The organism is Pseudomonas mucoides (genome assembly GCF_015461845.1).
In the GTDB taxonomy this organism is placed as follows: Bacteria; Pseudomonadota; Gammaproteobacteria; order Pseudomonadales; family Pseudomonadaceae; genus Aquipseudomonas; species Aquipseudomonas mucoides.
Genome location: NZ_JACOPW010000007.1, coordinates 228,685 through 286,355 on the forward strand (window position 1 = coordinate 228,685; position 57,671 = coordinate 286,355).

The following is a 57,671-nucleotide window of genomic DNA, read 5'->3' on the forward strand; positions in this document are numbered from 1 at the left end:
CTGAATGCGCTGGAAGCCGAGGAAATGCACCTTGCCCTCCAGGCCAAGGCTGGCCATCAGGCTGCGGCATTCGCTGACGTATTCCGGGTCTTCCTCTTCCGGGCCGACGATCCAGCCCTCGGCGTGCGGCATGGCGCTGATCACGCCGCGCATGGCCCGCAGAAAGGTTTTGACGTCCTTGATCGGCACCACACGACCGATCAGGCCGACGACCGGCGCAATGCCGTGGGCACGGGATTCCAGCGCGGCGGTCCACACCGGCAGGTCGATACCGTTCGGAATCACCTGGGTGCGGGACGCCATGGCGCCGTCCTTGATCTGCCGCTGACGGTTGCCGTCGTACAGCGCGATGATGTTGTCGGCGCTGTTGTACGTCAGCTGGCCGATGCGTTCAAAGAAGCGTACCCACAAGGTGCGGATATAACCCGAACCGGCATCAAGGCTGCGGTTCAGCGCCTGGCCGGAACTCTCGGCGATCCAGCTGGCCTGGGCCAGGTCGATCTTGCGTTCCTTGGTGTAGATGCCGTGCTCGCTGAGCAAATAGGTGCAGTTCCAGCGTTGCTTGAGGATGCACCCGAGAAAACCCGCGTAGCCGGTGGAAATCGAATGCAGCACCCGCGCTTTCGGCATCCGTCGTGCGGCTTCGGCGAGCATCAGCAACGGCGACTGCATCGAGCGCAGGGTCCAGAAATAATTGACGAAGGACGGGTCGGCGCAATGCTGGCGGTAGCCTTCGCTCAGGGTTTCCCAACTGGCGCGGCTGCGCAGCACATCGTCGAGGGTCATGTCGCCCTGGGCGATGCAGTCGAGCAAGCGTTCGCCCATGTCGAGGTCAGGCGCGTCCGGGTGATGCAGGAAGCGATACAAATCCTGAAGTTGCTGTTGGTCAGCCTCGCGCGGATCGCCCAGCGTCTTGGTCGGATGCGTGGCATCTTCGAGGAACACTTCTTCGATGTGCAGCACGTTGGCCGGCACGTCATAGCGGCGCGCCGAATACGCCTGACGCTGCCCGCCGATGAACATCACCGAAAAGGTCAGTTCCGGCAGGCCGAGGATCATCTGGTGAATCCAGCTGGAAACGCCGCCGCGCACGTAAGGCCAGGTGCCTTCGAGCAGCAGGCAGATGTCGGCAACAGGTGCCTGTTCCTTGTGACTCATGTCCAGCTCCTGACCAATGCAGCGAACGGTGGCCGCTGACGGGTTTCCTCGGGAAGCCGCGCGAGCAGTCCGGGAATTTCGTGATAACGACCGGCCTCGAAGGCCAGTTCTGCATGGAACGGCAGCACCTGCGCTGCGCCCATGCCATTCTCCTGGGCCTGACGGAGCAGCACTTCAGCGCGCTCGATGTCGCCACGCTCCAGCGCGATGCGCCCGGCCAGCAGAAACAACTCACCGCCCTCGCCTGCTTCCAGGCCCAGTTCGGCATGTTCGCTGGCTTGATTGAGTACGTGATCCAGCACACTGCCTTGCGCCAGCCCCAGATACGCCAGCTCCCAATACCAGCGCGCCAACCGGCCATGCAGCGCACCCGCTGCTTTGGCGTTGGCGTCGGGCAGTTCGCCGAGGGCGATCTGGATGTGCAGGTTGATGTCGCTTTCCTGCTTGTCGAGCATCGAGTACGCCAGCAAGCGCACGTCGTCGCTCGGGTCGGCCAGCGCCAGTTTGAGGATCGGCACGGCTTCTTTGCCGGGCATGCGTCGGGTGGCCAGCAACGCGGCCAGACGCTGGTCCGGATCGGGCGCATGACGCAACACGTCCTGCAAACCGCCATCGGCAAATACCGGTTTGTGCAATTGCAGTTGCGCCCGATACGGCAGCTTCGGAATGCCTACCGCTTGCCATGCCTGCTTGTCGCGTTTGCGCGGCAGGTACAGCGCCGGGAAAATCGCCGCGACCACACCGACCGCCCCGAGTACCGGCACAAAGAACGCCAGGCTGAAGATGAACAGTGGGCTCCACGGCAGCGGCGAGCGGTAACGCGCCGGCAACAGCAACCACACCGCCGCGCACAACATCACGCAGGCCAGGCCATGGCTCAAGGTGAACACCAGCAATTGTCGTAACTCGGGCGCCGGGAGCCACAAGCTGGCCCAACTGCCCGCCTCTAACAACAAGGCTCCGCTAAACAGCCACTTGCTGATCATTCAGGCCACACTCGTTGAACAGGAAATTACGCAGCCCGTTGCGTTCACAGCCAGGCTCCAGGTTGAACGGCAACACACGCACGCCAAGGCTTTCCAGGCTGCTTTCGATACCAAAGTGCTCGTGCAGCAACAGGTTGATTCGGGCCAGATACCCTTCGCTGCCTTGCGGACTGGTCAATGGCAGCAGCACCAGCAACAACGAATGATCGCGATCGTTACGCAGCGACAATTGCAGATCGAGACCGCGCTGGCTGCGCTCAAACAAACGCGCCAGCTCATCGTTGGGACGGGTCATTTCAAAGGCAAACAGGCCGGCCGCCAGCTTGTGCTGCTCAACATCCACCAGCGAGCGCTTGAGTTGCAGCGTGAAGTGCTGCGCATCGGCGTCGGCCAGTTGCAGCACTTGCGGGTCGCGGCGCAGCAGGTCGGCGATGTGTCCGGCGAGCAAGGCCAACAGGCTCAACGTACGATCCTGGAAGGCGAAGAACGGCATCTGCCGCACCGCCAGAATCGCCAGCAAGCGACCTTCGGCATCGATCAGCGGAATGCACGCCTGCAACGACGAGAACTGCGCCGAGCTGCCGGCATCGATCAATTCCTGACGCACGCTGACCAGCTCGCCACGCTCAAGGCACAGCTTGACCAGACCGTCTTCGGTGCCCAACGGCCCCATGATGCCGATGGTCGCCAAGGCTTCGGGCAAGACGTTTTCTTCACGCTCGTCGACGCGGTACAAACCGGCCACGCGCAACGCGCCGTACTGACCGAGCATGGTCACGATCGGGTCGGCCAGCGCGGCCAGTGCATCACCTTCTTCCGGCATTACTCGCAGCTTGTCGCGCAAGCCCAGCAAGGAGCTGCGCAAACTCTGATCGCTGCCCGCCACGCGCTGCTCCAGCAGGTCGTGGGAGACCCGCAGAATCTGGTGCGCGCGGGTGAATTCGTCGAGACGGTACTGGCGGTAATCGTTGGCCATCTGCAGACGCTGCAAGCGCCGTTCCCACAGATCGCGAACCTCGCCCACCAGCATGCCGCTGACCAGCACGCCGACGATGAACGACGGATCGAGCTGCTCGTAGCCTTCATGCCCGACATAGCGCAGGGCGAACATCGCCATCACCAGCAGACTGGCGCTGACCAGGCCGCGTACAAAACCGTAGCGCACACCGAGCAGCAATGGCGCCAACACCGGCCAGGGGAAACCGGCGTGCATTTGCAGCGGGTCCTGCGGGGTCAGCCACAAGCCGAGGCCGACGGCCCCGCCGGTCACCAACAGCGTTTCCAGCCAGGACACCGGGCCGCTGGCACGCGGCGCGAGGCTGTAATCCATGTGAGGAGAATTCATTGCATTCACTCGAACCGAAGGGCGCCAACAAGTGTGTCGAGCACCGTTTGCGCGGTGCCGGCGAGGCTTTCACGGGACCAACCGGCGCGCGCACCGCTTTTGCTCCAGAGCACACGACCGCTGCTGGCTTCGAGCACGCGCAGGCTGATGCCCACCGCCGGTTCGCCGTCCAGACCGTTCTTGTACTGCCACTCTTCAACACTGCCGGAGACCACGTAATCGAGCTTCTGATCACGGGCCCAATCGAGGGCGCCGGCCAGGCGTTCGTTGTCGTCCATCAGCGCTTGTTCGCCCTGGGTGCTGGCCGGGTAAACCCGTGGTTGCAGACCGTGGCTGCTGAGCACGCTGAGCAGAATTTGCTCACTGCGCTCGCCGGCCTGCGGGGTCTGCGAATAGTTGACCATCGGCACCACGCCCCACTTCGCAGTACGCGGCAGATTGGGGCTGGTGTCGCCGGTGAAGCTGGCGCAACCGGCGACGAACAGGACTGCCAGAGCCAGGCTCAGATTACGAATTGCTTGCATCAGTTTTTCTCCCGTAAACATTTCATGATCAGCGTCCGAATCGCACGCCGTAGCTCACACCCAGTGTTCCGCCCGCCTGACCATCCCCGCCTTGTGGCGCGGATTGATAGCCGAAGGTCAGGGCCAATTCGTCATCGCCCAGCACTTCGACGCCGATCCCGGTGTTGATGCCGTAGTTGAAGGTTTGATCCAGCCATTGCCAGCCCGCCGTGACGTCCACCAGCCAGGTGTATTGCGGACGAGTGCGCACCAGCGCGCCCGGCAAACCGCGACGCCAGGAGCTGCCGACATAGAGTTGGCCGTAACGGCTTTGCAGCAGATCTTCGGCCGTGACGACCGCTGGATCATCCGAGTTATCAACGCTTTTCACCGGGCCGCCGTTGGCACTGGACAGGTAATCCAGGGTGCGGTCCTTGACGTTGTTGTGCTGATAATCGACACCGCTGCGCACGGTCCAGTTAGGCCCGGCGAACTCCAGCGTGTGGTTGTATTCCATCTTCAGCGCCTGGCCGTTACCCAGGGAATCGCCCGCGCGGGTGGAGAAGGATTTCTGCGCCACTTCCCAACTGATCTGATCCCGCGCCGACAAGCCGTGACGACCGCCGAGCCACAGGCTGTCGTGTTGGCCGAAAGCGCGCATCAAGCCGCTGTCTTCGCTCTTGCGATTCCAGTCCAGGCCCGCTTCGATCTGGTCACTGACGTCCAGCTGCCAGATCCGCGACAGGCCCAGGCCATTGCGGTCGTCGTCCTTGCGCTGACTGGTGTCGGCGAACAACTTGTAACTGCCGTCCTCGACGAAACGCTGCAAGGTCAGGCCGGCGTTATTCTCGTCGCCCATGCGCGATTCAATCAGTTGGTCGCTGTTGTACGTGCCCTGCTCCAGCTCAAGGTTGGCGTACCACTGATCGCCCAGGTTGTGCGCCACTTGCAGGCGCGGGCCGTTGAATTCCAGGCCGCCGAAATCCTGTTGATGCCAGGACAACTGCGCGCCTTGCGGCGTCAATTCCTGAAGTTCCACGGCTTGGCGACGCAATTGCTCACGTACCGCGGCCGGTTGATCGTCACCCAATGCGGATTCGTTAAGGTCGAGGGCTTCGGCGTATCGTCCAAGACGACTGAGGGCTTGCGCACGTTGCGCCGGGTTCAGGTCGTTGCTGGCCAACAGGGTTTCGACCTGCTGCTTGTTGCGGCTGCGCAAGGCTTGCTGAATCTCTTCATAGCGCTCGACCTTCAAGCCCTGGCTGCGTGCCCAATCCAGCCACTGGTCTTTCTGCGATTCCTGGTTCGTCGCGTCGAGACGCGCCAGCAACCGTTCAAACCACAATTGCAGCATCGCCGGCGAACCGTCCTTCCACTGCGCGACTTCATTCGCTGCTTTGCCCGGCGAATAGCTGCTGGCCATGAGACGCAACCAGATCGCATAACGCTGGGAAGACGGTTTGATCTCTTCACCCTCAGGGCTGCGCAGCAACTTCAGGCGCAGGCGTTGGGCCGCATCGCGATAACCGGCGCTTTCGAGGGCATCGGCATACGCCGCACGCACCAGCCAATCCTGCGGACTGGTCTTGAGGTACAGGCGATACCAGGCCAACGCTTCGCTTTCACGACCGAGCAACTGGCTGGCACTGGCGAACGGCAGCCACAGAATCCGGTCTTGCCGCGCTTGCGGGCGCCATTCAGTCAGCAACGGTTTCAGCGCGGTGGTATTGCCCTGATCGATGTAGAGCCACATCAGGCGTTCGCGGAACAGGTTGTCATCCGGGAAACGCGACAGTCCCAACTGATACAAGCGCTGTGCTTCCTCGGTTTGTCCCTGCTGCACCGCCAAAGCACCGCGAATCGCCAATACCTGCGCCTGCTCGTTGGCGTCCGGGTATTGCTCGGCACTCTTGAGCAGGGCGGCGACTTGCGGCCAGTCCTGCAAGTCCTGAGCTTGCTGCAAGGCCTCGACCAGACGCAGCGGATCATGCACGCGCTGCCAACTGCCGACCATCATGGTCAGGGCGCGATTCGGATCGCTGGTGCGGTACATCGTGATCAGCTGACTTTCGTCGCCACTGTTGAGCGAACCGCGCAGGGCGAGGAGTTTTTCCAGAGACGCTTGCAGCTCGTCGTCGAGTTCCAGAGCCCAGGCCAGCGAGGCTCGCAGACTCCAATATTCCTCGTCGGTGATCTTGCGGTTATCGATCTGCACCACGCCCCACGCCGACTGATTATCAAACAGCTTCAAGTAGGTGTTGGCCCAATCGATGCGCTCGGAGGTGGTCAGTGCAAAACGTTTCGAGTAGCTCTTGTAAGTCTCGGCCTTGTGCGCGTACTGCCCGGTGTTTTCCAGGTTCTGCACCAGACGCGTCCACGCCAGGCGATGGGTCGGGTACTTGTTCAGGTAAGCGCGCAACCAGGCTTCGGCTTCGGTCGGCGTGCCGCGTGATTCATGGCCGTAGATCAGCGCATCAAGTTCGACGTCAGTCAGCGCACGCTGCTGCATGATGTCGGCGAGCAAAGGAATCGCCTGATCGAAGTCGTACTGCTGGCTCGCCAGACGCCACGCGTGTTCGCGGGTTTGCGGGTCTTCGTGCAGTTTCAGCAAGCGAATCCAATAGGCCAGGGCCGCCTGACCGTCGCCACGCCATTCGCCCAGATGGGCCATTTGCTCAAGCAAGGCCAAGTCATCCGGGTGTTCGGCCACGAGCTGCTCACCGCTTTCCCAGGCACCGGCCAGATCGCCAAGCGCCAGGCGCATGCCGAATTCCTTCCTGAGGATTTGCGCGTTGTCGGGTTGCAAGACTCGCCACTGATCAACGAATCGCTGCGCCAGATCGAAGCGCTGGCTGCCGACGGCGACATCGACGCCCTGCTCCAGCCACGCCGCATCATTTTGCGGATCCTTGAGCTGATCCAATTCATCCGCGAGCACCTGCACGGCCTGGTCCCCGTGACCGGCGGCCAACAGGCTGTTGAAGGCCAGTTGTGCGTATTCACGACGCTCGGAGCCTTTACTGTCCTTTTTCAGTTGCAGATAAATCTCGGCAGCGCGATCCGGTTTCTCACCGGCCAGATACCACTGCGCGGCGGACTTGAGCGACTCGATGCGCTGCGCCGGATCGCGCCCGGCAATTTCTTCGTAGACGCTGGCGGCGAACGCCGGTGCCTGAAGGGTCAGCGCCAGCTTGGCCAGGTTCTGCAATTGCGGCAGCGGCAGCATGCTGTGATCGAAGCCTTGCAGGCGTTCGATCAACGCCTTCTGCGCGACCGGATCGTCAGCCTTCGCCGCTTCCAGCGCGTCCAGTTCCAGCCGGTAATACGCCTGCAACCCAAGCTCCGGCTTCGGCCAACTCTCAAGGTGTTGACGCGCCTTGGTGTAGTCGCCGAGACGAATCAACAGGTCGACCAATTGCAGTCGCAAGTGATCGTCGTCCGGGTGCGCCGACAACAGCAGTTCGGCGTAATTGGCCGACACCGCATCCGGTTCACGACCATCGGGCTGGAACACTTCTTCGCGCTGGAACGTCAGCCAAAGGATGCCGCCGACCGCCACGGCCACCACCGCCAATGTCCACGGATTGAGCAGGCGGCTGCTTTTAGTGGCTGAAGACTTAGTTGCAGAAGAGCTGACCATGACTCACCTGCTTCATTGGTAATTGAAAAGTCCACAGGCCGGCGGATGCCTTGCCTGCAAAACGTTGTCCGTCCACTTCAACCCGGCATGTGCCCGAGGCGCGCACGGAGAAGGTCAGGTCGACCTGCCCGGCAAACGAAAAGTCCACCTGGCGCTCATCCACGTAGCGCCAGTCCACCAGCGGCAGATTGGCGTCCTCCAGTGCCGGTCTTTCATCCCGATCGGGACGCAATACGAGCAATGCATGGTCGCTGCTCAAGGCCACGTAACGGCCTTGCGGCAAGTCGCGAACACCGGCAACGCCTTGCGAGCGCATCAGGTCCGGCCAGCCCATTTGCGGGTCGAGCCGCACGGTACGCAGTGCGTCGAGCCCACGAATTTGCCAGGCGCCGTCAGCGGTGCGCGCCATGCTCACTTGATACAAACCGTGCAAACGATCGAGGTAATCGCTCATCCACAGCGACATCGGCTGCTGCGTTTTCATGTAGCCGTAGATCTCGCCCATGGCCTTGATCGAGGCCTGCTTGGTGCTCGAGTAGAAGTGGTAATACAGGTGCAAGCCGCGCATACGTCGCGGGCTGTCGGTGAGTTCGAAGGTGTCGATCACATCGCGGAAGCCGTAGTACGGGCCTTTCCACAGGTTGGTGTAGAGGTTCTCGTTGATGATCGGCGCGTAGTACTGCAAACCGCCTTCGGTGGGACGCAGCAACGGGTTCAAACCGGTCAGCGACGGGTTGGCCTTGGTCATCATGGTCTCGGCGCCATTGACGTTTTTCAGGCCGGCGTCGTAAGCCAGTTTGATCGTGGCGGCCGACGGCAACGCATCGCCCGGCCAGAACACCATCTTCACCGGTTTTTCCGGGGTGGTGAGGTGCTGGTTGATGTAGTCGCGCGAGCCAAAAATTTCGCGACGGAAATCAATTTTGTCGTAGCCCGGAATGGCCATTTTCAAGCCGTATTCCGGATGGAAATTTTCACGCTGCTTGGCCAGTTCAGGCTGCAGGAAAAACGGATGGCTGAAGGTGTGCGTGGCGACTTCGACTTTCGGGTCGGCGAACAACTCACGGGCAATCGGCTCCAGCTCGCGGGCGAGAAACGGGAACATCCCGCGTGGCGAAATTTCACCTTCGATCACCGACACCGAGGTCAGAAACGGATTGGGACGAATGAAATCGTCGAGCACCTGCTTGCCGGCGTACGGCGTGCCACGTACTTCGGCGCGCGACGGGAAACCATCGCCGTCGATATGCACGGTGGCGATACGTCGACCGTTTTCAGTGGTGGTGTCCGGGCGCGGTTGCACCGGCAGGCGCAGGCTGGCTTGAAGGAACGCGAACGGGTCGAGAATCCAGCGGCTGCGCTCGTTGTTCGCTTCGAGAATGTACGGCGCAAGCGCCAGTCCGCCCCAGTCGGCGACGGCGACCGGCGCAAAGGTCTGGCCGTCGGCGGCGGTCAGCAGCAACGCGGCTTTCGGGCCTTTGGGCAGCAGGGAAATCGCGGTCAGGTCACGGGATCGGGGCTGCACCGGTGCTTCGAACGCTCCGATCAGCGCCTTGTCCTGATAGGTGATGCTCAACGCTTGGGTGGCGATGGGCGCTTCGCGTGTCAGACCCAGACGCTTGAGCAGCAACGGGTCCAGAATCGGCAGCCCGGAAAAGAACACCACCGGGACTTGCTCGTCCAGGCGCTTGCCGATCCAGGTGTTGAACGCCGGGGCGTCCTGCGGCGGGCCGCTGGTCATCCAAGTGATGACGCCGGCGTACAAACCGCTGAAGCGGTACTGCGGCAGGGTGTTGTCCACCGGCAGGTAATCCACCCGGTAGCCGAGGTATTCGAGCAAGCCGCCGAGCAGGGTGTGCCCGGCGTTGCGGATCAGGTCGCCTTCGCGCGGATCGAACAGCAGCGCGACCCGGCGCGGCTGGACTTCGATGTTGCTGATGCCCATCGAGTCCAGTTCAGGTGTACCAATGTACGGAATGAACCCTTCTTCGCGCAGACGTTTGGCCAGCTTGCGCGCTTCATCGCGACGTTCCGGCGGCAAATAGTCGATGGCCACCAGCGGGATGCCTTTGGCGCGCAACGGCTGGATCTGGGTTTCCAGCCACGCACGGTCGGCCTCAGGCACCGGGCGATAGCGCTTGGCGGTCGCATCCCAACCGGCATGGATCGACTCGACCGCCACCGCGGCGGCCACACCGTCAAGCTCGGGCAGGACTTCAAAGCCACGGTTGAAAAACAGCTTCAGCGTCGGCTGACGCTGGTGCAATTCGCGCAGAAAACTGGCGAGTGCAAGGCGCTGTGTTTCTCGGTCCGCTTCGGGCTGCAACTGGAAACTGTCGAGGGTGTCGAGGAACAACCCGGCATAGCCTTCGGCCTGCAACGTCTTGGCGCGGCCGAACAAATGTTCACGCCACGCCGGCGCGGCCAGGTTCATCACCTGACTGTCCCAGGCGCCGTTGCGCACCGGGCTGACTGCGCCGCCAAGGTGGGCTTTGTCGATGTCAGCCTTGTTGCCGGCGAACTCGCCAATCGACAGGTAAGCGAATGGTTGGCTGCCCAAATCACGCAGGGTTTTCACGTCGCCCTGCCTCATGTGCCCGGGCTCGACCACCGACCAGTCGAACTGTGCGAGCTCCGGAATCGGCGGCTGATCGGCGTACCAGAACGTCACACTAGAGGGCTGTGGCAACGCGGCGGCCTGGGCAGCCGGGCCACTCACGATAAGCGCGATGGCAGCCAACAGCCGTTTGGCGGCCGAGCGGACACGCGTCCTGCGAAAAACGATTTCCATAACGCACTCTTGAGTGTGACTGAGTCGATGCTGATTGAACGTCGTGCCGGGGGACCGGCCGCGTTACAGACTGCGGATTAGCTGCGCCAAACCCTTGCCGATGGTGGTCGGCTCAGGGAGTTTGAAACGCTCGAGCAGGCGAGCGTTGTTGGCACGCGAGTGGCGAATGTCGCCTTGTCGTGGTGCGTGATGAATCACCTTCAACGGGGTGCCGACGACAGTCCCCAATTCGGCGATCAGGTCGTTGAGGCTGGTGGAACGGCTGAGCCCAACGTTGACCGCACCGGGGCTCGGTTCGTTCACTTCCAGGGCCTGGACGAGAATGCTCACCAGGTCTTGGACGTAAACGAAATCGCGGGTCTGCCCACCGTCGCCAAAGATCGCCACCGACTGCTCGGCCATGGCCAGCTTGGTGAAAATGCTGATCACGCCGGAGTACGGCGAAGACGGATCCTGGCGCGGCCCGAAGATATTGAAGAAGCGGAAGATCATCGGTTCCAGGCCGTGTTCGCGGCGATAGAAATCCAGGTAGTACTCACCGGCCAGTTTGTCGGCGGCGTACGGCGTGAGCGGGGATTTCGGCGTGTCTTCGTGAATCGCCGTGCCTTCACCGTTGTTGCCGTAAATGGCCGCGCTGGACGCATACACCACGCGCTTGATCCCGGCCTTCGACATGCTCTCGCAGACGTTCAGGGTGCTGACAAAGTTGCTTTGATGAGTGCTGACCGGATCATCCACCGAGGCTTGCACCGAGGCGACCGCCGCCAGGTGAACGACAGCGCTGCAATCGCGCATGGCCTGCTCAACGACAACACCATCCGCCGCATCACCGATGACCAGGTTCAGATTGGCATTGTCCATCGGCAGATTAGCCACTTTGCCGGTCGACAAATTATCCAGCACGCGAACCTTGTAGCCCTTGCCAAGCAACGCTTCAACAAGGTGCGACCCAATAAAACCCGCCCCGCCGGTAACCAGTATTCGCTCGACAAACATGACTTTCTCCCTGAACAGTTGAGCGGATACGAGTGGTTGAATTCCGCCGCTTTTATGGCGCAAGGCCACCAAAACGCGGCCGATAATGGGAGTTCAGAGGGGGACTGTCAATAGTTTGTCTAAACTAACGCCGAACTGGAAAACAGTCATTTATTTGACGGCATTTATTAGATTCAAAGTGTCATGTTATTGCCACGATTGCCCGACAGACTCGTCTAAACCGGGCTTCTACGTCCGGTTACAAACCCTTCTCCCGTCGACGCTGAACTTGCGTCAGTACTTCAATACTTATCGACACAAGCCACTGGACGATGACCGCAGAATCGAGGCGGATCGCGGCGATATCCAGACCGGGTTTTCTGGGCAGATCCAATCGGTTTTCGGCCGAATTGATTCACTGATCTATCCTTTCGTTTCAGCACTTCGCGGAAACTAATCATGAATCGCTGGATTACCGTCGGTCTGTTTTCAATCATCGCTACTTTTGCGCAGGCTGCCTCCGAGGTCGAACCACGTGTCGAGCAGGTTCCTTTTGATAAAGGCAGCGACAGCGCCAGGTTCGACCAATCCATCAAAGGCCCACTCACCGCGCAATACCGCGTCAGCGCAAAAGCAGGCCAGATACTGACCGTCGACCTCAAACCCTCCAACGCATCGGCGTACTTCAACATCGCCACCAAAGGCCAGGACACCGCGCTGTTCAACGGTTCGATCATGGGTAACCACTTCATGGGCCCGTTGCCTGTTGATGGGGTGTACACGGTCCAGGTGTACCTGATGCGCAATGCGGCGCGGCGCAACGAAGTGGCTAATTACAACCTCTCATTGAACCTCAGCCCGGTGACGGACAGCGCCCAGCCGTTTGATCAGACACTCGAGCTGCAAGGCATACGCTTTCAGGTGAAGGGCGAATGGGTCGACGGGAATCCCGTGGTACGCATCTCGCCTCAAGGGCTGGAAATCGACAACTCGGCGATCACTCGACCACTGACAGGCAACATTGCCCGCGCAGAAGTCGCCGACCTGGATCGCGATGGTTCGCCGGAGATTTACGTGTTCGCCAGAGCACCGGGGCGCGGGATGCCGGGGGAGTTGGTGGCGTATGCGGCTAACCATAAGAAGTCGCTGAGCGAGATTTACCTTCCGCCGGTTAGTGAGAACGCAAAAGTGGCCGAGGGGTATCAGGGGGAAGATGAGTTTGCAGTGGTGGAGAATGCGCTGGTGCGGCGGTTTCCGGTTTATGACAGTGCGGAGGCTGGGGCGGGGAGGACGGGGAAGATGCGGCAGGTTGAGTATCGGTTGGTGGCTGGGGAGGCTGGGTGGGTTTTGAAGGGGGGTGAGGGGACTGAGTTTTGAGAATCCACGCACGCATAGCATTCAAAATGTTTGCACGCATCTTTTCACATGGATAGTTGAGTAATCCCCTCAGTCCGGTTGAAGCTCTATTTCCGAAGCCCGAGTGCCTAGCCAGAGGGTTATGTAATCAATCACTTGTTGGGCACCCTCTTCCGTTTCAACAAGGTCAATTGGACACCTGTTATCAAGATAAGGATTAGGTTGTCCCATCCACTTGAACGCTCGCCCCTTATCTCCTTTTACTGGAATCGCCAACGCCAGGATTTTGTGCAGCAAATCTGGTCGGGCATACCAGGACTCTGGCTTTACCGTCGGTTTTCGCCCAAGGATCACGCGGGGTAATTGGCTAGATGCAAGCTCGTCCTTGGTGATGTGTGTCCGGACCCAGTGAGCCAAATTGGCAAGCTCGGTGTTCGGTACACGCTCATGATCCGTTGTTGGAATAACCAGTCCAACTTTCACACGAGAATGTTCGCGAATCATTTTTAAAGCTGGAGCTATGTCCGTGTCATTAGTCACGAAAACCACTTGATCGATAGAGCCTGAAAGGGAGTCGTGATAGGCCTCCAGCGAAATATTTACGTCGCTTTGCTTCTCCTCTATTTTCCAGACAAGCATTTCATGACATTCGCGCGGAGCTCGATTCGGATAATTATCGTCCACCGTTTTTACGATGGTTTTACTCACAGAAAAGTAGCCCTCGATAATTTGAACATCATCGGTATACAGCTTCCTTAATGCAGTGTGATAGCGCGCCTGAGATGAAACAGAGTCGCTACCACGTGCCACGCGCTCCACGATTTTTGCTGTGAAATATTTTATTGATGGAGCAGATGAAAGACTCGATATAAGTGTATCCCCCAGTTCGCACCTCAAAAGAATCGATGGAAGTATGCAGCGTTCAAAAAGAGCCACAATGTCGAGCCACTTATAAGGAGTGTTTCGCAGACAACCGTAATACAAGTTATAGCCGTCAATATAGATACGCGTTCGCAGAGGTCCGATCTGCAGATTTTGTTGCATTTCCATGCTCCAGATACGAAAAAACCGACTTTCGTCGGCTTTTTCCCCCATTCTCCAGATGGTCACGCCACGCCGGAGATATGGGTTAGTTGTTGACGCAGACTTTAAGCAGTTAAACCACAATCGTCAATGCCCATTTGATGATCATTGAGAGTTGTCGATCTGCCGAGGCAATGAACAAACATTGAGGTATCCGCTTCCTAGCAGTCAACCGACACACCCTGTAGGAATATAGGTTGGTGAATGTAGTTTGATTCCTCTGACACTTCCAAACCGTATTCCAAGAAACATTCGCTCCCCTGAAAAATATGTAGTCCAAGCCCTAGGAAACTTCCCGCAACTCGTATCGACTTCCATGAACTGGCGGAAGCGGTTCTGCGTCGATAGCCTTCAGATGTCGCTACAAAACAGCGATCGGCTTTGACAGGCTGAAAACCAGTAACTTTCACTCTTCCTGATAAAACGGCATGCTTACGCGTGTGCATTTTTTTCATGGCGGTTGTGCGTGGGGCATCTTCGGATGCACCGGTTTCTGGTTTGCCGGTCTGTCAACCCGCGTACGGCTGCCACCCATCCCTGTTTGACAGCAGGGGCGTGGCGGCTCCTGAGTAAACCAGAGATAGACCATGAAAAAACACAGCCCCAACCCGCCGGACCCGGCAACAGAAACTGCCGACTTGTCGGCGCTCTCAGACGCCACCGAACGCACCGTCAGTTCTCGCCTGCGCAACCCAAAACGCCCCGACCCCATCAGCCACGTCTTCACCCTCCTCCCCGACATCGACACTCCCACCCTGCTCGCTCACGCCTGCGAAACCCTCGCCTCGCTCAACGTCATGGCCACCGACCTCGCCTGTGAACTCGAAGGTTCGCGTCGCAACGTGGCACTGGCCATTCAGCAGTTAAGCGTACTGGCGGAGCTGTTGGTCAACCGCGCGCTGGACAACCTGGATCCGCCTGAGGGACTGCCTGAGGTTACGTCTACAAACACTGCTGCTTAGTTGCGTTCTTTTACAAAATGGAGGGTTTTTCATGGATAGATACATGCCTATCACCGGCATCGACTGCACCATCGCGTCGTTGCTGATCGACACCGAAGCACCGCTGGACGTACTGCACGAAACCGCGGCTTACCGCATTCACACCGCGACTCAATGACTGGAGAGCATCGCGTTTGGCGAGGGTATTCACAGTGAGCTGGCGCGGGTACTGGTGACGTCGCTACGCGATGGCTGTGATTTGCTCGATGTTGTAGGCCGGCGATTGCGGGCGCAGGTTTCGACGATGTAACGAAGCGGCCATAGCCCATCAATAAAAAAAGCACCTGACGAGAACATCGCAGGTGCTTTTTTGATTTCAACTCCGTCCGGTCAGGGAGCTATCCCCCGATTCCCAGAACATTTGCGAAACGTTGTAGATGAATACGCTCGGGGTCCACAGCGGTTCGAAGGTGTAGAGGGCGCTGGTCAGGGCGCCCAGCAGCATGCTGGACAGGACCAGGTGTTTGTCACCGTGAACGCGGATCAGCAATAGCAGCACCAGCAGGACGATACCCAGGATCAACCAGTAGTGGCGGCTGGTGATGGTCGGCATTTGCAGGGTTTTGTGTTCGACGAGCATGTTCAGGTGATACCAGAGGACGATCCCCAGCACCCAGCCAAAAATGGTAAAGGCTTTGTTCAGGTTGCCGCTTGCGAGTTTGGTGAGCGTACCGACGCTGCAACCGTCATTGAGGACCGAGGCGAGACCAAACAACAGCCCGCCGCCTACCAGTGACAGATAGCCGACTTCAGGAATGAATAGCGGCTGACTGACACCAAACACTGCATAGAGCGGCGCCAGTAACAGGCCGAACAAACCGCATGTGATCAAAGACACAAACAACGTCGGTCGACGCCTGAGCAACAACCCCGTGGCATTGACCAGGCACATGCCTATGCGCTGGGACACCCAGCCGATCAGGAAGGCCAGCAGCAGCGATATAAGCAGTGAGAGCACAAGCCTCCTTGTTGGCGGGTTGCGAGTGGGAACAAAGGCATGAAGGACAGATTAGTCGCTGCTCAATCACTTTGGATGAGCCTGCGAACCCCTTCTACACTCAGCTCGATCCCACCTCATGACACCGACCCAAAAAGAGCCCCCATGACCACCCTCGAAAACCGTTTGAAGCAAGGCAAGGATGCTCGCAAAAACTGCTCGCGCAGTGCTCAAGCGTCCATGGGAAAAGTGACCCGTGACCCCATCCCGCTGATCAAGCGGTCCAGCGAAGGCCGGGTGAAGTCGCTGGTCGAGTTGCGGTATGGGCGCATGCTCGTGTCGCCGTTCACCTTCTATCGTGGCAACGCTTTGCTGCAAGCTCACGACCTGGCGACCACGTCCAACATGGGGCTGGTGTCGACGATCTGCGGCGATTGCCACCTGATGAACTTCGGCGGTTTCGCCACACCTGAGCGCAATTTGTTGTTCAGCGTCAATGATTTCGACGAGGTCCACCCCGGCCCTTGGGAGTGGGACGTGAAGCGCCTGGTGGCGAGTTTCATGGTGGCGGCCCGTGATTTGCGCCATGGTGAGACGGTGGAAGAAAACGTCTGTCTCCAGGTTGTGCGCGCCTATCAGGACACCATGCTCGAGTGTGCCCAACAAAGCTCTCTGGAAAACTGGTACGAGTCCATCAATTACGATGATTTGCTCAAGCAGGCGAGCAAAAGCACGCTGGAGCATGTGGAGCGCGCCATCGCAAAAGCCGAGCGGCGGACGCATGCCGAGCTGCTGCCAAAGATCAGCGAGCGTGACGCGAAAGGTCATTTGGTGATTCGCGATGACCTGCCGGAAATTTTCCACCTGCATAAAGACACCACGCTGCTGGATGCCGACGATGACTGGCTGCGCCTCTCGGACTGGCGCCCGTTGTACAAAACGTTCATGAGCGATTACCGAGCCACACTTCAAGCTGACCGGCGGGAGTTGCTGTCACGGTTTCACGTTCACGACATGGCCTTCAAAGTGGTGGGCGTGGGCAGTGTCGGCACCCGTTGCCTGGTGGCGTTGCTGACGGATGAACAGGAGTTCCCGTTGTTCCTGCAATTCAAGGAAGCGCGGCGTTCGGTGCTCGCTGATTACGTGAAGGTCAAATCACGTGTCCGCCATGAGGGGCAGCGCGTGGTCAATGGTCAGCGCTTGATGCAGTCGGCCAGTGACCTGTTCCTCGGCTGGGCCACCGGCCCCAGCGGTCGACACTTTTATGTGCGCCAGTTGCGCGACATGAAGATTTCAGCCGAACTGGAAAACTTCGATGCCGAAGCCTTTGCGGCCTACGGACGTTTGTGTGGTCGCGCCCTCGCCCGCGCGCATGCCAAATCATCCGGGCACGCCTCGCAGATCAGCGGCTACATCGGCAAGAGCGATGCGCTGGCGGAAGCCCTGGTCAAGTATGCAAAAAAATACACCGACCAGAATGACCGCGACTATGAACGATTCCAGCAAGCCTGCCGCAAAGGCCAGTTGCGCGCGCGTTCAGAGGCGGACTTTGCGGCGGATCACTTGCCGTAGACACACTGGCGCGCGGGCGTTCATCTACATGAACTTTTCTTCACCCCATCGCGCCTCAACAATCGGTACATTGCCCTCGCTCATTCAAGAAACTACGGTTTGCCCGCCCTCCCGCGGGCTTTTTTTTGCCTGAAAGAAAGGGTCGCCATTAGGCTAATGCCGATCAGTTAAGCAATTTCTGCCGCAACGTCATTTTTGTAGGATTGCGATCAGGCTTAACTGATCGGCACTGCCAATGGGTTGGGTTTTCTATTACTCGATTACTACGCGCCGTTCACATTTCGTTCAGCTCTCATTTCCTATGATCGGCCTCTCAGCTCTCTGTCCGGTCATCGACGTCCATGTCCCGCCCCGCCGCTTCACTGTTTCTGCTTGCCGCTTTGTTGTTCTTCTTCGCGCTGGGCAATTACCAACTGCAAGGTTCCACCGAGGCTCGGGTCGCCGGGATCGCGATGGAAATGCACCTGGATAACGACTGGGTGACACCCCGATTGTTTGGCGAGCCGTTTCTTGAAAAACCGCCATTAAGTTTGTGGCTCGATGCCGCAGCAATTCGCGTGTTCGGCGGCACACCGTGGGCCGTACGACTGGCGTCGGCTTTTGCCGGGTTGTTCTGCGTGATGATGCTTTACGCGATGCTGCGCCGGTTTGGCCGCCCGAAAGAAATCGCGTGGACGGCGGGTATCCTGCTCGCCACCATGGCCAGTTACTGGAGCAACGTGCGTGGCGTCGGCGAAGACGCCTTGCTGGCATTGGGTGTGACCATGGCATTGCTCTCGTTCTTTCAAGGGCATCGACAGTCGACGCTCGGCAACGCGATGCTGTTTTGCGCAGGGATTGCCATCGCGACCTTGAGCAAAGGCGTGTTGGGCCTGGCGATGCCGGGTGTGGTGATCTTCGCGTACCTGTTGGCCGACACGTTGATCGACAAGCGCCTGAACCTGTCGGCCTGGCTGCGCCCCGCACTGTTGACGCTGTTGGGACTGGCGCCGTTGCTGATCTGGCTCGCCCTGCTTTACCGGCAAAGTGGTGCGCAGGCCGTGACGGATGTGCTGTTGACCAACAGTGTCGGACGCTTCAGCGGCTCGTTCGTCGAGGCCGGCCATTACGAACCGTTCTACTACTACCTGGCCAAGCTGCCGCAAGCGTTTTTGCCATGGAACATTCTGGTGTACCTGGGGCTGTGGCATTTCCGTAAAAGCCTGATGGCCAATCGTTACTTGTTGTTTTTCACGCTGTGGCTGCTGGCACAGTTCGCCATGCTGACGCTGGCCTCAAGCAAACGCACCGTGTACCTGATGTCGATGACACCGGCGGCAGCGGTGATTGCGGCGGAATACGCGAGCGTGCTCTACGCAAAACTGAAGACGCGTGAAACCGCCGCCTCCCTGTTGGGCTGCATCGCACGGTATCGACGGGGTGGGGTGATCGGCGTGTTCGCCGTGGTGATTGGCGGCTACCTTGGCGCCGCACAATGGGCGATGCCGCTGGCGGATCGCACGTTGTCCTTTGTGCCGCTGATCGCACAGATTCAGACGATGCAGGCCAATGGACAACTCGTCGCCTTGTTCCAGGCCAATGAGCGGGTGGGCGGCGCCAGTGTGTTCTACAGCCAGCGCCTGCTCAAAGGCCTGGACACTGACGCGCAACTGCATGAGTTTCTGGCGGCATCAGCGTCCAACGTCGCGGTCATGTCCGGTGATACCGAACCGGCCGCACCGTTGAAAGTGCTCAAGACAATGACGGTGGGGCGACAGGCTTACTACTTTGTGAGTCTGTAGCCACATAAACATTGGAGCGCTCGGCCTTTTGCAGCACCGGCACATCCAGCCTGGCCCGACCGTAAAACGCCAGGGCTGTCAGCAAGCACGCCAGCCAGACAAAGATCCCGGCCCAGAAGGTGTGGGACATGTAGTGCCAGCCTTGCAGAACCCGCGTAGTGCCGTAAACGAAACCCAGCACCAACGAAAACCACAACACCGCTTTGGAAAAACGCCATTGATAGCGGCGCGCAACGAAATACAGCGCAAGCATGGTGAAACCGCCCGACGCATGCCCACCCGGCCAGCAGCGACCGTCACCGGCTTCCCGGAACAGCTGGAAGTTGTTGTACCACTCCATGTGGGCAATCTTGCCGCCGTAGAGGGTCGTTTCAATCGGGCAGTACACGCTGGTGTGTGCCTTGAGGAAATGGATCACGCCGGTGCACACGGCAAATGCCACCACCACAAAGATAAAGTCACGGCGATGGTCGGCGGTAAACCGCAGCACCGGGGCGGCTTTGATCCGCTCCAGGAATTGACCGATACGCGGACGTTTTTGCGGGTTGACCAGTGGCCAGACAAACGAAAGCAACATGCCGATCAAGGCGATTTCACCGGTCCAGTTCGGAATGATCCGCGCCCACTTGTGCGTGAGCTTCTCGAAGAAGTGAACCTTGTCGAGCGGGAAGGTCTGGGTGGCCGGGTCAAAAAGAAGGTTGCTGAACCAGATGTCGATTTTTGTCATGTCGAACATCAGGAAAACCACGGCCGCGCAGGCGAGCGCAATACCAAAGTTCACCCAGTAAAAGCGGTGGCGGGAAAAATTCAGCATTGTGTGTCCTGATCCAGAGAAAAAGTCATTCGGTGGTTACCGTGTGCCAATCGGAGGCTTCAATGAAACCCAACATGTGTGTCGTTTGCGGTGTTGAAGCGGAGATAAACAATGAGGCGCCGTAACCCAGGGTCGACGTCGGCAACTTGAGGTCTTTTTCAAGTTGCGCCATGCATTCACTGTGGGTCACCAGCACCAAATTGCGGCCCGCCACTTTGTGCGCCAGGGCATCACGCAACATAGTGCCCTTGCAACTGATTAGCCAGTCTTCACCGACGCCTGTCTTGCTGAACATGAAATTGGCGGTCTGCGCAGTGCGCAGGATCGGACTGTTGTAAACGTCCGCCTTGCTCATTCCGAGGCGCTGGAACTGCTCGCCGACACTGACCGCAACGCTACGGGAACGCTCGGTGATGCCATCATCGCCTGCCAGGCAAGGGGCCGGGGAGTGATCACAGCGTTCGACATGGCGCACCAGCACGATCATGTCACCCTTGGCCCAACCGTCCATCAGTGCCTTGGCACCCGCAACATTGTCATGGGCCAGGTCCGGCACGGCGGCAGGCTGCAACAGCCAGATCGTCAACGGAATCACCAACAGCGCCGACGCCAGCACCACCGCCGCATTGCGATAGCGGGCATAGCGGCTCAAATCGATCGAGCGTTTTATCCCGAGTAGATTCAGTCTCAATTCCACACCAAGCCGCCTCGCCGGCACGTACCGCGCTCATTAAATCCGCTGAGACTAGAGAGGCAAGCGTCGGCAGCGGGTGAAACGTATGTGAAAAAAAGCTTAAAAGCTGCGCAAAGTCTTGTTACAGGTTGCGCCCTGAAAAATCCTTTCAGCTCTCGTGGATGCGGCCGATACAGACCTGCTACCTACCTTGCTGGCTCCCAAAAACAACAATCTTCCAGCCAACCGACGATCAAGACGCACAACGTTCCTGGAGGAATTGATGAATAGCTGGTTCGGCAATATCAGCGTGAACATGAAACTGGGCCTGGGATTCGGCCTGGTCCTGGCATTGACCTGCGTCCTGGCCCTGACCGGCTGGACAAGCCTGGGCAGCCTGATTGACCGCAGCAACTGGATGAGCGACATCACCCAGCTCAATGCCGGCCTGACCAAGCTGCGCGTCGTTCGCCTGCAATACATGCTGACCAACGGCGACGAAACCGCCGCGCAGAACGTCCAGACCACCCTCGACGCCTTCTCGGCTCAGCAACAAGCGTTGCTGTCGAAATTCAAGAGCCCGGAAAACCTCAAGTTGCTCAAAGAGCAAGGCACCGTCATTGCGGCGTACCAGACCTCGCTGAACAAAATGCGCAGCGCCTACCGCACTGGCAACAGTGCCCGCGACACCATGGGCGCCAATGCTGAAACCGCCAGCACACTGATCGAAGCCATCAGCAGTCGCGTGCAGCAAATGCCGCTGAGCGATCAACGCTTCGAGCAATTCCAGGCCATCACCGCCGCCAAGGAAGCGTTCATCCTGGCCCGCTACGAAGTGCGCGGTTACACCGCCACCACCAATGCCGAGACCGAGCAAAAAGCCGTCGGCCAACTGGACGCCGCGATCGCCAGCCTCAAACCACTGAATGCGCAGTTTGCCGAGACTCAGCAAGACGCCTTGCGTCAGCTGGAAACCGCGCTGGTTGCCTACCGCAGCGCCTTGCAGTCGTATAAAGCGGCCAACGCCGATGCGGTGCAGGCGCGCAAGGAAATGACCGACCAGGGGGCCGCCATCGTGACCCTGAGCGATCAGCTGTATCAGATCCAGCTCGACCGCCGCGACGCCGAAAGCACCCAGGCACGTACCCTGCAATTGATCAGCACCTTGCTCGCGTTGCTGGTCGGCGTGATTGCCGCCGTGATCATCACCCGTCAAATCACCGGCCCGATCCGCGACACCCTGGCCGTGGTTGAACGCATCGCCAGCGGCGACCTGTCTCAGGACGTCAAAGTCACGCGCCGTGATGAACTTGGCGTGTTGCAGCAAGGCATCGCGCGCATGGGCGTGACCCTGCGCGACCTGATCAGCGGCATCCGCGACGGCGTCACGCAAATTGCCAGCGCTGCCGAAGAACTGTCGGCCGTGACCGAACAAACCAGCGCCGGGGTGAACAGCCAGAAAATCGAGACCGATCAGGTCGCCACCGCCATGCACGAGATGACCGCCACGGTGCAGGAAGTCGCGCGCAATGCTGAAGAAGCGTCGCAAGCCGCCGCCGCGGCAGACGGTGAAGCCCGCGAAGGCGACAAAGTGGTCAACGAAGCCATCGCCCAGATCGAGCGTCTGGCCAGCGAAGTGGTGCGTTCCACCGAAGCCATGAGTGTGTTGCAACAGGAAAGCGACAAGATTGGCAGCGTGATGGACGTGATCAAGGCCGTCGCCGAACAGACCAACCTGCTGGCGCTCAACGCCGCGATTGAAGCCGCGCGCGCCGGTGAAGCCGGTCGTGGTTTTGCGGTAGTGGCCGATGAAGTGCGGGGCCTGGCCCAGCGCACGCAGAAGTCCACCGAAGAAATCGAAGGCCTGGTGGCCGCCCTGCAAAATGGCACGCAACAAGTGTCGGCGGTCATGAACAACAGCCGCGCCCTCACCGACAGCAGCGTCGCGCTGACCCGCAAGGCCGGTGTGTCGCTGGAAAACATCACCCGCACGGTGTCCAACATCCAGTCGATGAACCAACAAATCGCCGCCGCTGCCGAACAGCAAAGCGCCGTGGCCGAAGAGATCAGCCGCAGCATCATCAACGTGCGCGACGTGTCCGAACAGACCGCCGCCGCCAGCGATGAAACCGCTGCGTCGAGCGTTGAACTGGCGCGGTTGGGTGGTCAATTGCAGCAGATGGTCAGCCACTTCCGCGTTTAAGTCGCCGTCTTGAGCATTCCCACGCTCCGCGTGGGAATGCCGCAACGGACGCTCCGCGTCTGCTTCTAAATGTGACGCAGAGCGTCACGGGCTGCATGCCCACGCAGAGCGTGGGCATGATCAAATGTCGCCACTCACCGAGTCCCGCGCTGACGCAATGCCGATGGCATGAAATACGCGTCTTCCGGCACTGGTTGGGCGAAGTCCACGGTGGCCGGTTCTTCGTTGTCCAGGTTCTGCACGTAGTAACGGCGCGCCTGCAAGTCATGGAAAACGTCCAGCGCACTCCAGGTGGTGGGCAGGTCGTAGAAATTTTTCAGGTAGGCCATCGACACCCGCCACAACTCCCCTCGCCCGTCATATTGATCCACCAGTGCGGCGCCCCAACTGTCCTCGTCGAGAAACAGCACACGTTTGGAATAGATATGCCGCGAGCCCGGCTTGAGCGTGCCTTCGACCACCCAGACCCGATGCAGCTCATAACGGGTGAATTGCGGGTTGAGGTGGCCCGGTGTGAGCAACTGCGCGTACTTCACATCAGGGCTGCCGACTTTGTAGTTGTTGTACGGAATGTAGACCTCTTGCTTGCCCTTGAGCTTCCAGTCGTAGCGGTCCGGCGAGCCGTTGAACAGGTCAGTATCGTCCGCCGTGCGCAGGCCGTCGGATGAGGCGATCGGCGTGTCATACGCCAGGTTAGGCGCACGGCGCACACGACGTTGGCCGGCGTCGTAGACCCAGGCCTGACGCGGGTCCTTGAGTTGGTCCAGGGTCTCGTGGATCAACGCCGCACCACCGGCCAGCCGGGCCGGGCTCTTCACGAACGCCAGGTAGTAAAACAGGATGTTTTTCAAGTCGGCAAACTGTCCGCCCGGCCGGTAATAGTTGAAGAGCCCTTCCTGCTGCGAGGTCACCAGCGCGAAGCTGCCGTTGCGCTGCACCGGCGCTTCGGAAGCACGCCGCACCACATAGATACCGCGATAACGGGTGATGTGGTTCCACAGCACTTCGATCCCGTCCTTGGGCACCGGGAACGGCACACCGCCATAGGCATCGGCAAACCCGCTGCCGCCTTCGAGCAGCTTGGCCGAGGTCGCATTCTTGAAGGTGTTGTCATACAACCATTGTGGCGCCGAGCCCGACCGGCGCGAGGGATAAACCGGCATCTGGAAGGTGTCGGGGTAGCTGTTGAACAGGGCGACCTGACCCGGGCTGAGGTGGGTCTTGTACTGATCAAGGTTGGCTTTGGTGATGGTGAACAGCGGCTTGTCCGCCGCGTACGGGTCCGGGTGGTGTTGACCGGGTTTGTAGCCGGCCGGCGCCTGAGTGATACCGCCGGCCCACGCCGGAATGGTCCCGGCGGCGTTGCCGGCACGCTCGGCGCCCAGCGGGGTCAGGGTGGTTTTCAGTTGTTCGGCTTGCTGGGGCGAGATGGCGGCCAGCGTGCTGCCGGCGGCCAGGCTCAGGATTAGCGCCAGTGTGGTTTGGGTCAGTCGTGAAGTGTGAAACATCATCGTTCTCCGAAAAAATCCAGCAGGTCTGCAAAACACAGCAGATCCCTGTGGAGCGAGCTTGCTCGCGATAGCGGCCTGCCAGACGACATCTGTATTGGCTGTGCCGCCCTCATCGCGAGCAAGCTCGCTCCCACAGGGGTTTTGTGTATGGCGCTTACAAGAAGTACTTGAGGTTGAAGCCGACGTTGTCGCGGTCACGCAGGCCGTTGTCCTGCCCGCCGCCGTAGAACTCGGTGTATTGCAGCTCGGCCTCCAGCTTGTTCTGGTAGTTGGCCTTGATCCCCAGGGTGTAGGCCTTGCGGCCCTCGATGGTGTTGCCCGCCTGATAACTGTTGCCCTGGAAGTCGTCCTTGTAGACGACGTAAGGCGAGACGTTGACCCCGGCATACACGTCGTTCCAGGTGCCGTTGATCATCGCGGTGTAGCTGTAGGAGTCGCGGTTGACCTGGTCGGCACGATCACCGCCGGACACATAGGAAAAGTTGCCGGTGCCCGCGTAGTAACGCGTGCTGCCGTCATAAGCGGTGTAATGCAGGCTGCTGCCGCGCAGGTGCTCGGACGCCAGTTCGAACACCCCGAACATCGAGTCGAACGACAAGCTCGGGCCAAAGTTGTAAATGGTGCCCAGAGAGGTGTTGAACGCTTCCACTCGCTCGGCGTTATTGATCTGGCTGGCGAGCGTGACCTGCTGACCGCCAATGTTGATGGTCTGACCGGCTGCTGCGGCGGCAGCGCCGTTGGCCAGGTCGCCGATCAGGTCGTTGGTGGCCGCAACGCCGATGGGCAGGTTCGGCCGATAGGCCACTTCACCGAACACCGATGCCTGGCCCAGGGTGGTGTTGAAACTGAAGCCGTACATGCGGATGTCTTCGGCGTAACGGCGATGCGCCTGGATATTGCCCAGCACATCCACGGTCGCCAGACCGTTGGCCAGTTGCCCCGCCTGACTGCCGGCGACACCGGTCAACAGGTTGGTCAGGGCATTCATGTCGATGCCTTTGTACCCACCCAGATTGGCGGAAATGGTCGGTTCCTTGGCGTGGTAATTGACCATGTACACGCCGAACTCGGTGCTGTTGAGTTGTTCGGCGATGTAGCGAAACGCGAACCCGAACTGGCCGTCATTGCGCGCGTTGTAATCCTTGCCGACCGAGGCCACTTTGACGGTATTGCCGAAGGTCGGCGTGACCCCGTTGGCGTAGAGGCCGGTGGTGCTCAGGGTCTGATTGAGCAACGGGTTGTTGCCCAGCGCGCTGTACAAACCGATCACGTTGCCGAAACCGGGCACCGGAGTGTCCAGCGCGGTATCGGTAAAGTTGTTGTAGCCGGTGTTGCCGCCATCGGCGAACAGGTCCGTCTGCGAGTAGAACGTACCGACCGGGTCGATGCGGGTTTCCTTCCAGTTGGTCTGGTAAAAACTTTCCATGGTCAGGGTGTCGGTCAGGCCGATGTTGAAGCTCAGCGCTTCCACCGGCACCAGCACTTCCTTGACTTCAGCGCCGGGCAAACGGTACTTGGCGGCGTCCACCGGGTTGGTGGTGTTAATCCCGCCACGGTAGAAAATCCCCTCGCCCCAGTTGAACACCTGACGGCCGATACGGGCCGTGACCGGCATCTGCGCGACGTCCCAGTTTCCATAGAGGTAAGCGTCGAGCATCTCCACCCGGCTGCCGGCGATATCGCGGGTCTGGCCAGTGAAGTGGTCGTCCTGCGGGTAACTCTGACTCGGTTGTGAGGGGTTGTTGTTGCGGTAGTAATCGTTGCGCTTGTCCATCAGTTGGGTGTCATAGAACGCGGTGCCGCGCATGAACATCCCGTAGTTCTGATAGTTGGCCTCAAGCTCCGAGGTGATCTTGTACACCTCGGAAACCAGCCCGGTGTCGAAGTTGCGATTGCCGTCGTTGGTGTTGACGTCGTCGTTGTTCTTGTCCCGGCCCTGGACCCGCCACAAGCGGCCATAGGACAACGTGCTGTCGAACGAGCCGGTGACCTGATTGTCCAGCACACTGAATTCCTCGGCCTGCACGCCGTCGACTGCGCACAGTTGCAGCAGCCCTGCCAGGCCGACGCCGGGGAGCGCCGCGCCAGACAGGCGAAATCGGGTTCTCATGATCTGTTCCTCTTCCCTGGTTTTATTGTTTTTATGCTGCCTGTGTGAGTAGGCGACGTTGCCGCGATGGCTATGGCGCCAATCCCGCATCGACATATATCCGGCTGTGCGCACCGAAATGCCCCAGCAGTTTGAACAGCTGTTGGTTCAGAGCCGGATGGTCGAAGTCTTCGCGCTGCACCTGGTTACCGGCGCTGAAATCGCGGGTGATCGGGGCGGTCTCCAGCCACTGCCCGATGGCTTCATCAAACGCTGCGGATTCGTCGGCGGACTCGGCGCTCACCACTTCGCGCAGGTAGTCGACCGAGTACGGTGGGTAACCGGCGTCCTGTGCAGAGTCCGTGTAAGCGTCGAGCATCGGATGTGCCTGGCCGGCGCGCAGCAGGCGCCGAAGCCAGGTCGACTGATACTTTTCCACTTCCGTGTGCCGGGTGGCGACCCGTTCAATGGCGGCATGCTTGTCGGCATCGAAGCCGGCCAGCGCCTTGCTTTCCAGCAACAGCAGACTCGCGAGCTCGACGCCGGGCAGTGCTTTGGCGTGATAAGGCTGGGTCAGGTCCTGAACGTGGTGCAGGCCCCAGCCGAGAAAACGATAACCCCAGTAAGGATGGCCGCTGGCAAACGCCAGTCGCGCCAACCCCATGTATTGGTAGGCGCGCCAGTCCGGCCAGCTGCGCTGAAGAAATCCGGCCGCGGCATACACCACCGCACTTTCATGGAAGAACCCCATATGAAACGGCGCCTGGGAACTGTACGGAAACCGCGCATCGCCGAAAGGCTGCGGGCCGAAGCCGTACAAGGCGCCCACCTCGCCTGGGTTGTCGTTGAACAGGTTGATGTCGTGGCCGTAATCAGGCTCCTCGGCGGCGCTGGCCAACACGGCCAGGGGCGCAACTTTTTCTCCGTCCGCCACGCGGATGAAACGCTGGCGATTCCACGGCGACAGGGTCTGTTCAACCATGACCTGCTCGGCCTTCAGGTGTTCTCGCTCGGGCAGGTCCTTGCCGGGCATCGGCTGGATAACCATCGCCAGATGAATCCGCGGATTGATCCGCAGCGCGGTGAGGAAGTCATGGCGCAGATTGTCCCCAGGCATGGCGGGTAATTTCAGGTTGTCGGGGCGCGGCGGGTAGTGGGCGAAGTGCTCACGGGCGAAGCGTTCCTGTTCGTCCAGCAGCGCAGAAACGGCCGGGTATTGATGCGCGAGAAACTGCTCCAACGGCTCAACCTCGACCTGCGGGGCATCGCGCAAGGCCGGCAGATCCTGCAACGCCAGGTAGCTGCCGACCGTATGGTTGGACCAGCCCCACGCCATCGGTGCCGTTCCACAAAGCAGCAACAGGAGGAATGTCAGCTTCATTGCTTTTGGTTCTTATTGGATGAGCAGTGGGGTTGAGCCTAACAACCGACCCTGCCCCTGACACTGTCCAATCTCACCAGAAAAGTTCTCCGATAGCGCCACGCCCCGGTGCAGAAAACACCGAAGATCATTGTGGGAGCGAGCTTGCTCGCGATGCGGGTGTGACAGTCAACATCGATGGTGACTGACGCGCCGCTATCGCGAGCAAACTCGCTCCCACAGGGATTTGAGGTGGTCGGCTAAGCGGGGTAACCCGTGATTTTGCGGATGCTCTGGTACAACGGCTTGAGCTGGCGGTACATGCGCAGGTAAACCTCTTTGTACAGTCGCTCATAAATCTGCTGCGCCTCGGGTTGCGGCATGAACACTGCCCCCACCCGAGTCATGGCCGCGATCGCCGTGGGAAAATCCGCGTGCAGACCCAACCCCACCGCGCAGCAAATTGCCGCGCCCAGACCGGACGCCTCATAGACATGCGGACGCTCGGCCGGCAGGCCAAAAATGTTCGCCGTGAGCTGCATCGCCGCATCACTCTGGGAACCACCACCGGCAACGCGCAAACGCTTGACCGAGATGTTCGAACGTTTCTCGATCTTCTCCATGCCCTGGCGCAAGGCATACGCCAGCCCCTCGAGGATCGCCCGGTAAATGTGCGCGCGGGTATGCACGTCGCCGAAGCCGATCATCGCGCCCTTGGCCTCCACTCCCGGCTCACGGATACCCGGCGACCAGTAGGGCTGCAGCATCAACCCCATCGACCCCGGCGGCACAGCGTCGACCAGCGCATCGAAGAGTTGCTCGGGTTCGATGCCCTGCGCTTTGGCCTGCTGCATTTCCCGCAGGCCGAACTCGTTCTTGAACCAGCTGACCATCCAGTAGCCGCGATAAATCATCACCTCGCAGTTGTATTGATCCGGCAATGCGGACGGGTAAGGCGGAATCAACGGGACGATTTCCAGGTAGCGCGACCGGGTGCTGGTGATCGTCGCCGTGGTGCCATAGGACAGGCACACCGTGTCTGCATCGACGACGCCAGAACCGACGACTTCGCAGGCCTTGTCGGCACCCGCCGCGATCAGCGCAATCCCCTCGGGAATGCCCGTGTGACGGCTGGCTTCAGCGGTGATGAAACCCAGGGTTTCACCGGGTTTGTGCAGGCTCGGCAACTGCTCGGGCCGCACCGCCAGCGCCTGCCATTTCCAGTCGCTGGGCGCGGCCCATTTCAGACGTTTGAAATCGAACGGCAAGTAGCCAACGCAACAGCCCACGGAATCGACAAAACGCCCGCACAGGCGATGAGTCAGAAACCCCGAGAGCAGCAAAAACTTGTCGGTCGCCGCCCAGACTTCAGGCTGGTGGCGGGCGATCCAGTTGGCCTCGGCCTGGGCGCGAAAATAATCCACGGTGGCTTGCGCGCCGACCAGTTTGAACAGCCAGCCCCACGGCCCCTTGATCCCGCCTTCGACTTCGCTCTGGCGTTGATCGAGCCAGAGGATCGCCGGGCGCAACGGCTTGCCTTGGGCGTCGACGTTGATCACCGTACCGCGCTGGGTGGTCAGGGACACGCCGGCAATCTGTGAGCGATCGATACCGGTTTGCTGCCACACCTGCTGACAGGCCTCGCCCAGTTTCGCCCAGTAATACTCCGGGTCCTGCTCGGCCCAACCGGGTTGAGACGAATAATAGGCCTGCAACTCGACCTTGCCTTTGCCCAGCAAATTACCCTGCAGGTCGAAGAGCAACGCGCGCACGCTCTGGGTGCCATTGTCGATGGCCAACAGGTAACGCTTGTTCGGGTGGTTATCCATGGAGCTCTCTTCAATGGGCATGGGTCGCGCACATTCCTGAATTCTTATTTTCCGTAGCCCGTAGCCCTGTAGCAGCTGTCGAGCGCAGCGAGGCTGCGTTCGAGAACAACGTTCTCGCAATCCCTGCCCCCGAAGTTTTTCTGAAACACCAGGGTGGTGGTTTTGCGACGGCTTTGCCGCCGAACGCAGCCTCGTTGCGCTCGCCAGCTGCTACAGGGTTACGGGTGCTCAACGCGACTGCCGGGTAAACCGTGGTGGCGTTGCCATAACGCCTGATAGCGCTGCAACTCCTGCTGCCAACGCTCATCATCCCAACCGAGTCGTGGCTGGCAGAGTTGGCGGATGGCCGCAAAGTATTCCTCGCCACCGCGCGGCAGCAACAGGCCCAGACGGGTTCGACGCAGCAGCAAGTCATCCAGGTGCAGCACCATTTCCGTCTCACAGGCAAACGCCAGTTCCGCCCACAAGGTGTCCGTGGCGCCCACGCTGTCATGACCCAATTCCGCGATCAGTGTCGCCAGCCTCGGCAGGTCACGGCCATGTCGCCCGGCCAGGCGCCGCCACTGGTTGCCACAGAGCCCTGGAATCGCCAGCGGCGGCACCACGGCAAACACCGGCGCGGCGTCATCATTGAAGGGACGGTCGAGCATGCTCGCGCAGGCCTTGAGCACTTCGATGGCCTGCGGGCGAAAGGTGGTCAGCTTGCCGCCGGCCAGGGTCACGCAACCCGGCTCCTGCCACAGTACATGCTCGCGGGTTTCATTCGAGGGTTTGCCTTGAGGTTCACCTGCAGGGCTGCCCACCACCGGGCGCACCCCGGACCAGGTCGACAGCACATCCGCGGCGACTACTTCGGCTTGGGGAAATTGTTGAGTGCAGGCCGCCAGCAGATAGTCGAGTTCTTCGGCACTGATACTCGCACTCTGGTCCAGATCGCCCTGATGATCGAGGTCCGTGGTGCCGACGACCGTCGCGCCCTCCCACGGGAAAACGAACACCGGGCGACGGTCGCGCTCGTGCAGAAAAGTGAAGGCTTGCGCCACCGGCAGGCGCCAGCCCGGCAGCAATAAATGGCTGCCACGCAACGGGCGCAACTGACGCGGGGCATCAGGCAGGCGCAAGCGCTCGGCCCAGGCACCGGTGGCCACGGCCAGCACAGCACAATGCAATTGCATCGACGCGCCACCTTCGCAGTCTTCCACCTGGACCCCGCAAACGCGTCCTTCCTTACGCAGCAATTGCTGCACGCGCACGCCGTTAAGCACCACGGCGCCATCGGCCCGGGCCTCCCCCAATACGCGCATCACCAAACGGGCGTCATCGGTCAGCGCATCGACAAAACAGGTGCCGCCCAGCAGGTCATGTTCCTTTACCCCCGGCGCCAGATAACGCAGTTGTTGCGCGTCATGGAAGCGATGGCTACGCCGTCCCGCCAGCGCGTCATAGATCAACAACAACCCTCCCAGCACTCGCGGTCCGGGAAAGCCGCCACGGTAATGCGGCATCATGAAACTCATCGGCTCCACCAGCCCCGGCGCTTCGTCGAGCAGGCGCTGGCGTTCGCGGACCGAATCGCGGGTCAGGCGCCACTGACCCTTGGCGATGTACCGCAAACCGCCATGGACCATTTTCGAGGATCGGCTGGAGGTGCCCCAGGCAAAATCGCGTTGCTCCAGCAGCAGGCACCGCCAGCCACGACGCGCGGCTTCGCGCAGGATACCGGCGCCGCTGATGCCGCCGCCGATGACGATCAGGTCCCAGGTTTCCTCCGCCAGCGTCGGCAGCATTTGCTGGCGCCACGCGGCGTTCCAGTTCGGGCTCATGGCCGTCACTCCGGCAACAACGTGCCGGGGTTCAGGCGCCCGGCCGGATCAAAATGCCGGCTCAGCGCCTGCAGGGTGTCCATCGCCAGCACGCCCTTCTCGCGCAGCAGGTACGGCGCGTGGTCCTTGCCCACGCCGTGCTGATGACTGATGGTGCCATGGTTGTCGACGATGGTCTGACTGGCCGCGTGCTTGAGCGCCTGCCAGCGGGCCAGGGTCGCGGGATAGTCCGCCGCCGGGCGAAACACATAGGTGGTGTAGATGCTCGAGCCTTCACCGTAGACGTGGGACAGGTGAGTGAACACGTGCACCCGTTCACCTTCAGCCGCCAAGGCGTCGCGCAGGCTGGCTTCAATCAGGGTCAGGAGGTTGTCGACGTTGCTCCAGTCGGTGGCCGTTTCGAGTGTGTCGACCACATAACCGGCGTTCCACAAGTTCTCGCGCAGGTAGGGAAAACGAAAACGGTTCTGCGCCCACTTCTTGCCGAGCAAGGTGCCGGTAAACACCCCGCCGAATGCCTTGAGGTGCTGGCGGGCCTGGCTCAGGGACAGCGCATTTTGCCGGCGATTACCGGTCACGCCGAACGTCAGCAGGCATTTGCCTTCACCGGCACCGCGCAGCGACAGGTATTTTTCCAGCCAGGCGATCTGCTGCGGATGACCGGCCAACGCCAGTTGGGTTTCGGTTTCCACCGCGTTGGACAAGCGCAGCATCGACAGCGGAACCCGCGCCTGGGCCAACTGGCGGATGGCTTGCAGCGCCTTGGTCCAGCTGGGCAGAAACACACCGTAGAAACGTTCATCGGCGGGCAATGCGCTGACCCGAACCTTGACCTCGGAAATAATCCCGAATCGGCCCTCGCAACCCAACACCACTTCGCGCAGATCGGGCCCGGCGGCCGAGGCCGGGAACGTGGGGATTTCCAACGGCCCGGCAAAGGTTTCCAGAGTCCCCCCGGCGAACAGTTGCTCGATACGCCCGTAGCGCAACGATTGTTGGCCACTGGAGCGACTGGCGACCCAACCACCGAGGGTCGACAGCTCCCACGACTGCGGAAAATGCCCCAGCGTATACCCCCGGGCGCGCAACTGACTTTCCACCTGCGGCCCACTGGCGCCAGGGCCGAAGGTGGCCAGCAAGCTCTGTTCGTCGAGGTCCAGCAGGCGATTCATCCGGGCCAGGGACACCGTGACCACGGGCCGTGCGGAATCCGGTGGATTGATATGCCCGGCCACCGAAGTGCCGCCGCCATAAGGAATCAGGCACACGTCCTGTTCATGAGCGAGCGCGAGCAATTGGCGGATCTGTTCGGCCGTCTCGGGAAAGGCCACGGCGTCGGGATAATTCCCCAGCGCGCCTTCACGCAACGCCAGCCAGTCCGGCAGGCTCTGCCCCCGGGCATGCAGCAAACGATCATGCGATTGCACGCTGTATAAGGCGTGTTCCTGCAACCGCGAGGCGGGCACACGGGCCAATGCCGCCTCCAGCGTGGCATCGGGCAGCGCTCGACCGTCTCCCAGCCGCTCGGCGAGAAAACTCGCGCCTTGTGCCGGCAGTTCGACCACCGTGGTTGCATCTCCCCAGCCGTTCCAGCGTCGCATGCGTGTGTCCTTTTGCGGTTCTTATTGGTGATATTTCAGGCCCCCATACTAGTCAGCTGCCCGAAAGTGTCACGGTCGCATCCGGCCAGTTCGAGTAGCCAATTGAGTCAAACGTCGCGCAAGTGTCAGCCATTTACTTTAGCCGTGGTTTCAAATTACCTTTCAGCGCATTCATCCGCGCACGCGGGCCTTGATCAAAGGAATACGATCATGCAATCCCTGGGCTTCACTTCCGTTCCGCCGCTGCTCAAATACCTGCGTCATGCCGAACAGCTGGGCATGGCCATCGAGCCTGCGTTGGCGGCGGCCGGGTTGCAGGCGCAGCAGTTGAGTGACAACAGCCTGCGGTTGCCGGGTGAGGCCCATGAACGCTTGCTCGATTATTTCTGCGAACACTCGGGCGATCCGCTGTTCGGTCTCAACGCCGCGCATTTTGTGTTGCCCAACTCCTGGAGCGTGCTGGGTTACATCACCATGAACTGCGCGACCCTGGGTGATGCCATGAGCCGCATCATGCCGTTCGAGAAACTGGTGGGCGACATGGGCGTCAGCCGCGCCGAAGTGCAGGACAGCAACGTGCACCTGATCTGGACCTGCCGCTATCAACGCCCGCGCATTCGCCGGCACCTGGTCGAAAACGTGCTCGGTTCCTGGTTGCAATACGCGCGCTGGATCGCGGATACACAGATGTCACCGGCCGCCGTCTGGCTGGAACATGCACTCCCGGCCGAGGCGACGCTGGCGCAATACGAGCAGTTCTTCGATTGCCCGGTGCTGTTCGACCAACCTTATTCGGCGCTGATAGTGCCGTTGCCGTATTTGCAGTTGCCGTTGCGCCAGGCCGATGCGCAATTGCTGCGCACCCTGGAAGAACATGCGCAGGGGTTGATGGCCACACTGGAGGACGCGTCGCTGGAGCAGCGGGTCAAAAGCATCCTGCGTCAGTTGCTCAAGGAAGGCCTGCCACGCAAGGAGCAAGTGGCCGAGCATCTCGCCGTGTCGGTGCGCACGCTACAACGCCAGTTGCATCAGGCCGGCACCTCGTACCAGCAAATCCTCGATGACCTGCGCCAGGAACTGGCCGAGCATTACCTGCTCAACAGCACGCTGCCGATTCAGGACATCGCTCAGTACCTGGGTTTCACCGAACCGCGCTCGTTTCACCGTACGTTCAAGAGCCGGCGCGGGATGCCGCCCGGCGAGTTTCGGCAGACTTACCGGGTGTGACTGCTCGCGAAAGCGTCAGTCGCAACAGCGCAGTAAACGTCTTTCATTGCACCTGTTTAAAGACACTCGGCGTTACGCGACAACACCCACAGATCCTTGCGCCGCTGCCTACGACTGCGCCAGAATCCGCCGGCTTGTGCGCTTGGGGGCTGCTCGGTAACGTGGATCGCGTCACTGATTCCCAGTGATCGGGTTTAGCAGCCCGGATAGTTGCCCGGCCGTACAAGTCTCATCCAGTCAGGCATTTGCCTGCGCTTGATGGTGGCTGTGCGCATGGCACCTTCGGGTGCGCCGGGTTTGGGTGACTACCGGTCTGCTAACTTGCGCACAGCTGCCACCCTTTCGTTTAGCAGCGAGATGGACGCAGCCTTATTAGAGGTTAGTCCCCCATGTTCAAAGTTACGCCAAACCCACCGGACACCGATCCGGCATCCCCCTACGAAACACCGGAATCAAAGAAACTCCACGAAGCCGCCGAGCGCGCACTCAATCACTATTTGGGCCCTCCGGCCTCCCACGTCATGACAAAGCCCTACCAACCCAATCGCCTCTACATGGCCAACCCGGCGTCCGGCACCGAACCCTTGCTGACCGATGCCTGTGAAACCCTGGGCTCAGCCACCGTCATGCTCAACGACTTCGCCGCGTTGCTCGAAGGCTCGCACCGCAAAACCGCGCAAGGTATCGCCCAAGTGGTGATGGTGGCGGAAATGGCGGTCAATCAAGTGCTGGATAAATGAGTGCCCACTGACTGATCACTGCTTCCACGAACGAAAAAAGCCCGCTGCCAAACCAAAAGGGTTCGGCAGCGGGCTTCTTTGTTCCGCTTACAACGTTTGCGCTCAGAGGCTGATCGCGTTGGTGAACACCAACCGGTTACCGAACGGGTCGGCAATGGTCATGTCCTGGCTGCCCCACGGCATGGCCTGAATCTGCGGGTGCGAAAACGTGTATTCCTTGGCAATCAACTGTTGCTGGAACACCTCAAGCTCATCCGTCTCGATCCGCAAGGCCGAACCCGGCGTCGCATCGCCGTGGTGTTCGGACAGGTGCAACACGCATTCGCCGCGAGACACCTGCAAGTACAACGGGAAGTTCGCTTCGAAACGATGCTGCCAGTCGATCTTGAAGCCGAGGAAGTCGACGTAGAACTCTATCGCTTTGCGTTCATCGAAAATCCGCAGGATCGGGGTGGTTTTGCCGAAGCTCATAGGAGTGTTCTCGCCAGTGGGAAGGGCCCGTGTTCAGCGGGCCATGTGTCTGGTTCAAATGATCGGATCAACGCAGCGTCTTGAGCGCGAGATCACTGTAGTAGAAGCTGTTCTTGCCAGTGCGCGCAAAGAAGAAGTAACCATAATCCGACAAGTAATAGTAGGTATTGAGCCGTTTGTACTCATCGTCTTTTTTACTGCAGGTCAACTCTTTGGCTGAACCGCTCAAGGTGACATTGAGTTCGCTGGCCGGCAGCTCGCGAATGACGGTGCAATCGTTACTGTCTTGACGCTCCTCGACTTTGCCGAACAGTGTGTTGGTGCTGCGGACCGTCGCGTTGTAGTTCAACCGCTCGTTGATCGGCATATGCTGCCAGTCGCCGGTGAAACTCAAGTTGATGACACTGGAACTGTCTTTCATCGAAGGGCCCTTCGAGACGCCGAATCGACTCAATTTCGCCAGATCGAACAGTCCGTGAAAGGACACTGCATCGCTCTCGTAATGGGTCCCTGACAAACGCAGGGTCATCTGCTGCGAAGCGCTATCGATACCGATAAAACGCTCTTCACGCATGTCCGTGGTCTTGGCCTTGTAAGTCGACTGCCCTGCCACTTCCACATAGCTGAGCGGTTTAACGGCAACCGGCATGTTCAGGTTTTTGATGGCCGATGCGACAGCAGGGGAAAGCGGCGCCAGGGTCACTGGCGCGGTTTTCTTCGCACGGGCAACGAACTTCGGAAGTTGCGCTGCCGACTCCGGTTTATCGCAGGCCAATTTGAACAGCTGGTTATAGTCGTCGTTGCTGCCGCTAATCGCCGTGGCCGTCAGTGCAACGGCATCCTGGCCATCTGTGACGGTGTTGTTGGCGTCCAGATCGTATCCCGCCACCACGCGATACGTCTGCTTGCCACAATCGACCGCATACCGCTCGCGTTTCTGGGCATAGGGCGCGTCGTAGGGCGCATCAAAACCAATCAAAGGATTATCGTAGGCCGCCCAGAATCTCAGTTCGGCACCGTCCTTCTTGAGGCTGTTGCGATCAATCAATACCCATTGATCCTCGCCGCTGCCTTTGACGACACGCCAATCCGAGGCTGGAGTACTGGCACACGCCTTGATGAAATCCGGGTTGCTTTTCAGCACCCCGAGCACGTTGGCCGGAACCGCTCTGCCCGTCGAATACTGGTGAGCATTTAGACCTGGATACATCCGGCCGCCACCGCCCAGATAGAGCAAGGTGGCCCGATCAGATGTACAGGAAGCTTCCATTTGAAATACCAGCCCTGCCGCCGCCTGGGCATTGCCGGAATGGCTGATCTGGAAACTCAGGACATCGCCTTCACGCATGATCGAATCACTGACCAGAGGCTTCGACAGAACGCCGTTGAACAACGTCTCGGCTTCCGCCGCCCGGCGTGCCTGTGGGCTGACACAACCCGCCAATAACGTAACGGCAACGAACAAACAAATGCGGTACATGAAACTCCCTGGGCGACGCACGCCAAAATCCACTGAATGTCAGCGCTTCGGCTTGGGAGTGGCTTTCTTTAATCGCAATGTGCCATCAGTACGACGGTCCGCAAAAAATGCTTACTGAAACCCGCCCCGCAAATCCCCTTCCCGCGCCAGAAACCGCCCTTCCCTTTTACCGTTCGCCTGCCCGTCGCTGTAACTCAACACGCCGTTGACCCACACGCCGTCAATCCCTTCTGCCGCTCGTTGCGGATCGTTGAAGTCCGCCACGTCGCGAATGGTCAGCGGATTGAACAACACCAGATCCGCCCAATGCCCTTCACGGATTTCTCCGCGCGCCTTCAAGCCAAACCGCGCCGCCGACAGCCCGGTCATTTTGTGTACCGCGGTGTGCAGCGGAAACAACCCGACATCGCGACTGAAATGTCCCAGAACCCGTGGGAATGCGCCCCACAAGCGTGGATGCGGGAACGGGTCTTCCGGCAATCCGTCAGAGCCGACCATCGATAGCGGATGCGCGAGGATTCTTCGTACGTCTGATTCATCCATTCCGTAGTACACCGCGCCCGCCGGTTGCAATTGGCGGGCGGCGTCGAGCAATGACAGGTGCCACTCGGCGGCGATGTCCATCAGGTCGCGACCGCCCATTTCAGGGTGCGGGGTGGACCAGGTGATGGTGATGCGATGGGCATCGGTGACTTGTTTGAGGTCCAGTGTCGAAGAACTCGCCGCATAGGGATAACAGTCGCAGCCCACCGGATGGGTTTTCGCCGCGTGTTCGAGGGAGGCCAGCAATTGCGGACTGCGCCCCCAGTTTCCGGCGCCCGCGCATTTGAGGTGGGAAATGATCACAGGGGATTTCGCATGTCGGCCGATCTGGAACGCCTCGTCCATGGCCTCTAGCACCGGTTCGAACTCACTGCGCAAATGGGTGGTGTACACCGCACCGAATGCCGTCAGCTCTTCGGTCAGTTGCATCACTTCTTCGGTGGAGGCCGAAAAGGCGCTGGCGTACGCCAGGCCTGTGGATAAGCCCAATGCTCCGGCCTCCAGGCTTTCGCGCAGTTGCTCGCGCATCGCACTGATTTCGTCTGGCGTGGCGGTACGAAACAGGTCGTCGAGGTGATTGTTGCGCAGCGCCGTGTGACCGACCAGTGCGGCGACGTTCAGCGTGGTGTTCGCCGCTTCGACCGCCGCGCGGTAGTCGCTGAAGGTCGGATAAACAAATGCTGCGGCCGTGCCGAGCAGGTTCATCGGGTCCGGCGGATTGCCCTTCAAACTCACCGGCGAAGCGCTGATTCCGCAGTTGCCGACGATCACCGTGGTCACGCCCTGGCTGAGTTTGGGCAGCATCTCTGGCTGGCGGATCACCACCGTGTCGTCATGGGTGTGGACGTCGATGAAACCCGGCGCCAGCACGCGACCGGCAGCGTCGATTTCTTCGCTGGCAGTGGCGTCGTGCAAGTCGCCGATGCGCTCGATGCGGCCGTTCAGGATTGCCACGTCGGCGGGATAACCGGGGGCATTGCTGCCGTCGATGATCAGGGCGTTGCGAATCAGCGTGTCGTACTGCATGTCAGTCTCCCAGCGGCAAGTGATCGTCGCCGCCGCGGTAATCGTCGAGGGCGAGTTTGATCCGCCGCAGACGTTCTTGATTGTCTTCAGGATTGGCCAGCGCCAGCTCGGTGGCAAGCACGTCGATGGCCAGCAGCATGCCGTAGCGCGCCGCCGTGGGTTTGTAAATAAACGAGGTTTCGACGCCTTGCAGCGGCAACAGCACGTCGGCCAATTGCGCCAGCGGCGAGTCGGCCCGGGTGATGGCGACAATGCGGGCGCCGTAACTGCGGGCCAGTTCGACGGCTTCAATGAGTTCAGGCGTAATGCCGGTCAACGAACAGGCAATCACGGCCCGGCCGGCATCAAGGCTGGCGGCGGTGACGCGCATCATTACCGGGTCGTGGCACACCGCAATCGGGTAGCCGAATCGCACCAGGCGCACCTGCAGTTCATCGCTGCACAAAGTCGAGCAGCCGCCCATGCCGAACGCGTGAATCATTCGCGCCTTGCCCAGCAGCTTCACCGCATCGGCGAAGCGCGACTCGTCGAACGCCGACAGATGCTGGCGCAAGGTCGACTCGATATCACCGACGATCTGCCCGTAAAACGCCGACTGATCGGGGGTGCCCGCCGGGTCGAGAAAGCGGCTGCCGACGCCGCTGGCCTGGGCCAGTTGCAGGCGCAAGTCACGCAAGTCGCGGCAGCCCACCGTGCGGGCGAACCGCGACAGCGTGGCGGTACTGACTTCCGCCCTCAGCGCCAGCTCATCGAGGCTGGCAGCGGAGGCAAACCCTACGTCGTCGAGCATCAGGCGAGCGATACGCCCTTCACCGGCGCTGAAGGAATCCTGGCGGGCGCGGATCTGATAAAGGATGTCCATGGCAGGCGACTCCGGTTAAATCAGGTAGGAAAGGCCCACGGTCAGGCCGAAAGCGACCACGGAAATAATGGTCTCCAGCACCGTCCAGGTCTTGAAGGTCTGGGCCACGGTCATGTTGAAGTATTCCTTGATCAACCAGAAGCCGCCGTCGTTGACGTGAGAAAAAATCACCGAGCCGGCACCGGTCGCCAACACCAGCAATTCCGGGTGCGGATAACCCAGCCCAATCGCCACCGGCGCAACAATCCCCGAAGCCGTGGTCATCGCCACCGTCGCGGAACCGGTGGCAATGCGCATCAACGCGGCGAACAGCCAGCCCATGATCAGCGGCGACAACTGAAATTCGTGGGCCAGGCTGACGATCTGATCGGTAACGCCGGCGTCCACCAGAATCCGGTTCAGGCCGCCGCCGGCGCCGACCAGCAAGGTGATGCTCGCCGTGGGTGCCAGGCATTCATTGGTGAATTTTAGAATCGATTCACGGCTGAAGCCTTGGGCAATACCCAGGGTCCAGAAGCTCAGCAAGGTCGCCAGCAACAGGGCGATCACCGAGTTGCCGATGAACAGCAAGAACTGGTTGAAGCCGCTGCCCGGCGTGGAAATCAGGTTGGCCCAGCCACCGATCAGCATCAACACCACCGGCAGCAAAATAGTCGCCATGGTGATGCCGAAGCCCGGCAGGCTGTCGCGCGGTTCGCGGTCGAGGAATTGGCGCTCCAGCGGGTTCTCGGCCGGCAATTGAATGCGTGGCACGATGAACTTGGCGTACAGCGGCCCGGCAATGATTGCCGTCGGAATGCCGATCAAAATCGCGTACATCAACGTCTGCCCGACCGACGCCCCATACACCTGCACCGCCAGCATCGCTGCGGGGTGCGGTGGCACCAGGGCGTGAACCACGGAGAGACCGGCGACCATCGGCAAACCGACCATCAGGATCGACACGCCGACGCGGCGTGCCACGGTGAAGGCAATCGGCACCAGCAATACAAAACCGACTTCGAAAAACAGCGGCAACCCGACCAGGAACGCGATGCAGACCATCGCCCAATGCGCGTTCTTTTCGCCGAATCGGTCGATCAAGGTCCGCGCCACCTGCTCGGCACCGCCGGACTCGGCCATCATCTTGCCGAGCATCGTGCCCAGCGCCACCACCAACGCGATATGCCCCAGGGTTTTGCCGACGCCCGCCTCGTAAGCGCCGACCACGCCGGACGCCGGCATCCCGGCCAGCAAGGCCAGGCCGATGGACACCAGGGTGATGACGATGAAGGGATTGAGTCGGTAACGGGCGATCAGCACGATCAGCGCAATGATGGCGATGGCGGCATACACCAGCAGCCAATAGCCGAAGGACAGGGTCATGCGGTACTCCTCGAAAGGGTCACGTCGAATGGATTGTGAAACTCTTAAAACATTTCGAGAGGTGATTTTCAAACGAGGTGAAAGTTATTTTCGTACAGGGGTAAGGGTTGTCGCTGAGAGATATGCGAGGTCGGTGAATATGAAAATCCGACAGGCGAATTTTCATGCTGATCGTTCCCACGCGCCGCGTGGGAATGATCTCGAGGAAGTCTCAGTCGTGATTCACCCGGGCGCGTTTCAGCAGTTTCTTGCAACGCTCCGACAGGTGCAGCACGCGCAGGTGCTTGCCGGCCTTGGTGTAGCGTTCGCGCAACGTATCCAGCGCAGAGATGGCCGAGTAATCGACGAAGCTCAAATGCCGGCAATCCAGCGTGACGTGGGCAGGATCATTGGCCGGGTCGAATTGATTGAGGAAGGGGGTGGTCGAGGCAAAGAACAGCGTGCCATGCACCCGGTAGAGTTTGCTGCCGTCGTTTTCCAGATGACTGTCGGCGTACAGCTGCCGGGCCTGCTGCCAGGCAAAGTTGAGCGCGGCGATGATGATCCCGCACAACACGGCGGTGGCCAGATCGGTGAACACCGTAATCACCGTCACCGCGATGATCACCAAGACGTCGTTCAACGGCACTTTGTTCACCACCCGCAACGAGGCCCAGGCGAACGTTTGCTGTGACACCACAAACATCACCCCGACCAGCGCCGCCAGCGGAATGCGCTCGATCAGCGGCGACAGAAACAGAATGAACAGCAGGATCAACACCCCGGCAACCACCCCGGACAGTCGACCGCGACCGCCGGAACTGAGGTTGATCACGGTCTGGCCGATCATCGCGCAACCGCCCATGCCACCGAACACGCCAGAGACCATGTTGGCCGCGCCCAGCGCCACGCACTCACGATCCGGGAAGCCGCGGCTCTCGGTGATTTCGTCGGTCAGGTTCAAGGTCAGCAGGGTTTCCAGCAGGCCGACCAGCGCCATCAAAATCGCGTAGGGCGCGATGATGCGCAGGGTGTCCAGACTCCAGGGAATGTCTGGCAACGCAAAGGTCGGCAAGCCCCCGGCAATGTGCGCCATGTCGCCCAGCGTACGGGTCGGCAAGCCCAGCAGATACACCGCCAGCCCCACACCGAGAATCGCCACCAGTGCCGGCGGCACCGCACGCGTGAGGCGCGGCAGCAGGTAAACGATGGCCATGGTCACGGCCACCAGCCCCGTCATCATGTACAGCGGCGTACCACTGAGCCAGGTGTCACCGTTTTTGAAATGCTCCAACTGCGCCAGGGCGATGATGATCGCCAGGCCGTTGACGAAACCGAGCATCACCGGGTGCGGGACCATGCGCACCAGTTTGCCCAGTTTCAGCAACCCGAACGCCAGCATGATCAACCCGCCGAGCAACACGGTGGCCAGCAAATACTGCACACCGTGCTGCACCACCAGCGCGACGATCACTACCGCCATCGAACCTGCAGCCCCGGACACCATGCCCGGCCGACCGCCGAACAGCGCGGTCAGGGTGCAAATGATGAACGCCCCGTAAAGACCCATCAGCGGATTGAGGTGAGCCACCAGCGCGAAGGCGATGCATTCGGGCAGCAGGGCGAAAGAGGTCGTGAGCCCGGCCAGGACATCGGCGCGTAGACGTTTTGGTTTCATGAGGGAATCGCACGCAGGGAGTGACGAGAAGAAAGTGCGCGGATGGTACGGAATTGCGGGCAGCCCGGCCAGTTGTTGGGCCTTCGCAAATGCCATCGCGGGCAAGCCATGTTCCTACAAGGGATTTGCGTCGTTCACAAATCCCCTGTGGGAGCGTGGCTTGCCCGCGATGGCCGCGACACGATTTAGAGCGAACTCAAACCATCTCGTCCCGAATCCACTCAATCACCGACACCCGCTTCGGCGCCCAGCCCAGCAACTCACGCGCCTTTTTCCCGCGCACCCGGCTGTTGGAACCCAAGCCATAGTTGGCCATTTCATACCCCCACTCGGCCTCGGCGTCTTTCAGCGGCCAGTCTTGCGGCGCGCCCAGCTCCAGCGCGTGGGCAATCGCGGTGGTCATGTCGAAGAACGACGCTTCACCGCTTTCAACGAAGTAGAACGTGCCCGGCACATTTTTGGTCAGTGCCAGCAGGTACAGGGACACCACGTCTTCGATGTGCACGTTGGACCAGATGTTCTGACCCGGGCCGACATGCCGGACCACGCCACTTTTACGCGCCTGCTTGAGCAAGCGCGGCAATTGCACGCTGTCACGATTGACGCCCAGGCTATGGCCATAAATCAGCGTGTTGCAGATCACCGCCGAGTTCACGCCATCGTTCGCGGCGGCGAGGATCAGGTTGTCGATGGCCACGCGGGCGGCCTTGTCGACGGTCGGTGCCGGCAGTTTGTCTTCGAAGTAGATGACGTCGCTGGCGTGACCGCCCGAGGCATCGCCGACGATGCTCGAACCGCTGGTGTGCAGGAATACTTTGTTGGAACCGCGCAAGGCGTCGAGCAACGCTTGCACCGCGCCGCGATGGTCGCTGCTGGCGGCGTTGATCACGGCGTCGGCCGCACGGGCCTGTTCGGCGAGCAGTGCGCTGTCGTCCAGCGTGCCGATCACCGGGGTGATGCCCAGCGCGCTCAACTCATTGGCTTGGGCTTCGCTACGCACCAGGCCGGTGACCTTGTGGCCCGCGCGGATCAGACCGGTGGCGATGGAGCCGCCGATGAAACCTGCAGCGCCGGTGACGAATACGTTCATGGAGAAACTCCCTGCGTGAATAAGTGATGCGACGAGTATCAAGGAGTGATCTCTGACGAAAAATCCCCTCTGACCCAATTCACTCTTGCGCAGGGATCACGAATCAGCCTTTGAAATCCGAGTTCGCATACAACGCCAATTTGCCCTGAATAAAGTCGAGGAAGCACTGAATGCGCAGGGCCAGTTGCGAGTTGCGGTAGTACACCGCGTTGATTGGCTGGCGATAGCCGCTGTTGAAGTCCGCCAGCAGCACCTGCAAACGGCCGGCGCGAATATCTTCGATGGTCATGTAGTGCGACAGGCAGGCAATGCCCTGGCCTTCCAGCGCCAGGTGGCGGATCGTCTCGCCGCTGGAGGCACTGATCGACGCCTCAATTGGCCAGCGATCTCCATGCACGTAACGCAACGGCCATTGGTTGAGACCTTCGTTCTGGGTAAAACCCAACAACGCATGCTTACTCAAGTCCGCCACTGCCTGCGGCGCGCCGTGTTGCTCGAGGTAGGCCGGGCTGGCGACGATGTGCAGTGGACTGCACCCCAGCGAGCGAGCGTGCAAGGTCGAGTCGGCCAACGTGCCGATGCGGATCGCGATGTCGGTGCTTTGCTCGAGCAGGTCGATGATCAGATCGTTGCTGTTGAGTTCGAGCTGGATGTCCGGGTAGAGACGGCGGAATTCGTCGATGTACGGCACGATTGCGTGCAGCATGAACGGTGACGCCGCGTTAATCCTCAGCCGCCCGGACGGGGTTTGCTGGCGTGAGTTGAGGCGTTCTTCGAGCTCGTCCATCTGATCGAGAATCCGCTTGGCGTGCTCGAAGAAGTACTTGCCCTCTTCGGTCAGGTCCATGCGTCGTGTGGTGCGGTTGATCAGCGTGGTATCGAGTTTGGCCTCCAGCCGCGACAGCGTGCGACTGACCGCCGAAGGCGTTTGCCCGACCTGTTCGGCGGCAGCGGAAATCGACCCGCATTCAATCACGCAGACGAAAATCTGCAATTCATCGGATCTGGCTTTCACAAAGGCCCCTCATTCAAAACTGGCTTGATAGTAGCTGGATGCGGGGCAAAAGGAACCTCAAGCCTTGAGGCCAAACACCTCGGTCAAATGCTGTTCATAGCGTGCGACATCAGCTTCGATGTTCGGGCGTTTCATCACGTCGACGCACAGGAAGGTCGGCAGGCCGGTCATGCCGAGGAACTCGTTGGCCTTGTGAAACGGGAAGTACACCGCGTCCACGCCCTTGGCTTCAAAGAAGTCGGTCGGGTCGTCAAAGGCTTGCTGCGGTGCATTCCAGGTCAACGACAGCATGTATTGCTTGCCCTGCACCAAACCGCCGCTTCCGTACTTCTGCGACGCATCGGAACGGGTGCGGCCATCACTGGCGTAGAGACTGCCATGGCCTTCGGTGAAGACTTCATCGATGTACTTTTTCACGGTCCACGGCGCGCCCATCCACCAGCCTGGCATTTGATAAATGATCACGTCGGCCCAGAGAAATTTGGCGACTTCTTCGGCGACGTCGTAGCCCTCGTCGATGAAGGTGGCTTTCACGTCCACGCCGCCACGATCCAGCACGCTCAGCGCCGTTTCATGCAGGGTGGTGTTGTAGCGGCCATCAGAGTGGGCGAATTTTTTTCCGCCATTGAGCAACAGGACTTTTTTCATGAGAAATCTCGGAAGGTCAGAAATTGGATGGCGGCAGGTTAGCGGCGAGGCTCGCGCGGAATAAGCCCCGAATGCACAAAACCCTTTTGACCAATACGCACGAATCAGTAGGCGATTGTTGCCATAGACTTGCGCCGATTCTTAACTTGAGGGAATTTCTGATGAGTGAAATGCAAGGCTTCATCCTGCACGCCAAGACCCGCCCGGAAAAATCCGATGCCTTTGAAGCGTTTTTCCGCGGCTATGTGGAAGCCAGTCGCGCCGAGCCCGGCTGCATCGAATATCACATGCTGCGCGACAAACAGGACCCGACGCTGTTTATCTTCTACGAGATCTGGCAATCCCAGGCTCACCTGGACGTGCACTCGAACCTGCCGCACATGAAGCAGTTCCTTGAGCACCGCGATGAATTCCTGGAACGGGATTTCGAGATCCGTGACATCGACATGCTCAGCCCGTCGTCCGCTACCCGCTGATCAGCAAATGGCCGCCTAGCACGCCGAGGCCGATGAAGAACACTCGCTTGAACAGCACCGCGCTGATCCGCTGACGCAACCATTGGCCGAGTAACAAGCCGAGCACCGCGGGGATCAGCGCCAGCAATGACGCGCTCAATTCGCCACCGCCCAGCGCGTCGCGCCACCACAAGCCAGCCGCCAGCGCCAAGGTCGACACGGTGAACGACAAGCCCAGCGCCTGCACGAGTTCGTCCTTGCTCAAACCGAGCGCTTGCAGATAAGGCACCGCCGGAATCACAAAGACGCCGGTGGCCGAGGTGATGATGCCCGTCAGCACGCCGCACAGCGGACCGACCCAACGCTCAGCGTGACCGCCGACACGCAAGGCCGGCAGGAACAACCCGCTCAATGCGTAGAACAACAACGCTGCACCCAACGCCCGCACGACCCAATGCCCTCCCGCCATGCCAATCCACAATGTGCCGGCGCCCGTGCCGAGGAAGATCGCCAGCAGCATCGGCCATAACCGCTTGATCAAGCCGCGCAGGTGCCCACCGAATGCCAGTTGCCAGACATTGGTGAGCGTTGCGGGGATGATCAATAGCGCGGCTGCCTGCGACGGGGCCATAGCCAGACCGAGCAGGCCCATGGCGATGGTTGGCAAGCCCAGACCGATGATGCCTTTGATCATACCGGCCAGGAGGAAGGTGGCGATGACCAGTAAGGACAAGGCCAATCCGAGGTTTTGATAGAACGCGGCGAGTGTATTCATGGGGCTATCCTGAGCCTGGATTTGCCGCGTGAAAATCTGCCATATACTGAGGATGCCTCTTGTTTAGCAAAAGGCTGAAAGTTTCGTCGTGTTGCAAAGCGCTATCGCGAGCAGGCTCATTCCTACAGGTGACCGCGTTGTTCGCACCGACGCGGTCACCTGTGGGAGCGAGTTTGCTCGCGATGGCGGCTTTCCAGACAACACACATCCAGAGATTGCCAATGCACTACGACCTGACCGACCTGCGCCTCTACCTGAACATCCTCGACAGCGGCAACATCACCGCCGGCGCCGCGCGCAGTCATTTGTCCCTGGCGGCGGCGAGCGCGAGAATCCGCGCCATGGAGGCTTCGCTCGGCATCGAATTTCTGGAACGCGGGCGTCGCGGCGTCACGCCGACTCCGGCCGGCAAAGCCTTGGCAAAACACGCCCGATCCCTGCTGCAACAAGCCGAGCGCATGCAACAGGACCTGGCCGAATACGCAAAAGGCGTCAAAGGTCAGGTGCGCCTGCTGTGCAACACCACGGCAATCACCGAGCACCTGCCGGAGTTGCTCGCCGACTTCCTGCGTGAGCATCCGAATCTCGACATCGACCTTCAGGAATTGCCCAGCGCACGCATCACCCACGCCTTGCGCCAAGGTGCGGCAGACCTGGGCATCGTGTCTGACGCTGTAGACACCGATGACCTGCAGACCCGCGCCTTTCGTGACGATCCCCTGGTGTTGATCCTGCCCCGCGATCATCCGCTGGCCGACACCGAATCCCTGAGTTTCAGCGACACCTTGCACCACGATTATGTCGGCCTGAACGCCAGCAGCGCCCTGGCCGTGTACCTCGAAGAACAGGCGCTGCACATCGGTTCACGCCTGAAAATCCGCATCCGCGCCGACGGTTTTGATGGCGTCATGCGCATGGTCGCCCGGGGCGCGGGGTTGGCGATCGTGCCGCTCGCGGCCGTCGAGCGGAGGGCGGTGGATCAACCGTTCAAAAGCTTCGCGCTGAAAGAACACTGGGCCCAGCGAAAACTGCTGGTGTGCGCTCGCTCATTCGACAACTTGCCCGGCTACGCAACCGCCTTGCTGGAGGCACTTCACCCGGAATAAAGGCGTTACCGGACAGAGGTTGTCAATAACCACCGCCCGACAATGTACGCCTCTGATTCAAACCTTTGGCAGCGGACCCAGCGCCCCGGTCACCTTGGGCTTTCTGAAGAAGAAGCCGTAGACCAGCGATAGCACCAACAGGAACGGCACACCGAACACCAAGGTCATTTTGAAGGCTTCGGTGAAGTAAGTGGTGACCATCACCGCCCCCATCAACACCACCCCCAACAAAGTGCTGAAGGGGAACAGGCGCATACGGAAGGACAGTTTCCGGTTGCCGTTGCGTTCGTGATAGCGACGGAAACAGTAATGAGTCAGGAAGATCATGAACCAGGTGAAGATGGCGCCGAACATGGAGATCGCCATCATCAAGGTGAACGAGCTTTCCGGGTACACAATATTCAGCAGCGTGGCTAACGCAATGCCCGAGCTCGACAACAGCAAGGCATTGAGCGGGATGCCGGTTTTGCTCAATACGCCCATGGACTTGGGTGCGTAACCGCCTCGGGACAGGCTGAACATCATCCTAGTGGTGATGTACAACTGGCTGTTCATCGCCGACAGCGCTGCGATCAGGATCACGAAGTTCATCACCCCGGTGGCACCGGGAATGCCGATGGCTTGCATGACGGTAACGAATGGGCTCTGGGCGTGACCGGCCTGGACCCACGGCACAATCGCCAGCATCAGTGCCAGGGTCAGCAGGTAGAACACCACCAGCCGCACGATGGTCGCGCGAAAGGCCTTCTTCACCGCTTGCTCCGGGTCTTTGGCCTCACCGGCGGCAACCGCGATCATCTCCACACTCAGGTAGCTGAAGATCGACACGATCACCGCAATCCACATCCCTTGCAGGCCATTGGGGAAAAAACCGCCGTGGGCGGTGTAATTGTGCAGGCCGTACTCAGGATTACCGGAACCGAACACCACGTAGACCGCAAGGATGATGAAGCCGACGATGGCGCCGATCTTAATGGTCGAGAACCAATATTCGAAAGTGCCAAAGGCTTTCACACTGACGGCATTGAGCACAATCAGGACACTGGAGAACGAGACGATCCATATCCACTCAGGCACGTTGGCGAACCAGTATTTCATGTACATTGCCACCGCCGTCACTTCCGTGCCGACTGCCAGCACAATGGCCGCCCAATAAGCGTATCGCACCAGAAACCCGGCCAACGGGCTGACATAGAATTCGGCATAGGCTCCAAATGAGCCCGAAGTCGAATGAGCCACAGTCATTTCCGCCAGGCAGCCCATCAACAGCAAGGTGATGATCGCACCAATGGCGTAGCTGAGCAGCACACTCGGCCCCGCATAACCGATGGCGTAGGCACTGCCCATGAACAGCCCGGTGCCAATCGCACCGCCAATGGCGATCATGCTCATCTGCCCCGAGGTGAGTTGGCGCCTGAGGCCGTGTTCACGGTTGGATATCGTTTCAAAACCGGTGTTGTCGGTCATTTGTCTGTCCTCTGAATATTGTCTTTTTTGAAGAGAGCACTTAGTTGGAAAAGCTCGTGGGTATCAGCCACGCACAGCAGGACACGAATCAGAAAATATTCAGCGGATACTCGACGATCACCCGTACCTCGTTGTTGTCGGTGGTATCGGCACGAGCGACCTGAGCGGTGGAGCGCACACTGGCCTGGCGAACGCGCACCGACAGGTCTCTGGCCTGACCTGATTGCACGACGTACCGCACGTCGATGTCGCGTTCCCAACGCTTGCCGTCGCTGCCGTAACGACCATAGGCGCCATTGGGGCCGCCGCTGTACTGGCTGTCATCGATGTGGTCACCGTTAACGTAACGCGACATGAAGCTCAGGCCGGGAACGCCGAACGGCGCCATGTCGAGGTCATATCGCAACTGCCAGGAACGCTCGTTGGGGGCGTTGAAGTCGAGGACTTGAATGGAGTTGGCGAGGAAAATCGAAGTCCCCGGTTGCTGATCGAAACCCAAGTAATCGAACGGCTCATCGCCATCGACCCGTTGGTACGCCAGGGTCACTCGATGGGCGCCGACCTTGTAGGCAGCAGACATCGACCACGTGGTGTTGTCGATCTTGCCAGCCAGGCTCTGGCCCGCGTCGTTGGTGCGGTAAATGTTGAAATCGAGGTTTAGCGACTGGTTGGGCGTCAACGCATAGGTGAAGTTGGCGTTGGCGTAATACTGCCGCCATATATCCATGAATTGAGAACCGTACAGGCTAAGACTCAATTGATCACTGACGGCATAGCTGCCCCCCAGGTAATCGACGCTGCGGGTTTCTACCCCGGCATACAGCGCTTTGAGGGCACCATCGAAGTTGGTCGAGTTGTTGTCGTTACCGGAGGTGAAGTGGCCGAGGTCGAGTTGCAGTGCCTTGAGTTCATTACTGGTCAACTGAAAGCCGTTGGCCACGCTGGTGAACAGTCGCGCATTGCCCGTACCGAACACTGGGTTGAACGGGGTCAGATTGCCGTACTTGAGCTCGGTCCTGGATATCCTGGCCTTAAGCGCACCACCCGCTTCGGAATACTCATCTTCCGGGCGGCCATCGGAATCGACCGGCAGCAAACCAGTGCCGGTTTGCCCCTTGCCGCTGTCGAGTTTTAGGCCCTGTTGCGCGTAGGCGTCGATCCCGAAACCCACCGTGCCCTGAGTGTAACCGGAGCGATAATCGAGCATGAGCCCATGGGCCCATTCATTTCGATAGTTCTGACCACCCGGGTTGTTGAGGTTATTGCGGTAGAAATAGAAGTTACGGTTTGTCAGGACCAGGCTGCTGTCTTCGACGAACCCTTGATAGGATTCGGCGTAAGCCATTTGGCTCAGACAGTTGATGGCGAGCGGCAAGGCGGGCCAGAGGGACAGTTTCATTCTGCGTGCTCCTTATTATTGTGTTTGCACGGAACGCGTAATCGAGGCGACCGAAGCTGTGCCCGCCAGGAAAACCCGACAGCCAGACAACGGGGTGTTGGGTGAATCAGGTGACGCTATGGCGAACCTGGTACTGTCCCTGCGCCCAGGTTTTTTCATCGAGAATCTCGCCGAGGACCTGCACCGCATCCCAGACCTCGGTGAAACTCGTATACAGCGGGGTGAAACCGAAACGCATGATGCTCGGCTCGCGGTAGTCGCCGATCACGCCGCGGGCTATCAGTGCCTGGATCACTGCATAACCTTCGGCGTGCTCGAAGCTGACATGACTGCCCCGTTGGGCGTGTTCACGCGGGGTGATCAAGGTCAGATCGTGGTCAGCGCAACGCTGCTCGACGAGCTCAATGAACAGGTCCGTCAGGGCCAGGGATTTGCAGCGCAGGCTCGCCATGTCGGTCTGAGCAAAGATATCCAGACCGCATTCGACCATGGCCAATGACGTGATCGGTTGGGTGCCGCACAGGTAACGAGCAATGCCATTGCTCGGCTCATAGCCCGACTCCATGGCGAATTGCCGCGAATGGCCGAACCAGCCGGACAACGGTTGCGCCGCCAGATTGCACAAATCAGGCGATACCCAGACAAACGCTTGCGAGCCGGGGCCGCCATTGAGGTATTTATAAGTGCAGCCGATGGCGTAGTCGGCGCGCGCCTGATGCAGGTCAACCGGTACGGCGCCGGCCGAATGCGCCAGATCCCAAATGGTCAACGCACCACATTCATGACTCAGTGCAGTCAGCGCCTGCATGCCATGCATGTAACCGGTCTTATAGTTGACGTGGGTGAGCATCACCACCGCCGTGTCCTGATCAATCGCTTGCGGCAACTCCTGCGGAGCATTGACCAGGCGCAGGGTGTAACCCTGCTGCAGCAGGTCTGCCAGACCTTGAGCGATGTACAAATCAGTGGGGAAGTTGCTGACTTCACTGACGATCACCCGCCGCTCCGGCGATCGGATGGCCTGCACTTTCAACGCGGCGCTGAGCACCTTGAACAGGTTGATCGAAGTGGTATCGGTCACCACGACTTCACCGTCACGCGCCCCGATCAGCGGCGCCAGACGATTCCCCAGACGCTCCGATAGATCGCGCCAGCCGGCGCTATTCCAACTGCGAATCAGGCCACTGCCCCATTCCTCGGCGATCACCGCCTGAGCTCGCGCCAACGCGGCAACTGGCCGCGCCCCCAAAGAGTTGCCGTCGAGGTAAATCACACCTTCAGGGAGCGCAAACTGCTGACGCAGGGGCGCCAGAGCGTCCTGAGCATCCAGCGTCAGGCAATCGTTTCTTGTTGTCATTGAGTGTCCTGCTTTTGTTATGGCGTGCGGGCCAGACCGTTCATAAGAAGCGGCTCGAATCGGTGGGTGACACGTCGTGTTTTCAGGCGCTACGAGTGCCTTTCGGTGGAGAGATAATGAACGGAAATCGGGAGAATTTTCGTGCAAAGTAAGCGGCCTTAACGTAGTAATCTCGCAGATAATTCGAATCAAACCCCAATAAACGCGGATTTATTCAAACCATGAATCTCGACTCGACAGACCTGCGAATCCTGCATCAATTGCAACTGGATGGCCGCATCAGCAACCAGGAGCTGGCGGAGAAAGTTGCCCTGTCGCCGTCGGCCTGTTTACGCCGATTGCGCCTGCTGGAAAGTGAGGGAATCATCACCGGCTATCGCGCGGTGCTAAATGCCGAGCGGCTGGGCATCGAACTGGAGGCCATCGTTCATGTGTCATTGCGACAGGACGTCGAGGACTGGCACGAGACCTTTATCAAGAAGGTGTTGCAGTGGCCTGAAGTGGTCACTGCGTACGTGGTTACGGGGGCAAGTAACTATGTGTTGCGAGTGCAGGCTCGCAACCTGAAACACTTCTCCGATTTCATTGTCAACCATCTGAATCGCACGGCCGGCGTCACCGATATCCGCTCGGAAATCGTCTTGCAGAAAATCAAGGAACGTGAGGAGTTGCTGGATCTGGTGGTACGCAAGTAGGGCGACCTAGTCGCCTCAGAAGCCCTGCATGCGCCGGGCTTCGTTACGCTGCAAAGTCATGCTAGGGGTTTCGTCGAACAGCTTGCGGTACTCGGCGGAGAAACGCCCCAGGTGAGTGAAGCCCCAGCCCATGGCGACCCCGGAAATATTGCGCATCGAGCCGTGTTCCAGGATCTCCTGACGCACGGCGTTCAAGCGGTACTTTTTCAGGTAAGCCATCGGCGACAAGGCGAAGTACTTTTTGAACGCCTCAAACAGTTTGAAGCGCGAAACCCCTGCCGCCGCCTCAATGTCTTCCAAGTGCAATGCTTCACGAGCGTTCTCGTGGATGTACTGCCGAGCCCGGATCAAATAGTGCGGCAGCTTTACACCTAACACGTGTCGCAGCTCTTCTGAGTAGTTGTTCGGCTGGGCAAGGATCAAGCCTTTGATCAGTGAACTTTCAAGGTCCCGGGTGAACGCCACTTGTTCATACAGTTCACTGCTGCGCTCCAACTCTCCAATGAAATAGCGTGCCATGCGCCACCACGAGGCCGACGCCCCGTCGACCGCGTCCATGACCGGTTCGAAACGCAATAGCCCATCCAGCGGACGCTGCAACAGGCTTTCCAGAGACTCGCTCATGGCCACGCGGGTAATCACCACCTGGACCTTGCGGCAATCGCCGGAGATCGCCAGCACCTGGTTTTCATTCGGGGAGACAATGACCCCTTGATCGCGGTCAGACTTGACCACGCTGCCGTCCTTGCTCAGTTCCTGCTCACCCACCAAGGGCAAACTCAGGCTGTAACTGCTGAAGTGCTCGGCATCTTCGATGTCGATGGCGACATCGGTTCCGTATTCGATGGTGCCCAGGGTCGTGGCCATCGACTTGAACATATTGGCGTTGTGATGAAAGCGAATTCGTTCGGGGGTCGTGGTCACGAGGCGATGCGGGCCGCAGATGCTGGACATCCAGCTTCTCGCGGCCTCAAGGTCATCGCTGTCGACACGAATGTCGCGAAACTGCGGATCATCTTTGCTGGTCATCACGGCACACTCACGCAAGGGTGTTTCAGCGCGCTCTGACGGCGCGTATCCGGCTGGCAAGGAGCAACTTCCACGCCACAAAACGCCAGGGCCCGCTGAGCGGATAGAGATTCCCCACTCAGCGGATAACACCCTCCTCCCGAAGCAGGAAAACCCTATCAAACCGAGCTCGGCGTCTTACAAAACATTAACTGATTGTTGCATTCAGGTGCGTCCGTTTATCGCCAGGGCAGGATTTGAGTAATCGCTGCCCAACCGGATGTTACTCCCCCCCAAATTTACGGAGTGCCTTCACCTACAAACCGGATAGACCCCTGCCCGCCCGACTCTCTCTAATGAGCACACCGATTAGCCCGAATAAAAAAAGGTGCATCCCTATGAGTGGCGAAAAAAACGTTGAGCAGTGGAAAGCGTTTATTGAAAGCTGTCTGGATTTCCGTCCGGCAGACGGCGTGTTCCGCATTGCCCGGGACATTTTCACCGAGCCGCAGTTGTTCGACCTGGAAATGGAACTGATCTTCGAGAAGAATTGGATCTACGCCTGCCACGAAAGCGAGCTGGCTAACAATCACGACTTCGTCACCATGCGCGCCGGCCGTCAGCCGATGATCATTACCCGCGACGGTGAGGGAAAACTCAACGCCCTGATCAATGCCTGCCAGCATCGCGGCACGACGTTGACCCGCGTCGGCAAAGGCAACCAGTCAACCTTTACCTGCCCGTTCCATGCCTGGTGCTACAAAAGCGATGGACGCCTGGTCAAGGTCAAGGCACCGGGCGAGTACCCGGAAGGCTTCGACAAAGCCACTCGCGGCCTGAAAAAAGCCCGCATTGAGAGCTACAAAGGTTTCGTGTTCATCAGCCTGGATGTGCATGCCGATAACAGCCTCGAGAACTTTCTCGGCGACGCCAAGGTTTTCTTCGACATGATGGTCGCCCAGTCGCCCACCGGTGAGCTGGAAGTGCTACCCGGCAAGTCGGCCTATACCTACGACGGCAATTGGAAATTGCAAAACGAAAATGGCCTCGACGGCTACCACGTCAGTACCGTCCACTATAACTACGTAGCCACGGTGCAACACCGCCAGCAGGTCAACAGCGAAAACGGCACCGCCTCCAGCGACACCCTCGACTACAGCAAGCTCGGTGCCGGTGATGCCAATACCGATGACGGCTGGTTCGCGTTCAACAACGGCCACAGTCTGCTGTTCAGTGACATGCCCAACCCGACAGTACGCTCCGGGTACGCCACGATCATGCCGCGACTGGTCGAAGTACACGGCCAGGAAAAAGCAGAATGGATGATGCATCGCCTGCGCAACCTGAACATCTATCCAAGCCTGTTTTTCCTTGATCAGATCAGCTCGCAACTGCGCATCATCCGTCCCGTGGCGTGGAACAAGACCGAGATCATCAGCCAGTGCATCGGCGTCAAGGGCGAGTCCGATACCGACCGCGAAAACCGCATTCGTCAGTTCGAAGACTTCTTCAACGTCTCGGGCCTGGGCACACCGGATGACCTGGTGGAGTTCCGTGAAGCCCAGCGCGGTTTCCAGGCGCGCCTTGAACGCTGGAGCGATATTTCCCGTGGCAGTCACCAATGGGCCACCGGCGCCACTCCCAACAGCGAATCGATCGGCATTGCCCCAGCCATGACCGGTACCGAATTCACCCACGAAGGGCTGTACGTCAACCAGCACCGCAACTGGCAGAAATTCCTGCTCGATGGCCTGGACGCGAAATCCCTGACACTCCGTGAGGTGCAATGATGAATGCGCTATTGCAGTACCAGATCGAACAATTCTTCTATCGCAAGTCCGAACTGTGTGATGCCCAGGACTGGGATGCGTACATCAAGCTGTTCGACGAACACAGCGAATTCCACTTGCCGCAATGGGACTCGGAACACGTCTACACCCGCGACCCCAAACGCGAAATGTCGTTGATCTACTATCCCAACCGTTCCGGTCTGGAAGATCGCGTGTTCCGCCTGCGCACGGGCAAGTCCGCCTCCTCGACGCCGATGCCGCGCACTCTTCATCTGATCAACAACGTACGGATTAACGAGCTGGAAAACGGTGAGCTGGAAGTGCGTCTGAACTGGCACACCTTGTTCTATCGCCTGGCCACGGCCGAGCAGTTCTTTGGCCGCGCGACCTACCGCCTCACCCCCCACGCCGATAGCTGGCTGATTGCCCGCAAGCATGTACTGCTGCTAAACGACACCATCAACTCGGTACTCGATTTCTACCACCTCTGAATCCATGGAGACCGGGGCATGAACCATAAAGTCGCGTTCAGTTTTGCCGACGGAAAAACACTGTTCTTTCCCATACAAGCCAACGAAATACTGCTCGACGCCGCCCTGCGCAATGGCATCAACATTCCTCTGGATTGCCGCGAAGGCGTCTGCGGAACGTGCCAGGGTCGCTGCGAATCGGGCGATTACAGCCAGGACTACGTGGATGAGGAGGTCCTCTCAAGTCAGGACCTTGAGCAACGCAAAATGCTCACCTGTCAGACGCGAGTGAAGTCCGACGCGGCGTTCTATTTCGACTTCGTCTCCAGCCTGTGCAACGCCGCAGGCCCCCACCAATTCAAAGCAACGGTCACAGACGTCAAACAGGTGTCGGCCAGTACGGCGATCCTGCATTTGGACCTGGGGACGACAGGGCAGTCGCTGGATTTTCTGCCGGGGCAATACGCCCGTTTGCGGATTCCGGGCACCGAGAGTCTGCGCTCGTACTCGTTTGCCAACCGACCGGGCAACCACAATCAATTGCAGTTCCTGATTCGTCTGTTGCCGGATGGAGTAATGAGCAACTACATCCGAGAACGCTGCCAGGTCGGAGACGAAATCGGCCTGGAAGCCCCTCTGGGCGCTTTCTATCTTCGCCACGTCGCCAAGCCATTGATTCTGGTGGCGGGCGGTACCGGGCTTTCGGCGTTGCTGGGTATGCTCGAGGAGTTGGCCGAACGCAGTTGCACGCAACCGGTGCATTTGTACTACGGCGTGCGAGACGCTGCCGACCTGTGCGAACGAGCACGCATTGATGCCTACGCAGGGCGTATTCCAGGCTTTCGCTACACCGAGGTGGTGAGTGATCCGTCGCCGCACTGGACCGGCAAGCGTGGCTACATTGCCGAGCACTTCAATTCGGATGAACTGCGCGATGGGGAGGTTGATATGTACGTCTGCGGGCCACCGCCGATGGTCGAGTCGATCAAGACCTGGCTGCAGGCCCAAACCCTGGACAACGTGCACCTGTACTACGAGAAATTTACCGAGAGCAATACCTGACAACTCGCCCTGGAAGTGAGCGCCAGGCAATTTCGCTGGCGTTCACTTCGGATTAACCACAGGTCAGGCGCGTGACTGCGCATTCAACGGCCGCAAGATCGCCCTGACCGGACTGGCGTCCAGATGAGAAAAACGCAGCGGCAGCGCAATCAGTTCATAGTCACCTTCCGGCACTTCATCCAGCACGATACCTTCAAGAATAGCCATGCCATGACGAGCCACCGCATTGTGCGCGTCCATCGTCTTGGATTGCTGCGGATCGAGCGACGGCGTATCGATACCGACCAGGCGCACGCCAAGACTGGCCAGCAGATCGACGGTTTCTTTGGCGACCGCAGTGAAGTGCGGATCCCAGGTTGTCAGCGGCGCCTGTTGATAGGTACGTAACAGTACACGCTCAGGCAAGTTGTCCAAACGCCCCTTCAGTTGCCCAGGCTGAACCCATTGACCGCTGTCCAGGCAATGCAGCACGCGGCAGGACCCGATGTAGACCTCCAGTGGCACATCGCCAATGGCCGCGCCGTCAGCACTGTAATGCAGCGGTGCATCGACATGGGCGCCGGTGTGCGGCGACAGGGTGATACGCCCGACATTCACCGGGCACTCAGGCCCAAAGCTCCAGACGCGCTCTTCCTGAAAAGGCGTATCGCCCGGCCAGGTGGGAGTTTCGGTACTCAAGGGCGGACTGATGTCCCACAACACAGGTGCTTTGTTCATAACAATGCTCTCGGAATGCTCTGAGCTGAATGATACGAGCGACGCCGGTGAATATTCGTGCAAAAAAGTCCACAACGCCGGGGGGATTTCGCACGAACTGCCGTGAATCGCGGGTTTGCAGAGAGGATATTTCAATGAGCGAAACAGATAGCCCAAAAGCCGTTTATTCGACGGACCACGCCATGACCACTGCGTTTCTGGATAGCTCAGTGTCG

The 57,671-nt window shown here is 59.7% G+C and carries 45 protein-coding genes and 2 pseudogenes (1 of these 47 running past the window's edge); 15 read left to right on the plus strand and 32 right to left on the minus strand.

Translation table 11 applies throughout. The features are described from left to right. From pelF to H8F22_RS25930, 7 genes are all read right to left on the minus strand, one after another. Nucleotides 1-1,158 carry the 5' portion of a GT4 family glycosyltransferase PelF gene (gene pelF / locus H8F22_RS25900; protein WP_059181650.1) on the minus strand. 357 nt of this gene lie to the left of the window's left edge, so 1,158 of the gene's 1,515 nt are visible here — the first part of the coding sequence; it begins with the start codon at nt 1,156-1,158; its stop codon lies beyond the left edge, outside the window. Next, nucleotides 1,155-2,144: a tetratricopeptide repeat protein gene (locus H8F22_RS25905; protein WP_059181651.1), complete on the minus strand. Its 990-nt coding sequence runs from the start codon at nt 2,142-2,144 to the stop codon at nt 1,155-1,157. Before H8F22_RS25905 ends, pelF begins: the two co-directional genes overlap by 4 nt. Next, nucleotides 2,122-3,489: a PelD GGDEF domain-containing protein gene (locus H8F22_RS25910; RefSeq protein WP_228758944.1), complete on the minus strand. Its 1,368-nt coding sequence runs from the start codon at nt 3,487-3,489 to the stop codon at nt 2,122-2,124. Before H8F22_RS25910 ends, H8F22_RS25905 begins: the two co-directional genes overlap by 23 nt. A gap of 5 nt (nt 3,490-3,494) precedes the next feature. Then, nucleotides 3,495-4,013, minus strand: coding sequence for a hypothetical protein (locus H8F22_RS25915; RefSeq protein WP_027924424.1), 519 nt, complete (start codon nt 4,011-4,013; stop codon nt 3,495-3,497). A gap of 28 nt (nt 4,014-4,041) precedes the next feature. Then, complete coding sequence (locus tag H8F22_RS25920) at nt 4,042-7,632, minus strand: tetratricopeptide repeat protein (RefSeq protein ID WP_194940843.1); 3,591 nt, start codon at nt 7,630-7,632, stop codon at nt 4,042-4,044. Further along, entirely contained in the window at nt 7,610-10,423 is a 2,814-nt protein-coding gene (locus H8F22_RS25925) for a bifunctional glycoside hydrolase 114/ polysaccharide deacetylase family protein (protein WP_059181654.1), read from the minus strand. Before H8F22_RS25925 ends, H8F22_RS25920 begins: the two co-directional genes overlap by 23 nt. A gap of 63 nt (nt 10,424-10,486) precedes the next feature. Beyond that, nucleotides 10,487-11,419, minus strand: coding sequence for an NAD-dependent epimerase/dehydratase family protein (locus H8F22_RS25930; protein WP_027924421.1), 933 nt, complete (start codon nt 11,417-11,419; stop codon nt 10,487-10,489). Nucleotides 11,420-11,857: 438 nt separating this feature from the next. Between H8F22_RS25930 and H8F22_RS25935 the strand changes: the two genes are divergently transcribed. Next, nucleotides 11,858-12,775 carry a hypothetical protein gene (locus H8F22_RS25935; protein ID WP_027924420.1) on the plus strand — a complete coding sequence of 306 codons (918 nt, stop codon included), beginning with the start codon at nt 11,858-11,860 and terminating at the stop codon, nt 12,773-12,775. A 69-nt stretch (nt 12,776-12,844) separates the two neighbouring features. Here the strand turns inward: H8F22_RS25935 and H8F22_RS25940 are convergent, their stop codons facing one another. Beyond that, a complete protein-coding gene (locus H8F22_RS25940) occupies nt 12,845-13,798 on the minus strand; it encodes an antitoxin Xre/MbcA/ParS toxin-binding domain-containing protein (RefSeq protein ID WP_027924419.1) in 954 nt (317 codons plus the stop codon). Nucleotides 13,799-14,424: 626 nt separating this feature from the next. Between H8F22_RS25940 and H8F22_RS25945 the strand changes: the two genes are divergently transcribed. Together H8F22_RS25945 and H8F22_RS25950 are read left to right on the plus strand one after the other, a co-directional pair. After that, the gene (locus H8F22_RS25945) at nt 14,425-14,799 is read left to right on the plus strand and encodes a DUF6124 family protein (protein WP_194940844.1); all 375 of its coding nucleotides are present in this window, start codon (nt 14,425-14,427) and stop codon (nt 14,797-14,799) included. Nucleotides 14,800-14,830: 31 nt separating this feature from the next. Beyond that, nucleotides 14,831-15,088 (plus strand): annotated as a pseudogene (locus H8F22_RS25950) (hypothetical protein). Nucleotides 15,089-15,154: 66 nt separating this feature from the next. Here H8F22_RS25950 and H8F22_RS25955 read toward each other — a convergent pair. After that, nucleotides 15,155-15,796 carry a YeeE/YedE thiosulfate transporter family protein gene (locus H8F22_RS25955; protein WP_324188468.1) on the minus strand — a complete coding sequence of 214 codons (642 nt, stop codon included), beginning with the start codon at nt 15,794-15,796 and terminating at the stop codon, nt 15,155-15,157. A gap of 144 nt (nt 15,797-15,940) precedes the next feature. Between H8F22_RS25955 and H8F22_RS25960 the strand changes: the two genes are divergently transcribed. Further along, nucleotides 15,941-17,347 (plus strand): DUF2252 domain-containing protein, encoded by a 1,407-nt coding sequence (locus tag H8F22_RS25960; protein ID WP_027924417.1) that lies wholly within the window; start codon nt 15,941-15,943, stop codon nt 17,345-17,347. 341 nt (nt 17,348-17,688) lie between these two features. After that, on the plus strand, nt 17,689-19,128 hold the full coding sequence (locus tag H8F22_RS25965) for an ArnT family glycosyltransferase (protein ID WP_194940845.1): 1,440 nt from the start codon (nt 17,689-17,691) through the stop codon (nt 19,126-19,128). On the opposite strand, the gene H8F22_RS25970 is transcribed toward H8F22_RS25965, so the two are convergent. Further along, entirely contained in the window at nt 19,079-19,942 is an 864-nt protein-coding gene (locus H8F22_RS25970) for a phosphatase PAP2 family protein (RefSeq protein WP_027924415.1), read from the minus strand. The two genes, H8F22_RS25965 and H8F22_RS25970, sit on opposite strands and share 50 nt — an antisense overlap. Before the next feature lie 25 nt (nt 19,943-19,967). After that, a complete protein-coding gene (gene pmrG, locus H8F22_RS25975) occupies nt 19,968-20,639 on the minus strand; it encodes a lipopolysaccharide core heptose(II)-phosphate phosphatase PmrG (protein ID WP_194940846.1) in 672 nt (223 codons plus the stop codon). A 394-nt stretch (nt 20,640-21,033) separates the two neighbouring features. Between pmrG and H8F22_RS33150 the strand changes: the two are divergent. Both H8F22_RS33150 and H8F22_RS33155 read left to right on the plus strand, forming a co-directional pair. Continuing rightward, nucleotides 21,034-21,960 (plus strand): annotated as a pseudogene (locus H8F22_RS33150) (methyl-accepting chemotaxis protein); the annotation flags it as partial. Between the two features lie 144 nt (nt 21,961-22,104). Next, entirely contained in the window at nt 22,105-22,818 is a 714-nt protein-coding gene (locus H8F22_RS33155) for a methyl-accepting chemotaxis protein (RefSeq protein ID WP_405046815.1), read from the plus strand. A 134-nt stretch (nt 22,819-22,952) separates the two neighbouring features. Here H8F22_RS33155 and H8F22_RS25985 read toward each other — a convergent pair whose 3' ends face one another. From H8F22_RS25985 to H8F22_RS26010, 6 genes are all read right to left on the minus strand, one after another. Further along, nucleotides 22,953-24,326, minus strand: a complete 1,374-nt coding sequence (locus tag H8F22_RS25985) for a DUF1329 domain-containing protein (RefSeq protein WP_194940847.1) — start codon at nt 24,324-24,326, stop codon at nt 22,953-22,955. A 157-nt stretch (nt 24,327-24,483) separates the two neighbouring features. Then, complete coding sequence (locus tag H8F22_RS25990; protein WP_194940848.1) at nt 24,484-26,439, minus strand: DUF1302 domain-containing protein; 1,956 nt, start codon at nt 26,437-26,439, stop codon at nt 24,484-24,486. A 70-nt stretch (nt 26,440-26,509) separates the two neighbouring features. Next, nucleotides 26,510-27,799: a phospholipase gene (locus H8F22_RS25995; protein ID WP_194940849.1), complete on the minus strand. Its 1,290-nt coding sequence runs from the start codon at nt 27,797-27,799 to the stop codon at nt 26,510-26,512. A 239-nt stretch (nt 27,800-28,038) separates the two neighbouring features. Then, nucleotides 28,039-29,607, minus strand: a complete 1,569-nt coding sequence (locus tag H8F22_RS26000) for an FGGY-family carbohydrate kinase (RefSeq protein ID WP_027924409.1) — start codon at nt 29,605-29,607, stop codon at nt 28,039-28,041. Between the two features lie 218 nt (nt 29,608-29,825). Next, nucleotides 29,826-31,430 carry a glycerol-3-phosphate dehydrogenase/oxidase gene (locus H8F22_RS26005; protein ID WP_194940850.1) on the minus strand — a complete coding sequence of 535 codons (1,605 nt, stop codon included), beginning with the start codon at nt 31,428-31,430 and terminating at the stop codon, nt 29,826-29,828. 5 nt (nt 31,431-31,435) lie between these two features. Further along, complete coding sequence (locus tag H8F22_RS26010) at nt 31,436-33,031, minus strand: FAD-binding oxidoreductase (RefSeq protein ID WP_027924407.1); 1,596 nt, start codon at nt 33,029-33,031, stop codon at nt 31,436-31,438. 210 nt (nt 33,032-33,241) lie between these two features. Here H8F22_RS26010 and gliR point away from each other — a divergent pair, with 210 nt between their 5' ends. Both gliR and H8F22_RS26020 read left to right on the plus strand, forming a co-directional pair. Continuing rightward, nucleotides 33,242-34,258 (plus strand): AraC family transcriptional regulator GliR, encoded by a 1,017-nt coding sequence (gene gliR / locus H8F22_RS26015; RefSeq protein WP_027924406.1) that lies wholly within the window; start codon nt 33,242-33,244, stop codon nt 34,256-34,258. Nucleotides 34,259-34,647: 389 nt separating this feature from the next. Beyond that, complete coding sequence (locus H8F22_RS26020; RefSeq protein ID WP_194940851.1) at nt 34,648-34,998, plus strand: DUF6124 family protein; 351 nt, start codon at nt 34,648-34,650, stop codon at nt 34,996-34,998. A 102-nt stretch (nt 34,999-35,100) separates the two neighbouring features. Here H8F22_RS26020 and H8F22_RS26025 read toward each other — a convergent pair whose 3' ends face one another. The 9 genes from H8F22_RS26025 to H8F22_RS26065 all read right to left on the minus strand — a co-directional run bounded on the left by H8F22_RS26025 (nt 35,101) and on the right by H8F22_RS26065 (nt 45,155). Continuing rightward, complete coding sequence (locus H8F22_RS26025; protein ID WP_027924404.1) at nt 35,101-35,469, minus strand: glyoxalase superfamily protein; 369 nt, start codon at nt 35,467-35,469, stop codon at nt 35,101-35,103. Nucleotides 35,470-35,536: 67 nt separating this feature from the next. Continuing rightward, nucleotides 35,537-36,949: a hypothetical protein gene (locus H8F22_RS26030; protein WP_050590208.1), complete on the minus strand. Its 1,413-nt coding sequence runs from the start codon at nt 36,947-36,949 to the stop codon at nt 35,537-35,539. A 111-nt stretch (nt 36,950-37,060) separates the two neighbouring features. Beyond that, complete coding sequence (locus H8F22_RS26035; RefSeq protein WP_194940852.1) at nt 37,061-38,518, minus strand: D-aminoacylase; 1,458 nt, start codon at nt 38,516-38,518, stop codon at nt 37,061-37,063. A gap of 1 nt (nt 38,519) precedes the next feature. Then, nucleotides 38,520-39,380 (minus strand): MurR/RpiR family transcriptional regulator, encoded by an 861-nt coding sequence (locus tag H8F22_RS26040; RefSeq protein WP_027924401.1) that lies wholly within the window; start codon nt 39,378-39,380, stop codon nt 38,520-38,522. Between the two features lie 15 nt (nt 39,381-39,395). Then, nucleotides 39,396-40,745, minus strand: a complete 1,350-nt coding sequence (locus H8F22_RS26045) for a GntT/GntP/DsdX family permease (protein ID WP_027924400.1) — start codon at nt 40,743-40,745, stop codon at nt 39,396-39,398. Nucleotides 40,746-40,956: 211 nt separating this feature from the next. Beyond that, nucleotides 40,957-42,402: a SulP family inorganic anion transporter gene (locus H8F22_RS26050; RefSeq protein WP_194940853.1), complete on the minus strand. Its 1,446-nt coding sequence runs from the start codon at nt 42,400-42,402 to the stop codon at nt 40,957-40,959. 196 nt (nt 42,403-42,598) lie between these two features. Continuing rightward, the gene (locus H8F22_RS26055; RefSeq protein WP_194940854.1) at nt 42,599-43,492 is read right to left on the minus strand and encodes an NAD-dependent epimerase/dehydratase family protein; all 894 of its coding nucleotides are present in this window, start codon (nt 43,490-43,492) and stop codon (nt 42,599-42,601) included. Between the two features lie 103 nt (nt 43,493-43,595). Next, nucleotides 43,596-44,507, minus strand: a complete 912-nt coding sequence (locus H8F22_RS26060) for a LysR family transcriptional regulator (RefSeq protein WP_027924397.1) — start codon at nt 44,505-44,507, stop codon at nt 43,596-43,598. Nucleotides 44,508-44,564: 57 nt separating this feature from the next. Continuing rightward, entirely contained in the window at nt 44,565-45,155 is a 591-nt protein-coding gene (locus H8F22_RS26065) for an NAD(P)H-dependent oxidoreductase (protein ID WP_027924396.1), read from the minus strand. 161 nt (nt 45,156-45,316) lie between these two features. On the opposite strand from H8F22_RS26065, the gene H8F22_RS26070 reads away from it, so the two are divergent. After that, the gene (locus H8F22_RS26070) at nt 45,317-45,631 is read left to right on the plus strand and encodes a putative quinol monooxygenase (RefSeq protein ID WP_027924395.1); all 315 of its coding nucleotides are present in this window, start codon (nt 45,317-45,319) and stop codon (nt 45,629-45,631) included. On the opposite strand, the gene H8F22_RS26075 is transcribed toward H8F22_RS26070, so the two are convergent. Next, nucleotides 45,621-46,385 (minus strand): sulfite exporter TauE/SafE family protein, encoded by a 765-nt coding sequence (locus H8F22_RS26075; protein ID WP_027924394.1) that lies wholly within the window; start codon nt 46,383-46,385, stop codon nt 45,621-45,623. The two genes, H8F22_RS26070 and H8F22_RS26075, sit on opposite strands and share 11 nt — an antisense overlap. A gap of 221 nt (nt 46,386-46,606) precedes the next feature. Between H8F22_RS26075 and H8F22_RS26080 the strand changes: the two genes are divergently transcribed. Continuing rightward, a complete protein-coding gene (locus H8F22_RS26080) occupies nt 46,607-47,491 on the plus strand; it encodes a LysR substrate-binding domain-containing protein (protein WP_194940855.1) in 885 nt (294 codons plus the stop codon). A 57-nt stretch (nt 47,492-47,548) separates the two neighbouring features. On the opposite strand, the gene H8F22_RS26085 is transcribed toward H8F22_RS26080, so the two are convergent. The 3 genes from H8F22_RS26085 to kynU form a co-directional block, all read right to left on the minus strand. Continuing rightward, nucleotides 47,549-48,958: an amino acid permease gene (locus H8F22_RS26085; RefSeq protein ID WP_194940856.1), complete on the minus strand. Its 1,410-nt coding sequence runs from the start codon at nt 48,956-48,958 to the stop codon at nt 47,549-47,551. 88 nt (nt 48,959-49,046) lie between these two features. Further along, nucleotides 49,047-50,357 (minus strand): OprD family porin, encoded by a 1,311-nt coding sequence (locus H8F22_RS26090; RefSeq protein ID WP_059181666.1) that lies wholly within the window; start codon nt 50,355-50,357, stop codon nt 49,047-49,049. A gap of 106 nt (nt 50,358-50,463) precedes the next feature. Next, nucleotides 50,464-51,714 (minus strand): kynureninase, encoded by a 1,251-nt coding sequence (gene kynU / locus H8F22_RS26095; protein WP_059181667.1) that lies wholly within the window; start codon nt 51,712-51,714, stop codon nt 50,464-50,466. 221 nt (nt 51,715-51,935) lie between these two features. Here kynU and H8F22_RS26100 point away from each other — a divergent pair, with 221 nt between their 5' ends. Then, on the plus strand, nt 51,936-52,409 hold the full coding sequence (locus H8F22_RS26100; protein ID WP_059181668.1) for an Lrp/AsnC family transcriptional regulator: 474 nt from the start codon (nt 51,936-51,938) through the stop codon (nt 52,407-52,409). Between the two features lie 15 nt (nt 52,410-52,424). Here H8F22_RS26100 and H8F22_RS26105 read toward each other — a convergent pair whose 3' ends face one another. Next, a complete protein-coding gene (locus H8F22_RS26105) occupies nt 52,425-53,438 on the minus strand; it encodes an AraC family transcriptional regulator (protein ID WP_059181669.1) in 1,014 nt (337 codons plus the stop codon). A gap of 377 nt (nt 53,439-53,815) precedes the next feature. Here H8F22_RS26105 and antA point away from each other — a divergent pair, with 377 nt between their 5' ends. Genes antA through antC form a run of 3 tightly spaced genes read left to right on the plus strand, consistent with a single transcriptional unit; the run spans nt 53,816 to nt 56,739 of the window. Continuing rightward, on the plus strand, nt 53,816-55,207 hold the full coding sequence (antA, locus tag H8F22_RS26110) for an anthranilate 1,2-dioxygenase large subunit (RefSeq protein WP_194940857.1): 1,392 nt from the start codon (nt 53,816-53,818) through the stop codon (nt 55,205-55,207). Beyond that, complete coding sequence (gene antB, locus H8F22_RS26115) at nt 55,207-55,698, plus strand: anthranilate 1,2-dioxygenase small subunit (RefSeq protein ID WP_059181671.1); 492 nt, start codon at nt 55,207-55,209, stop codon at nt 55,696-55,698. The genes antA and antB overlap by 1 nt, the downstream gene beginning before the upstream one ends. Nucleotides 55,699-55,716: 18 nt before the next feature. Next, complete coding sequence (gene antC, locus H8F22_RS26120) at nt 55,717-56,739, plus strand: anthranilate 1,2-dioxygenase electron transfer component AntC (RefSeq protein ID WP_194940858.1); 1,023 nt, start codon at nt 55,717-55,719, stop codon at nt 56,737-56,739. A 63-nt stretch (nt 56,740-56,802) separates the two neighbouring features. Here the strand turns inward: antC and kynB are convergent, their stop codons facing one another. Further along, nucleotides 56,803-57,456: an arylformamidase gene (kynB, locus tag H8F22_RS26125; protein WP_059181673.1), complete on the minus strand. Its 654-nt coding sequence runs from the start codon at nt 57,454-57,456 to the stop codon at nt 56,803-56,805. Nucleotides 57,457-57,671: the final 215 nt, after the last annotated feature.

What these genes read in the sequence shown, in the direction of transcription:
- H8F22_RS25905 (WP_059181651.1), bottom strand. Translation starts at nt 2,144, where the DNA reads ATGATCAGCAAGTGGCTGTTTAGCGGAGCCTTGTTGTTAGAGGCGGGC.
- H8F22_RS25910 (WP_228758944.1), bottom strand. Translation starts at nt 3,489, where the DNA reads ATGAATTCTCCTCACATGGATTACAGCCTCGCGCCGCGTGCCAGCGGC.
- H8F22_RS25915 (WP_027924424.1), bottom strand. Translation starts at nt 4,013, where the DNA reads ATGCAAGCAATTCGTAATCTGAGCCTGGCTCTGGCAGTCCTGTTCGTC.
- H8F22_RS25920 (WP_194940843.1), bottom strand. Translation starts at nt 7,632, where the DNA reads ATGGTCAGCTCTTCTGCAACTAAGTCTTCAGCCACTAAAAGCAGCCGC.
- H8F22_RS25925 (WP_059181654.1), bottom strand. Translation starts at nt 10,423, where the DNA reads ATGGAAATCGTTTTTCGCAGGACGCGTGTCCGCTCGGCCGCCAAACGG.
- H8F22_RS25930 (WP_027924421.1), bottom strand. Translation starts at nt 11,419, where the DNA reads ATGTTTGTCGAGCGAATACTGGTTACCGGCGGGGCGGGTTTTATTGGG.
- H8F22_RS25935 (WP_027924420.1), top strand. Translation starts at nt 11,858, where the DNA reads ATGAATCGCTGGATTACCGTCGGTCTGTTTTCAATCATCGCTACTTTT.
- H8F22_RS25940 (WP_027924419.1), bottom strand. Translation starts at nt 13,798, where the DNA reads ATGCAACAAAATCTGCAGATCGGACCTCTGCGAACGCGTATCTATATT.
- H8F22_RS25945 (WP_194940844.1), top strand. Translation starts at nt 14,425, where the DNA reads ATGAAAAAACACAGCCCCAACCCGCCGGACCCGGCAACAGAAACTGCC.
- H8F22_RS25960 (WP_027924417.1), top strand. Translation starts at nt 15,941, where the DNA reads ATGACCACCCTCGAAAACCGTTTGAAGCAAGGCAAGGATGCTCGCAAA.
- H8F22_RS25965 (WP_194940845.1), top strand. Translation starts at nt 17,689, where the DNA reads ATGTCCCGCCCCGCCGCTTCACTGTTTCTGCTTGCCGCTTTGTTGTTC.
- H8F22_RS25970 (WP_027924415.1), bottom strand. Translation starts at nt 19,942, where the DNA reads ATGCTGAATTTTTCCCGCCACCGCTTTTACTGGGTGAACTTTGGTATT.
- H8F22_RS33155 (WP_405046815.1), top strand. Translation starts at nt 22,105, where the DNA reads ATGCACGAGATGACCGCCACGGTGCAGGAAGTCGCGCGCAATGCTGAA.
- H8F22_RS25985 (WP_194940847.1), bottom strand. Translation starts at nt 24,326, where the DNA reads ATGTTTCACACTTCACGACTGACCCAAACCACACTGGCGCTAATCCTG.
- H8F22_RS25990 (WP_194940848.1), bottom strand. Translation starts at nt 26,439, where the DNA reads ATGAGAACCCGATTTCGCCTGTCTGGCGCGGCGCTCCCCGGCGTCGGC.
- H8F22_RS25995 (WP_194940849.1), bottom strand. Translation starts at nt 27,799, where the DNA reads ATGAAGCTGACATTCCTCCTGTTGCTGCTTTGTGGAACGGCACCGATG.
- H8F22_RS26000 (WP_027924409.1), bottom strand. Translation starts at nt 29,607, where the DNA reads ATGGATAACCACCCGAACAAGCGTTACCTGTTGGCCATCGACAATGGC.
- H8F22_RS26005 (WP_194940850.1), bottom strand. Translation starts at nt 31,430, where the DNA reads ATGAGCCCGAACTGGAACGCCGCGTGGCGCCAGCAAATGCTGCCGACG.
- H8F22_RS26010 (WP_027924407.1), bottom strand. Translation starts at nt 33,031, where the DNA reads ATGCGACGCTGGAACGGCTGGGGAGATGCAACCACGGTGGTCGAACTG.
- gliR (WP_027924406.1), top strand. Translation starts at nt 33,242, where the DNA reads ATGCAATCCCTGGGCTTCACTTCCGTTCCGCCGCTGCTCAAATACCTG.
- H8F22_RS26020 (WP_194940851.1), top strand. Translation starts at nt 34,648, where the DNA reads ATGTTCAAAGTTACGCCAAACCCACCGGACACCGATCCGGCATCCCCC.
- H8F22_RS26025 (WP_027924404.1), bottom strand. Translation starts at nt 35,469, where the DNA reads ATGAGCTTCGGCAAAACCACCCCGATCCTGCGGATTTTCGATGAACGC.
- H8F22_RS26030 (WP_050590208.1), bottom strand. Translation starts at nt 36,949, where the DNA reads ATGTACCGCATTTGTTTGTTCGTTGCCGTTACGTTATTGGCGGGTTGT.
- H8F22_RS26035 (WP_194940852.1), bottom strand. Translation starts at nt 38,518, where the DNA reads ATGCAGTACGACACGCTGATTCGCAACGCCCTGATCATCGACGGCAGC.
- H8F22_RS26040 (WP_027924401.1), bottom strand. Translation starts at nt 39,380, where the DNA reads ATGGACATCCTTTATCAGATCCGCGCCCGCCAGGATTCCTTCAGCGCC.
- H8F22_RS26045 (WP_027924400.1), bottom strand. Translation starts at nt 40,745, where the DNA reads ATGACCCTGTCCTTCGGCTATTGGCTGCTGGTGTATGCCGCCATCGCC.
- H8F22_RS26050 (WP_194940853.1), bottom strand. Translation starts at nt 42,402, where the DNA reads ATGAAACCAAAACGTCTACGCGCCGATGTCCTGGCCGGGCTCACGACC.
- H8F22_RS26055 (WP_194940854.1), bottom strand. Translation starts at nt 43,492, where the DNA reads ATGAACGTATTCGTCACCGGCGCTGCAGGTTTCATCGGCGGCTCCATC.
- H8F22_RS26065 (WP_027924396.1), bottom strand. Translation starts at nt 45,155, where the DNA reads ATGAAAAAAGTCCTGTTGCTCAATGGCGGAAAAAAATTCGCCCACTCT.
- H8F22_RS26070 (WP_027924395.1), top strand. Translation starts at nt 45,317, where the DNA reads ATGAGTGAAATGCAAGGCTTCATCCTGCACGCCAAGACCCGCCCGGAA.
- H8F22_RS26075 (WP_027924394.1), bottom strand. Translation starts at nt 46,385, where the DNA reads ATGAATACACTCGCCGCGTTCTATCAAAACCTCGGATTGGCCTTGTCC.
- H8F22_RS26080 (WP_194940855.1), top strand. Translation starts at nt 46,607, where the DNA reads ATGCACTACGACCTGACCGACCTGCGCCTCTACCTGAACATCCTCGAC.
- H8F22_RS26085 (WP_194940856.1), bottom strand. Translation starts at nt 48,958, where the DNA reads ATGACCGACAACACCGGTTTTGAAACGATATCCAACCGTGAACACGGC.
- H8F22_RS26090 (WP_059181666.1), bottom strand. Translation starts at nt 50,357, where the DNA reads ATGAAACTGTCCCTCTGGCCCGCCTTGCCGCTCGCCATCAACTGTCTG.
- kynU (WP_059181667.1), bottom strand. Translation starts at nt 51,714, where the DNA reads ATGACAACAAGAAACGATTGCCTGACGCTGGATGCTCAGGACGCTCTG.
- H8F22_RS26100 (WP_059181668.1), top strand. Translation starts at nt 51,936, where the DNA reads ATGAATCTCGACTCGACAGACCTGCGAATCCTGCATCAATTGCAACTG.
- H8F22_RS26105 (WP_059181669.1), bottom strand. Translation starts at nt 53,438, where the DNA reads ATGACCAGCAAAGATGATCCGCAGTTTCGCGACATTCGTGTCGACAGC.
- antA (WP_194940857.1), top strand. Translation starts at nt 53,816, where the DNA reads ATGAGTGGCGAAAAAAACGTTGAGCAGTGGAAAGCGTTTATTGAAAGC.
- antB (WP_059181671.1), top strand. Translation starts at nt 55,207, where the DNA reads ATGAATGCGCTATTGCAGTACCAGATCGAACAATTCTTCTATCGCAAG.
- antC (WP_194940858.1), top strand. Translation starts at nt 55,717, where the DNA reads ATGAACCATAAAGTCGCGTTCAGTTTTGCCGACGGAAAAACACTGTTC.
- kynB (WP_059181673.1), bottom strand. Translation starts at nt 57,456, where the DNA reads ATGAACAAAGCACCTGTGTTGTGGGACATCAGTCCGCCCTTGAGTACC.